At 51.9% G+C, this 51,046-nt stretch carries 75 protein-coding genes, 1 tRNA gene and 1 pseudogene (1 of these 77 cut by a window edge); 26 read left to right on the forward strand and 51 right to left on the reverse strand.

Annotation, left to right across the window (positions count from 1 at the left end):
* The 9 genes and pseudogenes from F457_RS13270 to F457_RS0106435 form a co-directional block, all read right to left on the reverse strand.
* Positions 1–952: pseudogene (locus F457_RS13270) on the reverse strand (hypothetical protein); the annotation flags it as partial.
* Between the two features lies 1 nt (position 953).
* Positions 954–1,637, reverse strand: a complete 684-nt coding sequence (locus F457_RS0106400; protein WP_018980311.1) for a DUF2612 domain-containing protein — start codon at positions 1,635–1,637, stop codon at positions 954–956.
* The gene (locus F457_RS0106405) at positions 1,637–2,872 is read right to left on the reverse strand and encodes a baseplate J/gp47 family protein (RefSeq protein WP_018980312.1); all 1,236 of its coding nucleotides are present in this window, start codon (positions 2,870–2,872) and stop codon (positions 1,637–1,639) included. Before F457_RS0106405 ends, F457_RS0106400 begins: the two co-directional genes overlap by 1 nt.
* Entirely contained in the window at positions 2,859–3,212 is a 354-nt protein-coding gene (locus F457_RS0106410) for a hypothetical protein (RefSeq protein ID WP_018980313.1), read from the reverse strand. The genes F457_RS0106405 and F457_RS0106410 overlap by 14 nt, the downstream gene beginning before the upstream one ends.
* An 11-nt stretch (positions 3,213–3,223) precedes the next feature.
* Positions 3,224–3,454: a hypothetical protein gene (locus F457_RS0106415; protein ID WP_018980314.1), complete on the reverse strand. Its 231-nt coding sequence runs from the start codon at positions 3,452–3,454 to the stop codon at positions 3,224–3,226.
* 45 nt (positions 3,455–3,499) lie between these two features.
* A complete protein-coding gene (locus tag F457_RS0106420; RefSeq protein WP_018980315.1) occupies positions 3,500–3,835 on the reverse strand; it encodes a Gp138 family membrane-puncturing spike protein in 336 nt (111 codons plus the stop codon).
* A 2-nt stretch (positions 3,836–3,837) separates the two neighbouring features.
* Positions 3,838–4,899 carry a baseplate hub protein gene (locus tag F457_RS0106425; RefSeq protein WP_018980316.1) on the reverse strand — a complete coding sequence of 354 codons (1,062 nt, stop codon included), beginning with the start codon at positions 4,897–4,899 and terminating at the stop codon, positions 3,838–3,840.
* Positions 4,880–5,185: a phage baseplate plug family protein gene (locus tag F457_RS0106430; RefSeq protein ID WP_018980317.1), complete on the reverse strand. Its 306-nt coding sequence runs from the start codon at positions 5,183–5,185 to the stop codon at positions 4,880–4,882. Before F457_RS0106430 ends, F457_RS0106425 begins: the two co-directional genes overlap by 20 nt.
* A complete protein-coding gene (locus tag F457_RS0106435) occupies positions 5,182–5,469 on the reverse strand; it encodes a hypothetical protein (RefSeq protein ID WP_018980318.1) in 288 nt (95 codons plus the stop codon). Before F457_RS0106435 ends, F457_RS0106430 begins: the two co-directional genes overlap by 4 nt.
* Before the next feature lie 421 nt (positions 5,470–5,890).
* Here F457_RS0106435 and F457_RS0106445 point away from each other — a divergent pair, with 421 nt between their 5' ends.
* Positions 5,891–6,682 (forward strand): hypothetical protein, encoded by a 792-nt coding sequence (locus F457_RS0106445; RefSeq protein ID WP_018980320.1) that lies wholly within the window; start codon positions 5,891–5,893, stop codon positions 6,680–6,682.
* 10 nt (positions 6,683–6,692) lie between these two features.
* On the opposite strand, the gene F457_RS0106450 is transcribed toward F457_RS0106445, so the two are convergent.
* Together F457_RS0106450 and F457_RS14085 are read right to left on the reverse strand one after the other, a co-directional pair.
* Positions 6,693–7,259: a phage baseplate protein gene (locus F457_RS0106450; RefSeq protein ID WP_018980321.1), complete on the reverse strand. Its 567-nt coding sequence runs from the start codon at positions 7,257–7,259 to the stop codon at positions 6,693–6,695.
* Between the two features lie 7 nt (positions 7,260–7,266).
* Positions 7,267–9,477, reverse strand: a complete 2,211-nt coding sequence (locus F457_RS14085) for a lytic transglycosylase domain-containing protein (protein WP_018980322.1) — start codon at positions 9,475–9,477, stop codon at positions 7,267–7,269.
* Positions 9,478–9,682: 205 nt separating this feature from the next.
* Here F457_RS14085 and F457_RS0106460 point away from each other — a divergent pair, with 205 nt between their 5' ends.
* Positions 9,683–10,180, forward strand: coding sequence for a hypothetical protein (locus F457_RS0106460; RefSeq protein WP_026294253.1), 498 nt, complete (start codon positions 9,683–9,685; stop codon positions 10,178–10,180).
* Between the two features lie 444 nt (positions 10,181–10,624).
* Here F457_RS0106460 and F457_RS0106465 read toward each other — a convergent pair whose 3' ends face one another.
* Together F457_RS0106465 and F457_RS0106475 are read right to left on the reverse strand one after the other, a co-directional pair.
* Positions 10,625–11,125 (reverse strand): hypothetical protein, encoded by a 501-nt coding sequence (locus F457_RS0106465; protein WP_018980324.1) that lies wholly within the window; start codon positions 11,123–11,125, stop codon positions 10,625–10,627.
* 194 nt (positions 11,126–11,319) lie between these two features.
* Positions 11,320–11,982, reverse strand: a complete 663-nt coding sequence (locus F457_RS0106475) for a hypothetical protein (protein ID WP_018980325.1) — start codon at positions 11,980–11,982, stop codon at positions 11,320–11,322.
* A gap of 157 nt (positions 11,983–12,139) precedes the next feature.
* On the opposite strand from F457_RS0106475, the gene F457_RS14275 reads away from it, so the two are divergent.
* Together F457_RS14275 and F457_RS12385 are read left to right on the forward strand one after the other, a co-directional pair.
* Positions 12,140–12,268, forward strand: a complete 129-nt coding sequence (locus F457_RS14275) for a hypothetical protein (protein ID WP_264873645.1) — start codon at positions 12,140–12,142, stop codon at positions 12,266–12,268.
* Positions 12,269–12,430: 162 nt separating this feature from the next.
* Positions 12,431–12,643, forward strand: a complete 213-nt coding sequence (locus F457_RS12385) for a helix-turn-helix domain-containing protein (RefSeq protein ID WP_018980327.1) — start codon at positions 12,431–12,433, stop codon at positions 12,641–12,643.
* Between the two features lie 49 nt (positions 12,644–12,692).
* Here F457_RS12385 and F457_RS12390 read toward each other — a convergent pair whose 3' ends face one another.
* The 6 genes from F457_RS12390 to F457_RS14280 form a co-directional block, all read right to left on the reverse strand.
* Positions 12,693–13,016, reverse strand: coding sequence for a hypothetical protein (locus F457_RS12390; RefSeq protein WP_169584112.1), 324 nt, complete (start codon positions 13,014–13,016; stop codon positions 12,693–12,695).
* A gap of 183 nt (positions 13,017–13,199) precedes the next feature.
* Positions 13,200–14,726, reverse strand: coding sequence for a DUF3383 family protein (locus tag F457_RS0106500; RefSeq protein ID WP_018980330.1), 1,527 nt, complete (start codon positions 14,724–14,726; stop codon positions 13,200–13,202).
* Positions 14,723–15,235 (reverse strand): phage neck terminator protein, encoded by a 513-nt coding sequence (locus tag F457_RS0106505; RefSeq protein WP_018980331.1) that lies wholly within the window; start codon positions 15,233–15,235, stop codon positions 14,723–14,725. Before F457_RS0106505 ends, F457_RS0106500 begins: the two co-directional genes overlap by 4 nt.
* Positions 15,225–15,617: a hypothetical protein gene (locus F457_RS0106510; protein WP_018980332.1), complete on the reverse strand. Its 393-nt coding sequence runs from the start codon at positions 15,615–15,617 to the stop codon at positions 15,225–15,227. Before F457_RS0106510 ends, F457_RS0106505 begins: the two co-directional genes overlap by 11 nt.
* Before the next feature lie 75 nt (positions 15,618–15,692).
* Positions 15,693–15,908, reverse strand: coding sequence for a helix-turn-helix domain-containing protein (locus F457_RS0106515; RefSeq protein ID WP_018980333.1), 216 nt, complete (start codon positions 15,906–15,908; stop codon positions 15,693–15,695).
* Positions 15,909–16,081: 173 nt separating this feature from the next.
* Positions 16,082–16,210, reverse strand: a complete 129-nt coding sequence (locus F457_RS14280) for a hypothetical protein (protein ID WP_018980334.1) — start codon at positions 16,208–16,210, stop codon at positions 16,082–16,084.
* Between the two features lie 89 nt (positions 16,211–16,299).
* On the opposite strand from F457_RS14280, the gene F457_RS0106525 reads away from it, so the two are divergent.
* Positions 16,300–16,578, forward strand: a complete 279-nt coding sequence (locus F457_RS0106525) for a HigA family addiction module antitoxin (protein WP_018980335.1) — start codon at positions 16,300–16,302, stop codon at positions 16,576–16,578.
* A complete protein-coding gene (locus F457_RS0106530; protein WP_018980336.1) occupies positions 16,571–16,885 on the forward strand; it encodes a helix-turn-helix domain-containing protein in 315 nt (104 codons plus the stop codon). The genes F457_RS0106525 and F457_RS0106530 overlap by 8 nt, the downstream gene beginning before the upstream one ends.
* A 7-nt stretch (positions 16,886–16,892) precedes the next feature.
* Here the strand turns inward: F457_RS0106530 and F457_RS0106535 are convergent, their stop codons facing one another.
* The 15 genes from F457_RS0106535 to F457_RS13565 form a co-directional block, all read right to left on the reverse strand.
* Complete coding sequence (locus tag F457_RS0106535; RefSeq protein WP_156809376.1) at positions 16,893–17,474, reverse strand: hypothetical protein; 582 nt, start codon at positions 17,472–17,474, stop codon at positions 16,893–16,895.
* On the reverse strand, positions 17,465–17,956 hold the full coding sequence (locus F457_RS0106540; protein WP_018980338.1) for a DUF4054 domain-containing protein: 492 nt from the start codon (positions 17,954–17,956) through the stop codon (positions 17,465–17,467). The genes F457_RS0106535 and F457_RS0106540 overlap by 10 nt, the downstream gene beginning before the upstream one ends.
* A 4-nt stretch (positions 17,957–17,960) precedes the next feature.
* Positions 17,961–18,464: a hypothetical protein gene (locus F457_RS0106545; protein ID WP_156809377.1), complete on the reverse strand. Its 504-nt coding sequence runs from the start codon at positions 18,462–18,464 to the stop codon at positions 17,961–17,963.
* Between the two features lie 8 nt (positions 18,465–18,472).
* The gene (locus tag F457_RS0106550; protein WP_018980340.1) at positions 18,473–19,636 is read right to left on the reverse strand and encodes a hypothetical protein; all 1,164 of its coding nucleotides are present in this window, start codon (positions 19,634–19,636) and stop codon (positions 18,473–18,475) included.
* 3 nt (positions 19,637–19,639) lie between these two features.
* On the reverse strand, positions 19,640–20,284 hold the full coding sequence (locus tag F457_RS13280) for a structural cement protein Gp24 (protein WP_018980341.1): 645 nt from the start codon (positions 20,282–20,284) through the stop codon (positions 19,640–19,642).
* A gap of 15 nt (positions 20,285–20,299) precedes the next feature.
* A complete protein-coding gene (locus F457_RS0106560) occupies positions 20,300–22,009 on the reverse strand; it encodes a DUF2213 domain-containing protein (RefSeq protein WP_018980342.1) in 1,710 nt (569 codons plus the stop codon).
* A complete protein-coding gene (locus F457_RS13285; protein ID WP_018980343.1) occupies positions 22,010–22,996 on the reverse strand; it encodes a phage minor head protein in 987 nt (328 codons plus the stop codon). It lies immediately after the preceding gene.
* Positions 22,997–23,182: 186 nt separating this feature from the next.
* Positions 23,183–23,926, reverse strand: a complete 744-nt coding sequence (locus F457_RS0106570; protein ID WP_018980344.1) for a hypothetical protein — start codon at positions 23,924–23,926, stop codon at positions 23,183–23,185.
* The gene (locus F457_RS0106575; RefSeq protein ID WP_018980345.1) at positions 23,895–25,445 is read right to left on the reverse strand and encodes a phage portal protein; all 1,551 of its coding nucleotides are present in this window, start codon (positions 25,443–25,445) and stop codon (positions 23,895–23,897) included. Before F457_RS0106575 ends, F457_RS0106570 begins: the two co-directional genes overlap by 32 nt.
* Before the next feature lie 81 nt (positions 25,446–25,526).
* Positions 25,527–27,014 carry a phage terminase large subunit gene (gene terL, locus F457_RS0106580; RefSeq protein WP_018980346.1) on the reverse strand — a complete coding sequence of 496 codons (1,488 nt, stop codon included), beginning with the start codon at positions 27,012–27,014 and terminating at the stop codon, positions 25,527–25,529.
* Positions 26,995–27,309, reverse strand: coding sequence for a hypothetical protein (locus tag F457_RS12405; RefSeq protein WP_018980347.1), 315 nt, complete (start codon positions 27,307–27,309; stop codon positions 26,995–26,997). Before F457_RS12405 ends, terL begins: the two co-directional genes overlap by 20 nt.
* 24 nt (positions 27,310–27,333) lie before the next feature.
* Entirely contained in the window at positions 27,334–27,687 is a 354-nt protein-coding gene (locus tag F457_RS0106590) for a hypothetical protein (protein ID WP_018980348.1), read from the reverse strand.
* Positions 27,684–28,046: a hypothetical protein gene (locus F457_RS0106595; protein WP_018980349.1), complete on the reverse strand. Its 363-nt coding sequence runs from the start codon at positions 28,044–28,046 to the stop codon at positions 27,684–27,686. The genes F457_RS0106590 and F457_RS0106595 overlap by 4 nt, the downstream gene beginning before the upstream one ends.
* A gap of 111 nt (positions 28,047–28,157) precedes the next feature.
* Positions 28,158–28,709, reverse strand: a complete 552-nt coding sequence (locus F457_RS0106600; RefSeq protein ID WP_018980350.1) for a hypothetical protein — start codon at positions 28,707–28,709, stop codon at positions 28,158–28,160.
* Positions 28,706–29,767, reverse strand: coding sequence for a helix-turn-helix domain-containing protein (locus F457_RS13565; RefSeq protein ID WP_245539121.1), 1,062 nt, complete (start codon positions 29,765–29,767; stop codon positions 28,706–28,708). Before F457_RS13565 ends, F457_RS0106600 begins: the two co-directional genes overlap by 4 nt.
* Between F457_RS13565 and F457_RS13925 the strand changes: the two genes are divergently transcribed.
* Positions 29,754–29,921 carry a hypothetical protein gene (locus F457_RS13925; protein ID WP_169584111.1) on the forward strand — a complete coding sequence of 56 codons (168 nt, stop codon included), beginning with the start codon at positions 29,754–29,756 and terminating at the stop codon, positions 29,919–29,921. The genes F457_RS13565 and F457_RS13925 overlap by 14 nt on opposite strands.
* A 68-nt stretch (positions 29,922–29,989) precedes the next feature.
* Here F457_RS13925 and F457_RS0106610 read toward each other — a convergent pair whose 3' ends face one another.
* The 9 genes from F457_RS0106610 to F457_RS14385 are packed head-to-tail and all read right to left on the reverse strand — an operon-like array spanning position 29,990 to position 34,064.
* On the reverse strand, positions 29,990–30,550 hold the full coding sequence (locus tag F457_RS0106610; protein ID WP_018980352.1) for a hypothetical protein: 561 nt from the start codon (positions 30,548–30,550) through the stop codon (positions 29,990–29,992).
* The gene (locus F457_RS13290) at positions 30,547–31,578 is read right to left on the reverse strand and encodes a DnaT-like ssDNA-binding domain-containing protein (protein WP_018980353.1); all 1,032 of its coding nucleotides are present in this window, start codon (positions 31,576–31,578) and stop codon (positions 30,547–30,549) included. Before F457_RS13290 ends, F457_RS0106610 begins: the two co-directional genes overlap by 4 nt.
* Positions 31,578–31,952, reverse strand: a complete 375-nt coding sequence (locus F457_RS12415) for a VRR-NUC domain-containing protein (protein ID WP_018980354.1) — start codon at positions 31,950–31,952, stop codon at positions 31,578–31,580. Before F457_RS12415 ends, F457_RS13290 begins: the two co-directional genes overlap by 1 nt.
* Entirely contained in the window at positions 31,949–32,224 is a 276-nt protein-coding gene (locus F457_RS0106625; protein ID WP_018980355.1) for a hypothetical protein, read from the reverse strand. The genes F457_RS12415 and F457_RS0106625 overlap by 4 nt, the downstream gene beginning before the upstream one ends.
* Before the next feature lies 1 nt (position 32,225).
* Positions 32,226–32,477, reverse strand: coding sequence for a DUF2312 domain-containing protein (locus F457_RS0106630; protein ID WP_018980356.1), 252 nt, complete (start codon positions 32,475–32,477; stop codon positions 32,226–32,228).
* Between the two features lie 9 nt (positions 32,478–32,486).
* Positions 32,487–32,957: a single-stranded DNA-binding protein gene (gene ssb / locus F457_RS0106635; RefSeq protein ID WP_018980357.1), complete on the reverse strand. Its 471-nt coding sequence runs from the start codon at positions 32,955–32,957 to the stop codon at positions 32,487–32,489.
* Entirely contained in the window at positions 32,957–33,139 is a 183-nt protein-coding gene (locus F457_RS0106640) for a hypothetical protein (protein WP_018980358.1), read from the reverse strand. The genes ssb and F457_RS0106640 overlap by 1 nt, the downstream gene beginning before the upstream one ends.
* Positions 33,136–33,822: a hypothetical protein gene (locus F457_RS0106645; protein ID WP_018980359.1), complete on the reverse strand. Its 687-nt coding sequence runs from the start codon at positions 33,820–33,822 to the stop codon at positions 33,136–33,138. The genes F457_RS0106640 and F457_RS0106645 overlap by 4 nt, the downstream gene beginning before the upstream one ends.
* Positions 33,819–34,064 (reverse strand): transcriptional regulator, encoded by a 246-nt coding sequence (locus F457_RS14385; protein ID WP_083912724.1) that lies wholly within the window; start codon positions 34,062–34,064, stop codon positions 33,819–33,821. Before F457_RS14385 ends, F457_RS0106645 begins: the two co-directional genes overlap by 4 nt.
* A gap of 86 nt (positions 34,065–34,150) precedes the next feature.
* Between F457_RS14385 and F457_RS13295 the strand changes: the two genes are divergently transcribed.
* The 11 genes from F457_RS13295 to F457_RS12425 all read left to right on the forward strand — a co-directional run bounded on the left by F457_RS13295 (position 34,151) and on the right by F457_RS12425 (position 38,785).
* Entirely contained in the window at positions 34,151–34,549 is a 399-nt protein-coding gene (locus F457_RS13295) for a helix-turn-helix domain-containing protein (RefSeq protein WP_018980360.1), read from the forward strand.
* A gap of 95 nt (positions 34,550–34,644) precedes the next feature.
* Entirely contained in the window at positions 34,645–34,968 is a 324-nt protein-coding gene (locus F457_RS0106655) for a hypothetical protein (protein WP_018980361.1), read from the forward strand.
* Complete coding sequence (locus F457_RS0106660) at positions 34,965–35,285, forward strand: hypothetical protein (protein WP_018980362.1); 321 nt, start codon at positions 34,965–34,967, stop codon at positions 35,283–35,285. The genes F457_RS0106655 and F457_RS0106660 overlap by 4 nt, the downstream gene beginning before the upstream one ends.
* Positions 35,266–35,529, forward strand: coding sequence for a hypothetical protein (locus F457_RS0106665; protein WP_018980363.1), 264 nt, complete (start codon positions 35,266–35,268; stop codon positions 35,527–35,529). The genes F457_RS0106660 and F457_RS0106665 overlap by 20 nt, the downstream gene beginning before the upstream one ends.
* Positions 35,530–35,560: 31 nt before the next feature.
* A complete protein-coding gene (locus F457_RS0106670) occupies positions 35,561–35,779 on the forward strand; it encodes a hypothetical protein (RefSeq protein WP_040920954.1) in 219 nt (72 codons plus the stop codon).
* On the forward strand, positions 35,776–36,672 hold the full coding sequence (locus F457_RS0106675) for a PD-(D/E)XK nuclease-like domain-containing protein (protein ID WP_018980365.1): 897 nt from the start codon (positions 35,776–35,778) through the stop codon (positions 36,670–36,672). Before F457_RS0106670 ends, F457_RS0106675 begins: the two co-directional genes overlap by 4 nt.
* Positions 36,669–37,703 (forward strand): AAA family ATPase, encoded by a 1,035-nt coding sequence (locus tag F457_RS0106680; RefSeq protein ID WP_018980366.1) that lies wholly within the window; start codon positions 36,669–36,671, stop codon positions 37,701–37,703. The genes F457_RS0106675 and F457_RS0106680 overlap by 4 nt, the downstream gene beginning before the upstream one ends.
* Complete coding sequence (locus tag F457_RS0106685) at positions 37,700–37,900, forward strand: hypothetical protein (RefSeq protein WP_018980367.1); 201 nt, start codon at positions 37,700–37,702, stop codon at positions 37,898–37,900. Before F457_RS0106680 ends, F457_RS0106685 begins: the two co-directional genes overlap by 4 nt.
* On the forward strand, positions 37,897–38,130 hold the full coding sequence (locus F457_RS0106690) for a hypothetical protein (protein ID WP_156809378.1): 234 nt from the start codon (positions 37,897–37,899) through the stop codon (positions 38,128–38,130). The genes F457_RS0106685 and F457_RS0106690 overlap by 4 nt, the downstream gene beginning before the upstream one ends.
* Positions 38,127–38,558 (forward strand): hypothetical protein, encoded by a 432-nt coding sequence (locus F457_RS0106695; protein ID WP_245539122.1) that lies wholly within the window; start codon positions 38,127–38,129, stop codon positions 38,556–38,558. The genes F457_RS0106690 and F457_RS0106695 overlap by 4 nt, the downstream gene beginning before the upstream one ends.
* The gene (locus F457_RS12425; RefSeq protein WP_018980370.1) at positions 38,555–38,785 is read left to right on the forward strand and encodes a helix-turn-helix transcriptional regulator; all 231 of its coding nucleotides are present in this window, start codon (positions 38,555–38,557) and stop codon (positions 38,783–38,785) included. Before F457_RS0106695 ends, F457_RS12425 begins: the two co-directional genes overlap by 4 nt.
* On the opposite strand, the gene F457_RS14320 is transcribed toward F457_RS12425, so the two are convergent.
* From F457_RS14320 to F457_RS0106725, 7 genes are all read right to left on the reverse strand, one after another.
* Complete coding sequence (locus tag F457_RS14320) at positions 38,760–39,323, reverse strand: tyrosine-type recombinase/integrase (protein ID WP_342661927.1); 564 nt, start codon at positions 39,321–39,323, stop codon at positions 38,760–38,762. The genes F457_RS12425 and F457_RS14320 overlap by 26 nt on opposite strands.
* 23 nt (positions 39,324–39,346) lie before the next feature.
* Positions 39,347–39,742 (reverse strand): tyrosine-type recombinase/integrase, encoded by a 396-nt coding sequence (locus F457_RS14325; protein WP_306345033.1) that lies wholly within the window; start codon positions 39,740–39,742, stop codon positions 39,347–39,349.
* 27 nt (positions 39,743–39,769) lie between these two features.
* Positions 39,770–39,961: an Arm DNA-binding domain-containing protein gene (locus F457_RS14330; protein ID WP_306345032.1), complete on the reverse strand. Its 192-nt coding sequence runs from the start codon at positions 39,959–39,961 to the stop codon at positions 39,770–39,772.
* A 122-nt stretch (positions 39,962–40,083) separates the two neighbouring features.
* A tRNA-Ser gene (locus tag F457_RS0106710) sits at positions 40,084–40,174 on the reverse strand.
* A gap of 27 nt (positions 40,175–40,201) precedes the next feature.
* A complete protein-coding gene (locus F457_RS0106715; protein ID WP_018980371.1) occupies positions 40,202–40,855 on the reverse strand; it encodes a phosphoribosylanthranilate isomerase in 654 nt (217 codons plus the stop codon).
* The gene (pyrF, locus tag F457_RS0106720; RefSeq protein ID WP_018980372.1) at positions 40,852–41,565 is read right to left on the reverse strand and encodes an orotidine-5'-phosphate decarboxylase; all 714 of its coding nucleotides are present in this window, start codon (positions 41,563–41,565) and stop codon (positions 40,852–40,854) included. Before pyrF ends, F457_RS0106715 begins: the two co-directional genes overlap by 4 nt.
* Before the next feature lie 8 nt (positions 41,566–41,573).
* Complete coding sequence (locus tag F457_RS0106725; RefSeq protein WP_018980373.1) at positions 41,574–41,906, reverse strand: LapA family protein; 333 nt, start codon at positions 41,904–41,906, stop codon at positions 41,574–41,576.
* Between the two features lie 274 nt (positions 41,907–42,180).
* Here F457_RS0106725 and F457_RS12435 point away from each other — a divergent pair, with 274 nt between their 5' ends.
* Genes F457_RS12435 through F457_RS0106755 form a run of 5 tightly spaced genes read left to right on the forward strand, consistent with a single transcriptional unit; the run spans position 42,181 to position 49,026 of the window.
* Complete coding sequence (locus F457_RS12435) at positions 42,181–42,684, forward strand: protein-export chaperone SecB (protein WP_018980374.1); 504 nt, start codon at positions 42,181–42,183, stop codon at positions 42,682–42,684.
* Positions 42,685–42,696: 12 nt separating this feature from the next.
* Positions 42,697–45,873, forward strand: coding sequence for a glycosyltransferase (locus F457_RS0106740; protein ID WP_169584114.1), 3,177 nt, complete (start codon positions 42,697–42,699; stop codon positions 45,871–45,873).
* Positions 45,874–45,896: 23 nt separating this feature from the next.
* Positions 45,897–47,315 (forward strand): M20/M25/M40 family metallo-hydrolase, encoded by a 1,419-nt coding sequence (locus F457_RS0106745; protein ID WP_018980377.1) that lies wholly within the window; start codon positions 45,897–45,899, stop codon positions 47,313–47,315.
* 10 nt (positions 47,316–47,325) lie between these two features.
* The gene (gene pdxA / locus F457_RS0106750) at positions 47,326–48,318 is read left to right on the forward strand and encodes a 4-hydroxythreonine-4-phosphate dehydrogenase PdxA (RefSeq protein WP_018980378.1); all 993 of its coding nucleotides are present in this window, start codon (positions 47,326–47,328) and stop codon (positions 48,316–48,318) included.
* Between the two features lie 9 nt (positions 48,319–48,327).
* Positions 48,328–49,026, forward strand: coding sequence for a pyridoxine 5'-phosphate synthase (locus F457_RS0106755; RefSeq protein WP_018980379.1), 699 nt, complete (start codon positions 48,328–48,330; stop codon positions 49,024–49,026).
* 47 nt (positions 49,027–49,073) lie between these two features.
* Here the strand turns inward: F457_RS0106755 and F457_RS0106760 are convergent, their stop codons facing one another.
* Positions 49,074–49,682 carry a hypothetical protein gene (locus F457_RS0106760; protein ID WP_018980380.1) on the reverse strand — a complete coding sequence of 203 codons (609 nt, stop codon included), beginning with the start codon at positions 49,680–49,682 and terminating at the stop codon, positions 49,074–49,076.
* 184 nt (positions 49,683–49,866) lie between these two features.
* On the opposite strand from F457_RS0106760, the gene F457_RS0106765 reads away from it, so the two are divergent.
* The 3 genes in view from F457_RS0106765 to F457_RS0106775 are tightly spaced (at most 14 nt apart) and all read left to right on the forward strand, a layout consistent with a single transcriptional unit that may run on beyond the window.
* Positions 49,867–50,091: a DUF3126 family protein gene (locus tag F457_RS0106765; protein ID WP_018980381.1), complete on the forward strand. Its 225-nt coding sequence runs from the start codon at positions 49,867–49,869 to the stop codon at positions 50,089–50,091.
* Positions 50,092–50,105: 14 nt separating this feature from the next.
* A complete protein-coding gene (locus F457_RS0106770; protein ID WP_018980382.1) occupies positions 50,106–50,864 on the forward strand; it encodes a HesA/MoeB/ThiF family protein in 759 nt (252 codons plus the stop codon).
* 6 nt (positions 50,865–50,870) lie between these two features.
* Positions 50,871–51,046 carry the 5' end (the start) of a DsrE/DsrF/DrsH-like family protein gene (locus F457_RS0106775; RefSeq protein WP_018980383.1) on the forward strand. It continues 211 nt past the right edge of the window, so the window shows 176 of its 387 coding nt (coding positions 1–176); it begins with the start codon at positions 50,871–50,873; the stop codon falls past the right edge of the window.

Raw genomic sequence — 51,046 nt, forward strand, 5'->3', positions numbered from 1 at the left:
CACCGCCATGATCGACACAGACGGCCATGTTCCCATCTGTTCCTTCAATCATGGCCTTGGCTCGGTGCGTTCCCGCAATCAGGCCATAGGTGCCCGACACAGCTTGTGCCTCAGCCGCTTGAGCACGGTTTGTTTCGGCAGAAAGAGCGTCGGTGCTGGCAAGGAACCAGAGCTTGCTAGTGCTGTCTTTGATAACGGGAACCGTGCCGTTTTCTCCAATGCACAGCCCAACAACAGGCACATCGGAAGGCACATTGCCAGAGCCCAGCACATACGCCCCTTTAGGCTGCAACCCTGCCTCAACGGCCTCCGCCCGTTGGGTTTCGGCATCCACATAGGCCCGCGTTGCGAGCGACCAGATGACCTCATTACTATCTTTAATGACAGGAATAGTGCCCTGAAATCCGATACAGACCCCCAGAGCAGGCACATCTTCAGAGGCATTTTTAGAGCCAACAAGATACGGCCCCTTAGGTTGCAAGCCTGCTTCGGCTGCTTCTGCCCGCTGCGTTTCAGAAGCTAGTGCAGCCTTCAGAGTGTCTACCCCGTCCGTTAGAGATCCCCACGCGCTGCTTCCGCCTTGCGTTGGGTCAGCCGTATTGTCGTCTTGTGTGGAGACAAAGAGCCGAGACGGATTATTGGGATCGCAGACCAACGCCCCTTTGGGGTAGCCACCAATCTGCTGTGCATACGAGCCGTTGAACGGTCTGACCAAGCCCGCCTCAGCCGCGCGAACGGCTTGAGAGAGCATGTTGAGAATGCCGTTCATGTCCTCGCCATAAGGGGGGACGCCACCGGCGGCGATTGGCGTGAAGGTTTCTTTGGGGAAGCCTAGAGCCAGTGAGGCGCGGCCAATGGCGGTTTTGCTTGGAGGAATGGGGGTGAGCGTGCCGCTATCGGCCTGCGCTCCGAAGGGGGTAGGGAAGAGCGGGGAGCTATCGGTTTGTTTCATGTTATAAATGCACCTGCTGGTAAAGGATCGTGACGCCAGAGGGACGCGGGAGAGCGCCGCTTTGCTGGATGATCGTGGCGTCGAGTGGGGAGAGCGGCCAGCTATGGCAGATCGTCATGGTGCCGTTGGCATTGGCCAGCGACGTGGCGGCAAAGAAGATGCCGTTATTGAACGTCTGGGGCGTGTCGGCGCCTCTTTTGGCCTCCGAAAAGCCTAGATAATCGTTGGCTGGCGTGCCTTCGGAGAGGTAGATCATCCCTCGGTCGCCAAAGATCAGCATGAGAATACGGTTGATGTCGGCAATGGAGCCGCTGGAGATATTGGCGGCCGCTTTGGCCATGATGAGCCTGCGATACGCGTCATCGGCGAGAGCGAAGTTCTGCGTACTGGTGGGACCGTTATAAAAGAAGCCCTCATTGAAGGGGAGCGCCGTTCCGGTGCTGTCGTTCGCTTCGTCAAAGCCGAGATAGCGCGGTTGAGGTACTTTCTGAACGCGGCCCACACCCACGATGCGGCCCCACACATCCAGCCCCCAGCCTTTAGCGGTGTCGATGTTCCAGACGTCGTTGTAGAAGCGCTCGATAAGGGCGTGCGGATCGGCGGCTTGGTTGAAGGTGCTTATGAGCGATAGAAGGCGCGGGGAGTTGGCATATTGCGCCAAGATCGTGCTGCGGAGATTATCCATTACACAAGCTCCACGGTGATCGTGGCCGGGGTGACGGTCGGGAGCTGATTGATGGGTAGGCGTAGGCGCGTCTGGTTCGTTAGGCTGTCAGTGCTGAGGGTCAGAGAAAGAACCTCCGCCCAATCGCCTAGCGCATCGACCACCGCCGAGAGGCGGGACGCGTAGAGCGTTCCACCCATCCGCGCGCGGTATTTGCCCGCCGTGAGCACGCCCATAATGGCAGCCTGCACCTGCGCAACGACGTCAGATGGCACGCTGTCGGATTGTTCGAGCGTGACGGCGACGGTCACAGGCACGGGCTGCGGTCGGTCATAACGAAACGTGTAGGAGGGGCGATTGCCGTCATAAACCGGGTTCGTGTCCTGCACGGTGACGAGCCGGTCGCCCATCGTGGCAATGCCAGGGGGCTTCTTAGCAAGGATCGCCTGGCCAATCGCAGTCTCCGTCCCGCCTTCGACGAGCACGTAAAGTGCGTGGGGTTCCATCGGCACCCCGCTGATCGTCGTCGCGTTGCCGCTGGGATTATCCATCACGTAGGCGTCCGTCACGCCATCCAGTTCCAGCAAGGCGCCCATCAAAGACGCGTTTTGGCTGCGGCTATTGGCTGCGACAGAGTTCCGCCGCCGCGTCTCAAAGTCCGTTCGGGTTTCTTGATTGTTGCCGATGATACCCGCTTGAGGATTAGTGATTGAATCCCATCCGGCTATCTGCTGATAGAGCCCCGTTAAGGTACCAGCGGGGCAGTCAACTGGGCCTGTGACGGTGTTTTCAAATTGGATCGTGACCGTGCTGTCGCGCCCAATCGTTCCGGTCTCCTGGGCGGTGTAGCTGTTGCCGTTCGTGTCCTGCACCATCGTGCCGGCGGGGATCACAGTGCCCGGATAACCACGACATAGACCATTGACGACGGTTGCTGATCCGGCACGGCGTTCCATAAAGTAAATGCGCCCGATGGCATCTTGAAGAACACCGAAAGCGGTTTGTGGATCAATCCCAGCCATGAGCGCCATAAAGGCGGCGTGGACATCGGAGAGAATAGCCGTTTGCGATACAGCAAGCTGGCTTTGCGGTTTGGCGACCAACAAATTCCCGTCATCATCATAAAAAGAAAGCCGCCCATTTGTGGCGGCTTGTAGGTCAGCGATAACGCCTTGCAGGATGTCAGCAGAAGAGGGCGCTTGATAGCCCGTATCGGTCAGGGCCGGGGCTGGCACTTGAGTGCTAGAGGGTGACATGTAAGGTCTTACCTGTCTGGGTTGTGGCGTAAATCGTGCCCGTGAGGCGGCGTGTGTTGCGGTCATAGGACAGGAGCGTGTCGGCATCGACAACGCCCGCAACTTTCATCGCTGCTTCATTGAGGGTGGTTTGAATGAATGAGAGATTGGGGCCGCTTTGCTCGTTAAGAAGCGTATTGAGAGAAAGTCCACTGGTCGGGTCATACCAGCTCTCGCCTAGAATGAGCTTGATGCTGTTCCCGATGGTTTGAGCGACAGAGAGGTTCTCATTTGTAAGAGCTAAATCCCCCGTTTCAGTAATGGATAAGTCCCAGTCATCTGTCAGAAGAAGGTCGGCCATGAGGTTGTTCCTTAGTGCGGTGGTGAGGTTGTTGATCCCCCCGATTGCACGCCGCCGTGCGTGTGGTGATCCAGAGAGATACCGCCACCTGTCACGTCACCTGTTGCGGTCACAGAACCATTGACATGGAGGTCAGCATTGACGGTGACAGGCTGAGGACTGGTGAGCGTAATGCCGCTTCCAGGGGTAATCGTGATAACGTGCTTGGGGGCTTTGGCCGTCCAAAGCGTGCGGATATACACGGCATCTTCCCACGCATAGCAGCGCGCTGTTGGTGGAGTGCTAGACTATTGCGTGGCCTTGAGGCGCGATATATCCCGATAGGCACACACAGCGATGCCAATATCCCCCGGCTGCGGGTCGATCTGTAAAACACACTCCCCCGCTTGTTCGTAGCCATAGGGGATGTCGTGAAGGGGCGCGTGGGGGATGCCGCGTCCGTCAGTGGTGACTTGCTGGATCATAGGCGCGACGATGAGACGGTGTTTTTGGAGGTCAACAGACACAATCTGAACGGGAACAATGATCGTACCTTTCTGCCCTACAGTGCGTAGAATGTAATTCAGCCGCTCAACGTCGGAATGGGTCGTGTTTTGAGTGAAGAGACCAAAGAGAGAAGACATAGTCAGCCTATCCTTGCGCGCGCCTGGTCGAGATTGCCCAAATTGGCGAAATACGCCTCTATCTCAGACTCCCACGGCCCATCTGGCATTTCTGAAGAAAGGTGATGTGTCACGGCGCGGACGACATAATACCCCGTGCCATTGGGCAGCGTTTCGCTTTCAACCCGGATGACATCTCCAAAGGACAAAGACGGGCGATAACGTAGCTTGAAGACGATCCCGCAATTATTGAAGGACGGAACGCCAAGCAATCCAGTATGTTTGTTAATAACCTGCTTATCGCCTTCACTAGCAAGGCGGCGTTCGACATTAGGCCGGATGCTGAGGGTGCGTCCGTCGATAATATAGCTTGCAAAACCTTCTAGGGAGCATTTGTCGAGCTGGTCGGTATAGTTCCCTGTAAAGTATGGATTGACCAGCATGGTCTCAACGCCATGATTGACAAACCTCAAGTTGAGGTCTTTGGCGATCTTTTGAAAAACATCAGCGACCTTAACGGCTCCCTTGTAGGACATAACAGGAGCCGGGATAACCCTAATCGGGTCCATCGTGTTCGACTGGATAGCGAGAAACGGGTCGGGTAGAGACGACATATCCGCAACAGAATTGACCAGCCCACCTCGGTAAATCAGGGTGGCGATATCGTTTTTAGCCTGATCCCCATAGAGTTTCTGGCGGCGCTTGTTGATAGCCGTTGCAGGAGGGACATAGCCTTTAGCCGCGCGTTCAACGCTGTAAAGTCGGATTTCTACAGGGTAGTTGTTATCTCCGACCTGAAAGATCATGCCGTTATTGCCATACCCCGCAACAGCACGAAGAATGTCCTGTGGAGGGTTATAGACACAGATTTGACTTTCCACACCGCCTTGTTGCCCTGAACAGACGATCTGCGCTTCTGTGCGGAAACCTTCCATGAGGATCGTATCGCCCTCAAGCTCTGAGGGGACGCTGTTCCATTGGTGGTAGTCTACCTTCTTTGTGCCGGGTGGAATATAAAGTTCCACCGCTAGACGGCGTTTTTGGAAGTTGGGGCGTCCCCGAACGTTACGATGTTCTTCCGTCATAGATAAGTTCCCAACGCGTCCCTAAGCCTGCTAGCTCAGGGTCTGCGTTTCCTTGTGTGTCGTGAAAGTAAAGATCGCCCGGTAAGGCTGTTCCAACGCGTCGGATAATCGGCGTGTCGTTTAGGCAAAGACGACCAGAGCACAGCGTGTTTTCATTGAGCATGACGCTCATAAAGAGGCCGTATTGAGGCTGCCAATCGAGATCAATCGTGCAGGATTGGCCGCTCAATGTGGCAGTCACTGTCTGCGGGGCTGCGGCAGAAAGTGGGATCGTATAAAGGCTCATAACTGAGACATTTTGGTAAAAGTGATTGTACGGATTTGAGCCTCTGGGGCAGGTGGGTCGTGCGTTATCCCGTCAGCACGGAGAAGGGCCTTGCCTTCCCACACACCAACCCAGACGAACTTAATAAAACCTACTGTTTCTTGAAGGTTCGATAGAGGGACAAAGACAGGTTGTGTTAGGTCGTAATTGGGCGAGGAAAGCAATAGCATCATGACCGTGCCGTGGGCGCTGGTATCAACCCAGACGCGATCTATGGGCGTAAACTGTGCGAAATCGTTAGGCATGGTAGGACTTCCTACGGACATAAAAAAGCCGCCCCGATGTGGAGCGGCCTGTTGAGGAATATAAAACTTTTGTGCAGAAGATCATAAATCAGGGCCAAAATGGGTAAGGTGCCACACTGATTTTTCTCCGGTTTCGTTTTCTTCTTTTTTCCTCTCAATGTCAGAAGAGACACTTTGTATGTAAGACATGGAGGAGGCCATACAATCCGTGATTGCTTTTGGCCCTTTTTTACCGTGGATAAGCTTAAAGAAACTGGAGATTACTTCTTTGAAGGATCTATCATGCTTTGAGATGGCATCCCTCCTTTCGAGGTCGTGTGATGACATAAATAGACATTTTTAGCGTCTTCCTCCAACCTCCTCCCACTTGCGAAAACTCCCATCTCCGGTATGGAGGGGAGAGCATGACAGGGGGAATATTGTGAAACGGCCTTTTACTCTTCTTCTCGCCTCGGGTTTTTCTGGCGTTGCTTACGCATCGGATGCCCCTGTTGATGATGTCTGGACGCAGAGAAGCCAAGTCAGAACGGAAATGGAGTTTCAGGCGGCGGGGTTTGACCCTGTCTCTGCCCATTGGGGGGCATGGGCTTTCTTTCATCAACCGTCCTCGCAATGCGCTATCTTAGATGGCTTTGTGAAGATGAATGTGGAGGGGAAAGGACTTCCCGGCGCAACAGATAACCGTGTGATGATCGTTCAAGACAGGCTATGCACCCCAGCAGCCCTACGGCGATCAGCCCAAGCCCATAGACCGGCTAATGATTACGAAAAGGCGTTCATCCGCCAGCAATGGGGGGTGACGTGGGACAAATCACAGAAAGCGATTAAGGACGAAAAGCAGGCAGAGGAAGACAAGAAAAAGGGGCCTGTTGCTCTTCTGCCGCCGCCTCCCTCCGTCTTATATACTATGAAATATCCCAATTCGCCTTGCTTGATAGTGAAAATGGAATATCCAGAGGAAGAGGAAGCGGCCTCGCTGGAGGGTGAAGTCGATGCTAGGTGCCACTTTGTGAAAAAAGAAGATCATATGTGGTACGCTGAGAACTGTTCTTTTTCTTCGAAAAACAAAAACTTCAAGGCATCAGCAAAAGACTACATGCAACGCGTTTGCTGGGCCGATGAAAATCGTCCATCCTTTGTTGATGTACAGAACGGAACCGGGGATGGCGTCCTTCACCTTGATTATAGCCTAGAAAGTTCTGATTTTCGCTAGCTTCCAATTCCTACTTCCTAGGAATTGGCTCTACATGGCCCATATTTTGTTTCTCCGCAAAGGTTCCGTCTTTGTGTTGGATGACTTTTTTCCCGGTGGAGCGTACTTCTTGAAGCGTTAGATTGACGATCAAGAGGTCGCAGCCAGAGCGGGCCTCTCTCTTATAATCATACCCCACCAATGTGACGGTTGAAGATGTGTGACCAGGCTGTTTTAGAAAAAGAATTGAAGCGTTCTCGAGCTGTGTCTCAAGTTTTCCAAGCACTTTCCCTTGATTGCCTGCCGTGCGAAGAGGATCACGCATGAAAACGAGATTGAGAGTCCAGCTTTCAGGCTTCCGAACTTTATTGTAACTCTGGAATCCCCCGTCTTCGAGCGGTGTTTGGGCGGCATTAGCAGAGGCTGTCATGCCTATCCCCGTAATACGAGCTTGCGGAAAAAGGGACTTTAGAGCACCTGTATCCTTATCCTTAAAATACAGCCCCCATTCATAGCCGAGAGCTTTATCCAGAAAGCCACGTCCAACATTAAGGCCGGTCGCCAATGCGCCGCCTTCTAAATTGCCTAAAAGTCCCATAGAAACCTCACAGTTGATTGCTGTTCCATGAGGTGGGATGCCCCATAGACGTTGATGCGACGCGTTGCATCTGTTGCTGGAATTGTTGCGGATTGTTGGCCCTGACGGTCACGTTCTGGATCGTCATCGCGACCTCTGACCGGTTGTGATGATGAGCGATATGCGGCCTAGAGGTGGCCATTTCCGCGCCCATCATGGGCCTTTGCACGAGGTGGTTAGTGCGAAGATTGTTCTCAGCACGCGGGATATAGTCTTTGGTTTCTTTCCTAAGATGGTCTTTCCAAGAGGCCCCATACTTCTTCACAACGTGGTTAACGTTCCCTAGGCCCCAATTATAGGCAGCAAGCGCTTTCTCAAGGTCGTTATGATAGTATTTGAGCAGGTCGAGAAGCATATGCTGCCCACCTTGCCATGCTTGCTGTGGGTCGTAAGGGTCTTTCACGCCATACTGTCTCGCCGTTGCAGGCATGAACTGCATGAGCCCCTCAGCGCCTTTACCGCTGCGAGCGAGAGGATTGCCTCCACTTTCAGTCATCGCAACCGCACCCGTGAGGCGGTCTATGTCGTTAGGGTCGAAAGAAACAGGCTGGGAGTTAGGAGGGGCCTGAGAGGGAGCCTGCATGGTTGGTGAGGGAAGGGAGATACTTTCTTGAGGTTGCCTAGGCGTGTTTGCGGGTTGAGCGTTCTGGTCAGGCAGAGGCTGAGGTGAAGGCGTCTTAGGAGCGCTTTGCGCATCTGGTTGTTTAGCTATAGGCGGCGACTGAAGAGGGGCCTTGGTTTTCTGCGGCCTCTCTTGATCACGAGACGAAGAGGGGCCGCTAGCTTGCTGATTGGGAACTTTCTGATTGTTTTTAGGTGTTGTTGGAGATGGGGTTGAGGTGAGAGGCGTTGTTTTGTTGTGTGGTGTAGGTGGTGAAGTGCCTAGAGACGCATGGTCTTTTTCTTGCTGGACAAGGCGGCGTTCCTCATCTTCATTTAAACCCCAGTTACTCGTGCTTCCTGTACGCTTCCTGTAATGCGCCGCGAGTTCATCATATTCTTTAAAAGGGGATTGATCATTCGGAGTATCCCCACTTAGGGCAAGTAAAGGGGCTAAGTCGGCCAATAGTCCTAAGCTTCCAGCCCTTAAAACCCCTATAATTTTGAAGACAGGCGTCAGCGCCATAAAAGCAGCGGAAAGTCCTGTTAATCCAGCAGCAAGAAGGGCTGCGTCTTTCACCATGTCAGGGTTCTTCTGCGCGATTTCATCGAGGTTTACAACAAGCCCTGAAAGTTCGTGGACGAAAGGGTTCAGGTCTCGTGAGATTGTGCGGCGGAGATGGCGTGTTAGGGATTCAAGATTGCCAATTTCAGCAGACGTTTTGAGGTCTTCTGCCTCGTTCATGTCCTGCGTGTTCTCGTAGCCCTTTGCGTTAGACTCACGGAACTTCTTTGTATCCAGAGCGAAGGCCGTATAGCCGCCCGAGGTCAGTCCAGATTTTTCAAGACGATAGGCAATATCAGCATTTGTTAACCCGTAATGACGCATCGAGCCGATAGCATATTGCACAGCATCTGCGTGATTTTTAATATTTGCAAAGGTAGTGAGATTAACACCGCGAAGTAAATTTTTGTAAAGCTCGTGCAACTCACCATCATTACGCATCTTTTCCCGCGTATTAGCCCAAACAGAAATAGAGCTGCGGGCTTCCTCTTTCGTGGCCATGCCAGAGATTGAAGCGCCTTCTTCTTCAGCGACATTTTGACGGTAGTTTGTGCCCGTTCTGGTTGCAAAGGTGCTTTCATCCGCACCCTCCTGAGCTGTGCTCTTAACGGCGTTATAAGCTCCTGCGATACCAGCCCCGCCAATGGTAATGGAAGCAATCGACAGGAGGCTATCACGTAAATTGCTAAGGGCGACCCCACGCTCTTTAAGCATCCGCATCTCGTCACGATGCCGCGCTTGGGCTTGCTTCTGAGCAAGGGCTTGCCGCCTTTGTGTCGCCCTATTGGCCTGGGCATCTTGCTTGTCCATCTCACGCAAGGCTTTAGCAACCTCTTTAGGCGAGGCGGAGAGGGACTTAGCGAGCGCTTCTACCGTCTTGTCCCCTTCACGCGAGGCATGAATGAAAGACGCAAGAAGCTTCTCGATCTCGTCCTGAACTTCAGCCGATCCGCCCAGAAAGAGCGAGGGGTCAAGGCCAATGCTCAGACCGGCAATGTTTGTCTCTTCCGGCATAATATTCTCACAGTGAAGGGGGTGGCGGAGTATAAAAAAGCCGCCCGGTGTGGAGCGGCTTCTGGTGGGTCTATGGGGAAAATTGGACCATTTTATATAATGACGCTCAGCATGTTGTTCCCATAAGCAACATCTGTAAGGTCATGAGAATCGTCTATTTTCTAGAAAAGAAAAGTGTAAGGATAAATCTTTTGGAGAGGCTATTATGTCGTCTGATACAAATCTAGTTACCCGCGAGAGGTGGATGAATATTTTGCGCGTTCTCAACGAGCGGCAAGGGGCTTTAGTGTATGGTGATGAGATAACTGACCTAATGCCTCGTGATATTCTTTGTATTAATCTGGAATATTTGCATGAACACGGCCTTGTTGAGGCTCGTATTAGCAGGAGTCTAAGTGGGCAATGGTCTTTCGGCGGCGCACTAATAAAACCTTCAGGCATTGATTATTTATCAGAAGACGGCGGATTAACGTCAGAGCTTAATGTCGTGACCGTTAAAATTAACGCCGAGACTATTAAGGGAATGATTGAAGAGTATATTGATGCTTCATCTGCCGATAAAACGGTTAAGGCGAAGCTGAAAAGTGCTTTGCGTTCTCTTCCTGCCGATGGGTTGAAATCATTAACATCTGGCCTTGTTCACATGGGTTTGAGCAACTCTCCGGGATTGATCCATTGGCTCGAAACAATGCTTCCCCGTTAATAATACCAACACAGACAAACTGGATAAAACCTGCGTTGTCGGCAATGCTGCTTATCGGCACGATGATCGGCTTTTCCAGATCTACCGGGGGTTCAGGAATGGACATCATCAAAACGGTTCCGCAATGTGTAATGTCAGCCCATATATGGGATGTCTTTGCGTAGAGAGTATCTTGTTTGGTGTTAGTCATGGGTATTCTCCATAAAAAAAGCCGCCCGGTTGAGGGCGGCATAATGGCGGTTTTGTGGGGTTGTTGACTCTGAATGAGGGGTACGCTCTGCTTTTCTGTGAAAGGATTATTCAATGAGCGATGAAAAGAACGCGCCTTCAGAAAATGTGCAAGCTTTAGCAGATTCCCTCTTGAGGGCGGGAACAGTTGACCCACGCAACAATCCAAAGCCTCGTATTATTAAAGCTATGGCGATGGATAGTATGCCCGAAGAATTAAGAACCCCAAGCTATGATACTCGCAATGGGGGGAATAAGAACGAGTAAGACCCATGTGATTTGAAGCAATAGCCTGTCTTTACAAAGCTTTCGCGCATTGAAAGATACGGTTGCTTCAATAAATTGCGTAAAACGTCTGATATGGTCTTGTTTGGTTAATGGCATTGGGTTGACCTTCATAACCGCGTTGAAAGCCTCCGCATTAACAGCTTTTGTTCTAAGGGCAGTGGGGTAGAGACCGGCAATACAAAAACACGCGACAACCGTATAGCCGATGCCAATCAAGAGGCAAGCGCGTGCATGATGCGTGCCAGAAAATGCAGCCGTATAAAAAGCTGTGCACAAAGTGATAGTGAGGGTAAGAACCGAGCTTAATCGTCCTTTGAGCCGTTCGTGAGCAGACATCACTTCCTTATAGGCCTCTTCAGCAGAGGCATATTGTGTTTCAATGAGCCAAAGTTGAAGCTCACTGGGCTTATTATTTTCGGAGGTCGTCACGTCTTATGTCCTCTATTTGATGGAACGCAAAGGCTCTTAAGGCCACCTTCATCATTTCACCGTTGTTTGCTTTTGCGCTGCTTTATAAGCACGGCGCTCGTTTTCAGCCTGCACGCTGGCAATTTCCAGCATGTCGTAGAGGTCTTTCACGCCATAAACCGTCTGGAGTTCGGCCAGTGTCGCGAGTTTGGCGGTTATGCACGCGCTGATGGTGCGGGGGATGTTGCGGGTTCCTGCCCAGTCATGTGGGCGGCTAGTACCATCCGCTCGGCAATCGACCGGGCGGCGGGTGTAAAAAAATCCGCATGCAGTCCAAAGGCTTTAGCGCGGAGCTGGGTAATGGTGCGGGCGTCCATTAACGTGGCGCGGGCATAGTCAGAAACTCGGCCATCTTCATAGACAGGCTGCCACTGGCCGTCCTCATCCTTTAGCTCACAACAAGCCATCAAGGGCACTAGAGCGGTGTTCTGCTCGCTGGGGGAGAGCTGAAGAAAGATACGCAAGCCCAGCAAGGCCGCGAGGTTCATAGGGGAGTCTTCGCGTTTATCAACGGTCTTGAGCTTGGCCTCTTCCGCTCGTTCACGCTTGACGTTCTCCACGACTTCCGCCGTGCGCTTGGAGGTGCTTTCTTTGGGAACCTGCACAGGCTCCGGCTCTTCGTCCAAAAAGCTCTCTCGTAAAGCAGAGGCCATCATTGAAAGCAACGGAGAGTCGGGGCCAGAGATGGAGCGAGCCACCAAGCCAAGGGCTTCTCGTGCCCATTCTTCGCAGGAGAAGGCATCCATCTCGGTGATTTTGAACATGCGGCCTTTATCCCGCCCAGAGCGGGGAGACCAGAGAAGGGGGCGTCGTGTCATAATGGGAGCTTTCGTTGAGGTATAATGGCGACTTTGTGGGAAGAAAAGGGGCTTAACAATTCAGATGACGTGCCAAAAAACTCTTGCTTAATTACGCAAAATGCGTAACAAGAAAGGGGTCGAGGTAATGCAACCCGACATGCAAAGGAGAATATCCATGGCAAACAATTCCGAAAAACGTGCCCGATACATGTATCTCATGACGATTGTGCAGACTGTCTGTACGGTTTTCATGGCGATTATTGCTGCGGGAACGTTAATCGGTCGTTTTCTCAGTCATCATTGAGGAGACGGGGTGGAGGGGGAACCCTTCACCCACCATGTAAGGAGAATGAGATGTTTAAATTCTTTGATTCAGGTAGGAATCTTGTCGTTCTTTTTAGTATCACAGCCGTTATAGCGCTCATTGGTGGAATTTATATTGGATACACATGGTAGGAAGAGTGTCATGACACCAACACGAATGCGAGAATGTCTAGCGCTTATGCACTGGACACAACGCGGTTTTGCGCGGGTCGTTGGATGTAGTGAAGGCACAGTGCGACAATGGGCACGCGGGCGTCTGGACGTTCCTGCCCCGATTGCACAATGGCTTGAACAAACGGCGCATTACATGGAAGAAAACCCAGCTCCTGCACGTACTCCGGTGCAGACTTCTTAAAAATCCGTCCTTCGTGAAGAAAGCGTGATCCTCACCACTCTCTGCTCTTTTAAACAATCGGCATTGGCGTGCAAGACGAGAAGACGAAGCCGTATTTAAGCGGGGCCTGTGTCTTGCCGTGGTCGGGCATGGGCTTTGTGCGAACGAACGCGCCATCTGAGAGCACGTATTTCATGCCTTGCGCGACATTGGTCAGGGTAGCGCTGATCAACAGCGTTTCCTGGCCGCGATTTTGAGCAGCGGCAAGTCCAGTGAGTATCTTCGCCATTGGAGAGTCTGCCATAAGCTGAAGGTCCATCGTGGCGGTTTCGCCGCTGGCAAGCCATCCGACGGCTAGCGGCGAAACCGCCATCAATGGGCTTGAAGGTTTCAACCATTTCTTGCTCATTGACGTTGAACATCATGTCCGCTGAGAAGCGTTCCACTTCGATGGGAGCGGCGATAGCGCTCGCAATGGGAGCCAGGGCCGTGTTGAGGCTGGCAAGACCAGACGAGGCGCGCCAATCGCCAATATTCAGCACAAGTGTGCTGTTTGCTGAGGTGACGGAGTGAGACATTACTGAACCTCAATCGAATTAAGAGAAATGCGCTGGACAGAACCGCCTTGTGTGTAAAGGACGGTAACGGGAACAGTCTGGCGCTTGCCACGTATGGCGGGGTCGGCCTTTTCCATCGCCACAAGCGTGACATATCCCGCCGTTTGCAAGGCTTGCAGCGTATTGGAACCAAACTCAGAACTTAGGGTGAGCTGCTCATCTTCGGAGAGCACAACGCCTTGGGTGATCAATCCGAAATTGAGGGCGTCCTGAATGGCCGGTAACAGCACTGCTTCAATCATGGTATCGCCAGCGCGTGTGTAAGGGATGGATTGTGGTGCCCGCAGACGCACAGAGAGCAGGTGCTGCATCCGGCGGTTAAACCAAATCTGTCCCATATAAGCATCGGCCCAGGCAAAATCACCAGAAACAAAGCCTGCTTGAAGCTGCGTAAGATCGGTATCATCAGGGCCCGTATAATCCCCGACATAATTGATGCCTTTAGCCTCTAATGCTTCAGCGATAGCACGATCGGTCACGGTGGCGATGAGGCCAGACGAGGTGCGACCCGCAAAGGGAAGCATGCCGTTCTTTTGCGTGAAATCGACGGACGCATAAATAGAAGAGACAAAAGCCGGTGTTAGCGGGTCGTTATTGAGACCAAAAATGCCGCTATATTGAGCTGCCGTCACCCCGTCATAGGCTGTTGTGGCTTGGTTCAGTGCCGAGGCCGTCATGCCGTCGAGCACGCTGTCATGGAGAATACCCATGCAACTGCTATTTTGGCTGTTGATCCAAGCCGCGAAATCTTTGTAGCGTTCTTTCGGGTCAAACGCACAGAAGAAGCTCGCCCATGTCGGGTTATACGCTCGGATCAAATCCATGACAGCTCCAACAGAGGGGAGCGGCAAGGCAGGCGTCACCACACCGCCCTTAGCAGGGGAGAGTCCTAACGCATCGGCAACCGTTCCGGCTGCGGAAGTGATGCTGCTCGGCGGTGGTGAAGACGCGCCCTCTTCCAATGGCTGGGACGGTGCGGTGATAACGAAGTTCGACAGCCCCACATTCCACGCAACAGCCCCACCGCCAGACGGGAAGAGGTCTGTGCTCAAACTATGCGCGGCATCAGAGAAAGACTGACAAGCGGACAAATCCACCGGGGCATTAAGAGCCGCACCGTTGACAGACAAGGAAAGCGTCCCCTTGACCTGCTGAAGAGCATGGAGCGTCATTCCTGCCAATGACCCGCCCCAAAGAGAGGCTTGGATGGGCGCTGTAAGGTCTGATGGGAAATGAGCCATCGTCAGCACAGCAGGGCGGCTTGTTGCCCCTGTATACGCGCCAAAATAGAGCGCGGCTTGCTGATATTCGAGCGTATTCTTACCCAATAACGTGCCGACATCATCAGCGTTACTAAAGGAGAGGGTGCGGCCAAAGGGCAGATTAGGGCTCTGTGAGAGCATAAGGCCGTAGAGATTGTTTTGCCCAGCCCCCGTCTGGACGACAGAGGGATGCACAGAGACGAGGGCGGAGAGTGGGATACTCATAAAAGGTCTTTCGTAGAAATGGGGCCGGGGTAAATGGCGGTGTCTTCAGCGTAGGTAACGCGCTGGTTGGCTTGTAAGATGAGATCAACCGTCCAGCGCTCTTCGTAATCCTGAGCTTCGTTGATGAACTGCACGTGCTGGCGTTGCTGCGCATAAAGCGGGGTTAAGGCAGGGACGTTGTGGCGGAACCAGTCGCAGGCGTAGCTGTCACGCCAAAGGGCGGTGATGATGGCCATGCGATCCGCTCCGCCTTGGCCATAGCAATCAACCTGCACGGTGCTTTGTGTGGCTTGCTCTACGGTAACGTGCCCATCGACAGAGCGCATGCGGCTATTGGTGGCGATGCGATGAGACAAGCCGGGATTGATCATGACAAAGGGCGGCTTGGGTATCTCCACGTCATTTTCTTGAGCGAAAATCACCGGAATATCTGCGGGTATGAGGGAGCGTAGATAGCGGAAGACAGCGCGTTGCACGTCTTGCTGCGTGCCGCTGGTGCTAGTCTGCATGTTGGTCTCCTGCCTGTCGCAAGGTCACGATGACCTTTCCCCAGCCATTGAGAGGCCAGTTTTCGGGAACGGAAATGACCTTCCATGTTTGGCCTGCGATGATGAAGAGATCGCCGCCTTTCATAGCGAGCCGTCGTGCGCCCATTGCTTGTCCGTTGAGATAAACGGCGCGGCTATAGGCTTGCTGATTGAGGCCTTCAATATGGTGTAAGTCACGTGAGGTGAGGGCTTGCACCTGCCCAGTGATGGCGGTCTCTTGCCAATTCGACGAGCGTTCCCCCGTCTCCATGTTCTGGGTTGTGCCCATATTCTGACGCCAGATCACAGGGGTGTTGGGGCTAATGCGAGACGTTGCGGCATTTGCGAGAGAGCGGAGGTTCATGAATGGGCCTATGGGGCATAAAAAAACCCTCCCGGTTGAGGGGAGGGTTCTCTAAGAGATTTAGTGTAAAAAGGGTTACTGTTTATCGGCATGTTGGTGGCGTTCTGGTGGTCTGTGAGACTCCATAAAAGACGCACATGACTCAAGCCATTGAGCGACGTCAAAGGGAATACTGACAGCGCCACGTGCCCATTGCCTCACAGTGCCTTCACCGCGCCCAATAATGCGGGCGAAGCCTCGCTGTGACCAATGGAACACATCAAGACATTCACGGAAACGTGTCGGTGTCATGAGAGTCTCCTTATGTAGCTAGAACTTTTATCAGGCCGTATAAAAAACTGAGGAGGGCGACAAGGCCAACCATCCACCACAGGCGGCTGGGCCGTTCAAGAAACCAGTTCATGCTGCATCCTTTGCCGCAAGAGAGTTAAGGGTATGAGGGGAAGAAATTCCCCTCATACCGCTTAGTGATGAGATTTTATCCATGAGGCAAGCCACACCCCAACGTCCTTTGCTGTTTCAGAAACAGTGCAGAGCGTTTGAATAACAACAAGCCAAAAGATGATCTCATCACGCTTAGGGGATTTGCTCATAAGCAACCTCCTTTTATGTTGGGCTTCATTGCCTCAACAGGTCTTTTATACGCAATTTGTGTATATTGTTCAATAATAAGAGACACGCGATGAGAACACTAGGATATGTCACTCCAGGCGATGTATTGCGGGAAGAATTCTTGGAACCGCTGGCCATAAGCGGCCGCCAGCTTGCTCGTGACATTGGCGTCGCGCCAAACCTCATTTCTCAGCTTCTCAAGGGAGAACGCTCTGTGACGGCAGAAACGGCGTTATTGCTGGCAAAGCATTTTGAGACGAGCCCTGAGTTTTGGCTTAACTTACAGAACAGTCATGACCTCGAAAAAGCGCGTTCTTTAATCGCTTTTTACGGAGGGCATCATGAGTGAAGCTGGTGAAAGCATTATGCGGGGGCTTGAAGAAGCTCTGGATATGGCCAAAGGGAATGATGTCGGCGCCGTGACCCATCGCGTGCGTGTTCCTCGTGTTGATGTAACGCGTATTCGTGCAAAAACGGGCCTTTCTCAGGCAGAGTTTTCGCGAACCATTGGGGTGGCAAAAGGCACTCTTGTTAACTGGGAACAAGGGCGCCGCACGCCAACAGGCCCAGCAATGGTTTTGCTTGCTATGCTCAACAAAAACCCCTCTCTTGTGAGCCAGATACTCTCCTCTGATCGACAAGGTCAGCCAGTATAACTAACCTTCACGAAGAGCCACCCTTCCCCGGTATGCCCGGTCGTAGGAAGTAAGTGATACTTCTGAGCATATAGCCGCTATCTTGGAGCGGCTTGGCGGGCATACCCATCTTTAACGCATCGGCACTATACGGGTTCTTTTCGAGCCGTTTGCGGATTGTATAGGGTGAGAGCTCTGGTGCTGTTACAGCGCTGATGGAGGCTTTCAGATCGGCTTTCATCGTCAGACCGGCGCGAAGGAGGATTTTCTCACCCGTCAGGCTTTTATCCGTGACAGCCTCTTTCACCCCTTGAGCCAAGATATAATCCCATTTCGCTTCATGCTGGGCGATGCAGGGGCGCAAGAACGGACGCGCGGGGATGCGCACCGTGCTTTTGCCTTTCATATCCGGCGGGGCCGGGACAATGCCGCCATATTCCTGCAAGAGCGCGATAGGGGCCACATATTTTCCATCTGGATAGCGGCAATTCTGATCCCACCCTACTGTTAAGGTCGCTTCTTTGGGGAATTGCTCTCTGAGCTGCTGGAGTTGCTTCTTGAGCTTTTCAAGGCCATTCACATCCATCCCAAATCCTGATTTTACGGCCATAAGTAAGCATCCCAAGCAAGACCAACGGTTTCATAGAGCGGGCCGTGAAGGTAACGCTGGATGATCTGCCATGCCATCGCGCCAAATTGGTTCTGCATGAGGAACTTTTCGGTTCCGCTAGCGTTGCCGGATTGGAGCGACTGAATCCCCACCCCGACAGACCCTTCATGAGCCGAGGTGAGGGAGCCCACCATTCCCGGCTCTAAGGTGCCGCCTGTCCGACCTTCCCCCGCGCTTGGCGTTGCTGTCACAGCATTTTGCACCAGCACGAGATAAAAAGCCGTCAGGTCATACAGCACCTCTTGACGGTCATCCATATCCGAAATGATGGACGCAGGTGTATTATCCACAAAGCGCTCAGCACGGCGGAAGTTTATCGCGACCTGCTCATTACTCACGACGCCTTTAAACGCCGGGAAGGCCGCATAGAAAGCATTACTCTCTAACGCGACACTCCCAGCTATCGGAGTCTGTTGAGGCATCGTCTTACCTGTTCATCGCTTCCAAAATCGCCATCGTGTCAGCGTCGCTCGTGTTGGGAGCACGGTTTTCTTCCGCTCGTTTTTGGGCTTCCTCAGAGGCACTTTCGCGATCATTGGGCAGGCGGCGGTCATGCGTGCGCAGTCCCTCCAACTCACGTCCAATGCTTTTACCGTCACGTTTTTTCTGAACCCTGCGGATCACACCGTTAACCAGTAAAGGATGGGACGCATGAAGGGTTTTAAGAGCTTCCCAGTCTTGATCAGCAATTTCTGTGAGCATGATGGCATCGGGGGCGGCTTCCCCATGATCACGTACAGCAATGCGACGCTTCCCGTCCGTATTTTTCACGACATGCTTAACGGTCATGGACGTGCCGCGAATAATGATCTGTCGCGTGCGCCCATGATCAATCCGCGGGGGTTGTGTGGAATGTGGGTCAAAGAGAAGAGGAGGAGAGATGTCAAAGATGACATCGTGAAAGGCTTTGCTGACAACGAAGGCCATCATCGTTTCCTTTATGGTTGTGTAGGCGCAGTAAGGCCCGTCATTTTTGCAATGAGGAAGGGGCGCACCCCGAAGAAGCCAGCCGTTTGGGCATACACCTTCTGACTGTAATGGGTGGAGTGGGTTTCAATCCGGCCTTCTTGATATTTGAGCTGATGGCCGCAATAGCAGGTCTTCACACCCTGATAGTCTTCAATAATGATCGCAAGAGTAGCGCCACGCACGGGGTCATCAAGCTCAGGCAGGGCGACAATCTCCCACATACCTTGACCAAAGAGCGTGTCATATTGCTTGGCCATATCGAACTGATATTCGTTCGTCGTGCCAATAATATCATTCTGTAGGCTTGTGCCGATCAGGAGTTTCTTTTTCAGCTTGCGCGACTGTGAAATATCAATCATGCCGCCCGCTTGCTGGAGCAGTTGATTGTAAGTGCGACGCACATCCTCAAATTTCTGATAGCCGTTCTTGTCCGTCCACAGCGTGATTGTCCCACCGTTGCCTTGTGTTGTCGCATCTTTCCAGACGGCCGGCGTAATGGCGGGGGGAAGGTTAGGGTCAGTGAGGAAACCATAGGTTGATTGCCCCGAGAGACCATAGAGAGCAGCCTCATTGAGAAACTTAGCCATTGAGAGAGCGGCTGATTTGCGCTTGTCTTGGATGAGATTAAGGCGAGATCGTCCTGCCATGTCCGTCTCAAGGTCGCCATAGACAATGCCAGTCATTTCACGGCGTGTCTCTCTCTGATCGTAATCATAGTTGACGTCTGAGAGAGGCGCGGGTGCAAAGTCATCATAAGCACCGCGTCTACTGACCTGCTCGGCATTGGGCCACGCAATCACGCGGTCGGTGGACGACCCAATAATGCGTTCCCCAAAAGCACGCCCGGCATTCATCGCGCCGTAAATGACATCGACGGTTTCGGGTGAGACAAATTGAAGGGTAGAGAGCAGCCAGCCATTGTTGTTAGCCGTGGAGAGGCTTCCATCAGGGGGCAATGTTGGGGCAGCGGTTGTGGCCGCATCCCCAATTTTAGCGCGGGCTCCGATAAGGTGGATAGGCGCGTTCTGGGGAGCCCCAACAGGCGTTGCGTTAAAATGCACGCCCGTTTTAGCGAACACATCCAGCGCGTGCCCGCTGTCATAGACTTTCTGAAGATTAGGATTAAGAGACATGGTTTAAGACTTTTTAGACGTAGAGGGGGAGGCTTTGGTATCCGCAGTATCGGCCTGCGTTGCGGAGGGAGACGCTGCTTCTGTCGTGGCCGGCTGTGAGGCTACGCTTGGTGTCGCTACATTTGGCTGCGGAGGGGAGGCCGCGTTATTGGGCTGCACAGCGACCGTGCCGTAGCCGGAAATACTGACAAGAGCTCCAACCTGAGCAGAGGCCGTAAAGGTAAAGTTTGTCGGCACGGCATTGGCTGTTGCGCTGGCACAGACAGCCCCATTGGCCGGATCGACATAAACGCGGCTTTGAGCTGTAACGGGGGCTGTTCCCCCAACGACAGCGTAGAAATCCCCACCATTATAGAGTGTGGCTTCTTGCCCAGGCAGCAGCCCATCCACTGAGCGGGCAAGCCATGTCGTAATCACACCTGTTCGTGTTTTGTGAAGGAAGCCAAGCGGGCTGCCTGTGCCAGAATTGAGCAAAGCACGCCCATTTGGATCAGCAGGGTCTGGCCAGGCAAAAGCCCCTACAGCGAGGCCATTTTTCCCCGCGCAAAAACCACCATTAGGAGCTGTAACGACATTGAGAGGATTGAGATTTACGCGCTGCCCCGGTGTACCGATCGGCTGGAGCAGTGAAACTGTTTTTTGTGCCATGATAAATGTCTTTCTTTAGCCGAGAAGCTCACGGGCGAGGGTCTGAACATTTGCCGTGTTTTGTGCGTTTTCAGCACTGTCGCCTAAATGTGCGGAACCCTGCTGGCGTTGTGCGGCGAAGGATCGGAATGTGCTTTGTAAGGCCTCTTCTGGGAGGATATCCGCCCCTTGATAGCCAAGGTTAGCAAGGCCAACGCGGTAGAGATCAGCCGCGCTATCGCCTGTTTTACAGCCGTGTAGTCGCCCAGTTTCTTTTTCCACATCGTCGCGGGCTTCGTCCGCTTGCTTGCGTTTTTTCTCGTCTTCTTCCCGTTCGGCTTTGCGCTGCTCTTCGACCTCGCGGCGAATCTCTTCTTTGCGCTTCTGCTCGTCTTCATCCTTCGTTTTGGATGTGTCTTTGCTGGGTTTGCCTTCAGAAGCGGGAATGCTGCGGGCTCGCTTCACAATCTCTTGCGCATTTTCTTTTGGGAGGTTGCGGCTTTTCTCTAAGTGAAGCGCTACAGCCTCTGGGTGCATTCCTTTATCGAGCAGGTCTTTTGCTTCGAGACGCGCCGCTTTCATGCGCTTTTCTTTGTCATCTTCCTTCCTCTCCTGCTCTTGACTGGTGTCTTCATCATGATGCCAACCGCCGCGCCCATGACCGCCACCAGAAATGGTATTCGTGGATGTCCCACCAAAGAGATCATTTTGCGTATGTTTATATCCGGGCGCATCCCCTGTTTTTCCATGAGCTTCATCCTGCGTCATAGCGCGTTTAGCCGCGTCCGTTAGGCCCATATGCTCAAGGCATTCGCGCACGTTAGTCGGGTCTTTATCGCCCATACGGCGCAACACATCCCGTGCTATACGCTCTTCTTCTGCATGGTTCTTTTTAGCGTCTTCATCCGCCATAGCGGTGTCCTTTTTCGTGAAAATTTGGGTGAGAACATGTGATAGGCGCTCTAGGCTATTGAGCGTTTTCTCATTCACAGCGTTCGGTGAGGACGTGGAAGAGGTGGGAGCCTCATCCTTTGTCGTGTTCTCTTTGGATGTTGGATTGGGGCCGTTCTTGGCTTCTTTGGTGTTCAACTCTGCGAGGGCTTCTGTAATCTTCGCACGCACTTCATCAGCGGGTGTATCAGGGCAGGTCTGGCAGAGAACTTGTATGGCAGCTTGGAAGTCCATCATGTCTCCAGTATCAGCAATTTTCGCAAGGGGGCCTGAATTCCCCTCATGATTGACGCGCCCAACGGTCACGAGTGCGACATGCTCAGGGATGATTTTCGTCATTTTCCCGTCATAGGGACGTCCGTCGGGGGTTGTTCCAGGGGGCATTGTGATCTTTGACCCATACCCAAGGGAAAGCTGTTCTTTCTTTTTGGACTCAATGTCGCGGATGGCTGGGCCGTTCCAAATGGTAACGTTGATAAGAGCAGCATCCCCTTGCATCTCAGGCTGGTCACCTGTGGCGCCGACCAGCTTATCCTGAGCGAGATTGTCGGCGGTTTCAAAATGGTGACCGTCCAGAATACGCAGGCTCCTCATCGCCGGTAGAGCCGCTTTAATCACGTCAGGAGGCCGATAGATGCGATAGATTTTGTGAGGGTCTAATCCTGGAACGGATAAATCTTTGCCGAGATACTCATCAACACCGGCTTTCGTGATGACAGATTTCCCGGCATGCAGGGCGTTAATGGCATCTTTCCAGCGCGAACTCGGGGCCGCGTCGGCTATGTTACTAAGCATCTAATCAAATCCTAGTATATGTATGGAAAACCAGCATTTACAGCCGATTTTCTCGCCCGGTTGAATGTGTTCGCCATCAATGCAACACCCTTCGGAAAGGCGGAAACGTGTCCCGTGGGCTGCCACATGGCTCATGCGCGGGTGGGTTTCTCCCCCTGCGACATGCCACCACTGGGCTTCAACATCTGTCCCCCACGCTGCGAGGGCTTGAGCGACATTAAGGCGGGCCGTGATGGCGCGGTTTTGATCGCGGGCAATAAAAGCGGCGCGTTTGCGTGTGACCCCATAATGATGGCGCAATGACTGCACCAACTCATCAAGGGGCCACCCATTGGTGAGGGCCGTATAAACGTCCTGAACCACGCGATTGTGAAACTGCTGTGGGATAGAGCGAATAAGGGCGACATTCTGCTCAACCGCCGCTTCTTGGATCGTTTTGAGACGTTCTTTCCCCTCGCTGGTGCGGTCAGAGGGCAATGATGGTAAGGGGCCGGGACGGTCATTGCGCCATCCGACCCATCCTTCTTCATGCCGTCGCCCAACATTGCGCAATGCTTGCGTGGCCGTATGTTCTTGCAACGCGTCGATGGCTTCCTGTTCTTCCTGTTCCGTTGGAGACGGGCCAAGAGAAGGGAGGGAGGTTTCAGATGGGGCTTGATAAACGGGTACGTCGAGCTCTTCATGATAGCGTGACAAACGAGCCACGGCGGCATAGCGCCTCAAGACGCGCCGTACAGCATGGGACTGACGACCGACGACAGCGTCAACAAAATCAGACGCCATCCCGTGGCTTTGCGTGTCAAAAAAATGCTGCCATTTCCCAGCCAGCCGTTCCAGCACTTGGCGTGCCGCTGTTACTGTTGGCGGTTCGGAGCTATCAGCAAGGGATGTTGCCCGTTCCTTCTCTTGATCAAGGAAATAATGCGCAGGATAAAGCGGCATGAAAGGCGCTTCATAGGCGCGATCATTATCAGATGCGTGTGTCATCGTTCGTTCCCTCAAGGGGGCTTAATAAGCTTGACGATTGGGAAGATCGGGGGATAGGATTAAAGATGTAGCGGGTGAATTATCCTGTAATCTCTCACCTCGGCTCGTTTGTTAGGTGTATGCTGACTCAACCTTTGGGATAAGGCCGTGTATCGCCCATAAGAGGAGTTTGGAAACCTCTGCCCGCTACCGTATGGTTCCCATTTTTTCTTCTGTTGGATAGGCTGTGGTGACGCGGTAATGATCGCCTACAGGCGTTAGATGAAGCGCCTCTATCATGTGCTCAACTGATTCTTTCGTGATGACAAGGTTGCGGCTGCGATGGCGTGGGCTCTCTATATCTTGCGTATGATGTGTCACGATGTAATGAGCGAATTCTAGCGCATGCTTAAAGCCTAGCTCTCTAATCTGGCGTCCATGTCTAAACTCAATATGCCGACGTCCCCAGCCTTTCCCACTAGGATGCGTCGTTTTTTGTCGCCCTTCGCTAAAGATAATAGGAATGCGCGCATGAGAAATATCTGGATGAGGGATTTCTCCCAACACGACAGGGCGGTTTAGTTCGGCTTCTTGGCGGGTATCATGCCCTCCTGGCCCCATATTCCACGCAGCAACCCCATAAGGCCCACGTTGTTTGCCTTCTGCTTCCAAGCGATCCAGAAGGGCGGCATATGTCTTTTGTAATCCCACAAAGGACGCGCCGCCTTGTGCAACCCACCGACCATGTTCATCTCGTGGCTGGTTGGGGGCTTCATCGCCAACGAGGCCAAGGCCATTCTGCTGATAGAGCTGCCTAATCTCACGCACATAATCGCGCCCCATGAGCGCAATGGCACGGTGCATAGACCGTCTATAAGCCTCCGCAATGCCGGCATTAGGGCGCGGGAAGGGCGTGCCTTTAGGGGTTTTCTTCCTCACCGCCAAGGTCATGGCTATCTTCCTCTTCAATCCCTAAAGAAAGCCGGTTCCCCGAACGGAGAAGAGCGCGGCGTGCATCTTCAGCAGAGAGTATCCCCTGATCGACCGCATCAGAGAGCCCGCGGGCATATTGCAGATCCATATCGGCTTTCTCACGGGGTGGGGGCTCGCTAATTGGGTCCCACACCCATTTAACGGCGCCCAGCTCAATCAATCTCTTTCCCCAGAGATGGAACTGTAAAATGTCGCTTATGCGCTGGATGATCGGCTCAAGATGGAGGGTTCGATAGGACTTTTTACGGTCATCAGAAAGACGCAACGCCCCATCGCTGGAGGCGTTAAGCCCTGTCGGTTGATTGCCTGTAAACTCCATCACCGTCATCTGCGTGATGTTACAAATCTGCTCTAACGCCTGAGCTTGCAGACGGTCGAGCCCAGAAAGGGGCGTGGTGATGTTGGTGAGGGTTTCATCCTTCCCAATCATCATCAGGCCCATATTATTCCGAGCCGCATTAAACTCTCGTGCACGCTTCTTCATGCGCATGCGTCCCTCTGCGCTCAGCACTTGGTCAAAATTGGTTGTGAGTGCCATAGTCCGCATGGTCGAAAGCAGTGCGGTCACATTGTCACGCGTCTTGAGCCAGTTATCGACATAAGGCTTGGCCATGAACAGCAATGAAACACCAGAGAAATTGTAAGCTGGCTTATAGATGTCAGTCACAGGGCGTGTGATCAGCGTCATGCACCGGCTGGCATGGTAGGAGGTTCCTTGAACCCACCACGCCTGTGGTTTGTAATACCAAGGCGAGGCCGCACTCTGTGTGTTATACGCATCAGGACTGATCCATGTGGGATCAATGGCACGGAAGCCCTTGACGTTTCCTTTCCCCATTTTGTGGGGTGTGAGGGTGAGCGGTGTTTCCGTTTCCCCGTCGGGGCCGTCATCGCCACGCATCGTGACAAGACCGAACCCCATCCCATAAATGGTCTCGTGACTGACGAGGTCGCGCAGGAAAGACAGAACGTTAAACTCTTTTAGAGCGGCGTTCAGTTCATCAACCTGTTTTTTATCAACCTTGCTATCAAGCGTGTCATGAGGCTGCCATTCCCCAAATGACCGCAGAACACCGTCCACTTTAGCGGTGAGAATATTCTGATAATCCCCTCGCTTCGCGAGTGCTGACAGGGCAGGGAATCCGGGAAAACCGACACCTTGATGTAAAAACTCTCCACCTTGTGCAAAGCCATCCATTCCGATCGGCATTTGAGGCATGTTGGAAACCGTCATGCGGGGCGCTTCATCGCCAATTTTCCCAGCACGCGGGCCGCGTCTGTAGGTGCCAATCACGCCTTTTTCAGGTTGGTAAGGCTTTAAAAGCTCCTCACTTGAAGGGGCGGTGCTTTGGTCTTCCTGAACCATCTCATCGGCAAGAGACTGAGCAAAGCTAAAAACCTTCTTTTGAAAGTCAGGCGCTAAATGCTCAAAATCCGACATAGGCGGAAGAGGGAGGCCATTCACGTAAGGAGGCATAAAAGAAACCTATGGAAAGAAAATCGTTCATCACGGATGATCAAAGGTATGACAAACAGAGGAACGCCGATGAGACGCTCCTTAAAACGCCTCATAACCACCCTCATCATCGGCCCAGAAACTGTCAGCATCGTCGGGAGCGAGAGGCCCCATATCGGGCGTCCAAATGGCCGTAAATGCGCCAGCCGCAGCGTCGACTTGATCGTCATGGGTGGCAGCAGGGAAGGCGCGGAGCTCTTTAATAAAAGGGGCATTCCATGCGGACTTTACGAGACACACATTGCCCACATTTACTTGTGAGGCGAAGGGGGTCGCGCGCGTCGCTTTATCGCCCGTTTCCCGAATACACTGCACTTGGTGCCCCACGAGGAGGCCGGTGAGGTAAGCCGATTGGGCTTTCCCAGCTTGGCCGGGGTCTTCTGGCAAGACGATACGCGTCTCATACCCGTCCGCTTTGGCGGTATTGAGGATGGCTTGTTGCACATCTTGCGGGCCGCCACGAAAGCGAACAATATCAAGAATGACATAATGCTGACTGTCCAAGCGTCCCATTTTAACCCCAACCGTCCAGTCAGGGTCATTGCCGCCCGTATCGCGCGTAGCGGCTAAATCCCAGCGTCTGACAAGATCCATGACGCCAGAGGGTTCAGCATCAAGATAGGACAAGGCCGTCAGCTTAAAGAGATTTCCTTCAGCTTCGGTGGGCTTTTGCTGGTAAAGGGCAGCCCATTCACGCGGGCCAACCGTGTCGCGAATACGTTTGAGCGCTGGCAACGGGTAGCGGTCAGGCCACAATGCCTCGCCTTCTGCGCGACCTAGGGCATCATCAGGGCTATCAGCCAATGCTGGGAGCTCAACAACATTCCAACGGTCGCCTCCGGTTTCTTGTGCTTTAAGCAACCGCCCTGCCAAATCGTCAGGATGCCAGCGCGTCATAATGAGCACGATAGCGCCACCGGGCATCAGACGAGTGTAAAGAACAGACCGATACCAATCCCACACATTGTCACGAATGACTTGGGACTCAGCTTCTTTACGATCCTTAAAAGGGTCATCAATGATAGCAAGATGAGCACCCTTGCCTGTCAGGCCGCCGTCAACACCAGCAGCGACATAAACACCGCCCTTACTGGTCGCCCATTGGCCTTTAGCGCTGCTATCTTGAGAGAGAGAAACATCAGGGAATACGTTGGAAAATTCAGGCGAACGAACAAGGTTACGAACATGACGACCGAAGGTATTTTCAGCTAAATCAGCCGAATATGATGCCGTAATAATTTGCCGCTCTGGATGGCGGCCAAGAAACCATGCAGGAAAACGCGTGCTTGAAAGCTCTGATTTCCCGTGTCGCGGCGGCATAAACACCATAAGACGGTCAATCTCGCCACGCTCAACCGCCAACAGCTTATGAGATAAGAGGCGTAAATGCTCTCCCGCCTCGTAAGAAGGCATCGTGTATTGCGTAAAAGCGAGAGGATCAATACGAGCCCTCCAACGAGAACGTAGTTCTTCTGTCGCACGTTCTTGTACACGACGTTCTAACGCGTCTCTATCTTTCGTGTTCTTCATCGGGGTTTATCCCAGCCAAGACGGCCAGGTCATCTTCTGTCATGTCAGATAAACTACGTTTCACGTTGGCATCAATTGTTTGCCTTGGTTTGCCGTAAGCACGGTCTAAAATATCGCGTGCCGCCGCTACACGTGCAGCGTCACTCTCTCCATTTTTGGCAATGTCACGCAGTATATTAAGCGCTTCTGTGCCATGTTCTTGTGCGAGCGCACGAATATCGGCAGTCGCCTTGTTGGGCACGCCTTTTTTCCGACCTGCTCCAGTAGGACGCGGCTTTCCTTTTGGCCAAGCCATGACATTTCCTCAACTTACTTAAACTTATTTTGTATTCTCTACTGCTGTCATCCAGCGTTCGATGATCTTCTCGCGGCGTTCGATCTCAAAGCGCAGCATGTCGAACCGTGCTTTATTGGCCGCCGCATAAAGAGGGGCTGTCTCTGCCTCAAGGGCGCGGATTTCATCAGCAAGCACCCAGCATGAGATGTCTAAAGCCTCAACAAAGAGGCGGGTCTTTTCCTCACCTTCACTCATAAGGCGTAGGAAGTTGCCGATTGTTGGGCGCCCCTCGCGTCCAAAACAGACGGTGTTCAGCGTGTAACCATGTTCGATTTCGTTCAGCATGGCACGAAGAACATCGTCAGAGGGGGCGTTGTGTAACGTCTGCTGTCTCATAATGTTCTCCGTTGGGGGTAAGCATCTTCCCGCGCTTGTATCCGCACTTCTTTACAGGCAGCGGCCCAAACGCGCTTCATGAGCGTTTCTGGAACGGTGGATGGCAGGGGATAGACGACATGGTGAGGCAGCGTGAACGGGGCGCAACGGATCACATCACGAGCCGACAGACCGAGCAGCGCCGCATCCATCCATGACGGGTGGACATCAGCACGGTGGGCATTGGCAGGCCCGCGTCGGATAGGCACGAGTGCTACGCGTTCGCGGTCACGCTTGAGCACAACACAAAGGCCGCCGCGTGTAGATACAACCCTCCCGCGTCTCAGCCTGCGGTCAGGTTGGGACGTGGGGTAGGGCATGGGATTGTCTTGTGAAAGAGTTTGATTTTGTAGGGAGTGTCAGGTTGTTAAGCCGGTTTAACAAAAAAGCCGCACACCCGATTAGATGCACGACTTCCGACTATGCCAATATCATCTCACGTTTATGCTATACGTACAAGTCCTTTTTTCACGAGCCTGTTTTTTGTGTTTTTCAACGTAGAAATTAGCGAGCTGCTCTAGGAGTAAAACGCATTGAGAGCGAGCGCATTTAGAGGCGTCTGGCTGGCTCTTATGAGGCCACAACTGCTTCCCAATGGCCGAGAAGCTCATGCCCTCGACCAGCAGCATTTCTAACCTGTGGTGCGAGCACCGGCCAAGCGCTTCACGCACCTCAGCAATCCGAGCGGCCGCTTTACCGCGCGCAACAGCGAAGGTGTGGACGTTGCCGGGGATATAGTCCCGGTCGAGCGGGTCTTTGAGGTAATCGGCATAGCCCCCTTTGAAGAAGATATAATCCTCCAGCCAACGGTTCGCGGCGGTAACGGCTTCCCCGCTGATGTCGCCGCTTTCGTGAAGTGTTTGCACGGTGCGGGCTTTCACGCGGCGTTTGCGCTTTCCCATACCGAGTGTTTCGTAGTCGGGCTTGAGTGTGCGCTCTGTGGTTGGCCCATCGGAGAGGGCATAGGCGGCGGCTTTGCTCATGAGGCACTCCGTTCTTTTTTCTTTTCAGGGAGCCAGTAGCCAGCGTATGGCCCGCGATGACCACGTTCCCACACCACCCACGCATAGGCTGTGGTGCCGCTATGTTTTTGTTTTTGACCGAGCAAATGCCCTGGGACGCAACTAATTCGGTCGGGGAAATGCCATACGCGAGCAGGGGGTGTTTGCTTGAGCCATTCCGACCGCTTGATACCCTCAAGGAAGGCAGCGCGGAGGAAAAGGCACACGCGGCCTTGCGTATGGTCTAAGGCCAGCTTTACGAACTTTTCCGCCTGATTGAAGGGCGGGTTGGAGATGATCGAGGTTGGCTTGAGATCGGGAATAGCCGCGCTGAAATCCTCAACACGCGCTCCTATGCCATGGTCAACAATGTCGCTTCCGACGGCTTTAACCCCAGCGCGGCCACACGCCCGGAGGATGTTCCCTTGCCCGCAACAGGGATCTAAGATCGTTCCAGAGAAGGGCTTTTCCACAGCAAGGAGCCGATCCGTGGCATGTTCTGGCTCTACATACCAATCATGAGCCACGCGGTTATAAGAGGTTTTTTTGGAAGACGTAGCCTCAGGAGCAGATTGGAGGATGTCTTGGTAAATCTGTCGAGGGGTGCGGTCTTTCTTGTATGACAGCAGCCGTATCGTTTCCAACACCATGCGCGGATAGTCGGTAACAGTATCGCCGTCTGGCACGATAATCATACCGTTATCAGGATATTCATAACAAAGACTGTGCTCGCTATAAAAACCAAGCTTCTGCCAGCCATTGGCTGCCAGATACTGTTGAATAGCTGCTGGGGTTAGGATCATCAGCTCTTGGAGCGTAGGGTAGTTCTTTCTCACTTCGTCGTTATGCGCAGACGCAGCTTTTCTGATGCTGTCTGCATTTTCGTTGAGGCCATAAGCGTCAATGAACCTTTCAACTATCTTATCAGAGACTTCATACCCTCCACGCTCCATACGGGAGATCACGGCGGCCTTTGTACCCAGCTTACGAGCTGCATCTAGCAGTCGATCCCCGTGGGCGATACGGATGTCGCGCACCATCCTTGCGAACTCAGAGCGCATCACACATCTCCTCCAAAGCACCGATGAAGAGCGTCGCTTTCTGCGTTCCGATTTGTCTCGTTCTCAGCAGCGCCTGAATTCAGCGGTTCGTAGCGATAGTACTCCAGAGAATTCCGATTATCGTCTCCGATAAGAGATAGGCATAGCGAACGCCAGTTATCCGCCGTTTTTTGGGTATTTACGCTTGGAAATTCCGAAGAGTTACGCATGGTATTTCTGATCCTCCACCAACTGCTGATAAGCGCGTGGAGCCTGTTGCTTGAGCAGAGAGAGGCTTGAGCGTCGTGCCTCATCAGGCGTTGTGCCGCGTCCGAAGGCGAGCTGACGAAAGCCGTCATTGTTGGCCTCATGCCATCCAGCCAAGAAGACACGATCTTTAGGCGTCAATTCCTGTGAGCTATCGGGGGACGCATGTCGCGAAATGCGTTCCCTTTGCCATTGCTCGCGGGCTGCCGCACGCAGTGGCTCCGCATATTCGTTCAACGCTGCGCACAGTTCAGCAGCGCAAGGGAAGAACTTGAAGCGGCGTCGGCAAAAACGGACAGCATCTGCGTTCCATACCGTGTCAGGAAGCTCTGCTTCAGCCATGACAAGCACTAGCTCAGCCCAAAACTCTGCACGTTCCTTCTCCGGTTTGTCGCGGAATTCTCGCGAATGCTGAACGTAGGAGGCAAGCTTGGTCAACCATCCGCCAATGCGGCGGTTCCGAGCCTGTGCAACGGTGTGGGATCGGTCAGGAAGGTGCGTAACAACGGCGCTCATGCGTGTCCTCCAAAGCGGGAGTAGGCTGCTTTTTGCTCAGGGGTTAGGTCAGGGACGACGTTACCGAAATTGTCCCCTAAGCCCTCGAACGGGTTGCTTGGACGTCGCGGTGCTGTGGGGGCGTTATTGGCCTTTCCGCCCTTGAGAAACTGACCTTGTCGCTTATCGGCTTCTCGACGGCACCATGTCCGGAAGGTCGCGTCCCAATCCAGCTTGCACGCTTTTGCTCCAGGAGTTGCATGCCAGTAATCACGAAAATCTTCAGTAATCCGTTGAGGGTTTAGGTTTCGCTCGTTGGCGTAATCCAACAGCTCTTCCGATGGCTGCCAATCGTCAGGAAGACGGGATCCGCGTTTGGTGGATTTTGTTTTTGGTTTCGATGAAGCTGGCTGCTCTTTGGGTGCGCGCGCCTCTCGAACGGAGTGAGAGAGTAACTCCTCTTCCTCTCCTCTTCCTCCTCCTCTTCCTAGGGGAACCGGTTCCGAACGGGTGGGGAACTGGTTCGTAACTTGGTCAGAACTAGGGGCACTATCGTGAGAAACCGGCGTAGAACTGCGCTTCTCTTGACCGGTAGAAGGGGCGGGTGATGGCTCTTCTTCTGTCGTCTCGTCCGCGCTAGGAGAAGCACGTCCCGTGGTGGAGGAACCGGTTTCTCCCTCGTTCCCACCGAGTGGGGGCGTCTCTTCCGTCGCACAGAAACGCACGACATCTTCAGGCATGGGGTTTTTGCGGTTTGGCTTTTTGGGAGACTGAAACTTGCCGAAATTGCGGACGGCCCCATAAGACACGCCATCAACCTCGTAACGTGTGATCACGCCAAGCTCAGTGAGTTCATTGAGCAACGCGCTGATGTCAACTTGGCGCAACGGCATGATACGGGCCTGAAGCTGCCGCGGCTTCCATGCAAAAGCGCCGCCGTCATCAGCCTCGCCCCACAGGCCAATCATGAAGAGCTGGGCTTCAAGGCTCATCTCAAGTGTGGCTTCATCAGTCCAGAAGCCGGGGTGGATCGAACGGATACGAGCCATTACAAAGCTCCTTTCAGGCGTACGCCTTGTTCTTTGAGGAACGCAACAACGTCTTCCAATGAGCGACAAACAGCCGTTGGCGCACCACAATGACGCGCATTGGCAAGGAATTCTTGTTGCTTGGGGGTCAGGCGGCCCGTTGGTATTTTGAGCTCAATAAGCAGGAGGCGACCGCGATAGAGAATGTGCAAATCTGGCACGCCCGCAATGCACCCGCGTGCAACGTGGCTCTTCCCGCGAATGGGCCCGAGGTTGTTATTCTCGACCGACCAAGCGAGGCAATCACTGGGCAGGAGCGTCTGTAGAGCTTCCCATATATGAGTGTGGAGCGCACTCTCGCGCTGTTGAATGGGGCGATGACGGCGCATCATCATACAAACCTCCCATGCCCATCGCGTTTGCGTTGTGGTGATGCGGTACCCATTGAGGCGAGCTGCTTTCTGAGTTGCGTAACGAGAGCGAAGGCACGGTGGTTTTCGCTCTCAAGCTGCCAAAGCTGCTCCCGCAAATAGCGCACGTCTGAGGCACAGCGTTCCTGATGGTTGCGTAGATCGACACAGGTTGCTTGCAGCGCCTTGTTGTGACGGCGTTCTTGGGCAAGCTCGCGGTGCAGCCTACGGACTGAGGGATAGACAAGGCGCAACATCTTACATCCCCAACGCTTTACGGTAGATGTCGAGCATCGTTTCTTGCTCTTCCACCTCAGCGGGCTCTTGCTTGCGGAGCTTGAGCAGCTCTTTAACGACCTTCACGTCAAAGCCTGCTGACTTGGCTTCTGTGAAGAGGTCGCGAATGTCCGACCCCAGAGCTTTACGTTCTTCTTCAAGGCGTTCGACGCGTTCAATGATGGAGCGCAGACGATCAGCGGCAATGCCGCCTGTTGTGTGTGTATCTGTCATAATGTGCCTCTAAAATGGGATTTCGTCGTCGAGTGGGTCTTGGCTTGCATCCACGTCAGACATGGAGCGCTGAGAACCGTAGGACTGGCTTTGAGCGGGCTGTTTCTGCTGGGAAGGCTCGCGGTCAGACTTGCTATCGAGCATCTCCAAATCACCACGGAAGCGGCTAATCACGATCTCTGTCGTGTAACGCTCCACACCCTGCTTATCTTCCCACTTACGCGTCTGAAGCTCGCCTTCGAGATAAACATTGCTGCCTTTGCGTAAGAAACGTTCAGCTACACCAGCGGTGTGCTCGTTCCAGATCACGACCTTATGCCATTCGGTGCGTTCGCGACGTTCGCCGGTGTGCTTGTCTGTCCAACTCTCGCTGGTAGCGATGGAGAGCTGAACGATCTTTGCCCCGGATTGTGTGTTGCGTACCTCTGGATCACGTCCCAATCGACCGACGAGAATGACCTTGTTAACGGAGCCCGCCATTACCGAACCCTCCGCACTTGCAGTTCCTCACGACCGCGCACGCAAATAGTGCGGGTTGTTACGTCATCAGAGAGGGCGGCTTGGCTTTCTGTGCAGACAGCGCCGGGAGCGGGAACAAACCGCCCATCACAGTCGCTAAAGTAGGCGATGGTCGTCCATTGGGTGGGGATAGTGCGGCTCATGACGACGCCTCATCTTCACCAGCGCGGCGTTCAATTTCTTCATCGGCGATCTGAGAGAGAAGACCAGCAAGCCATCCCGGCATTGCATGGCGTCTGATCGTCCGAAGGTCTTCATCGGGTAGCTGACAAATAAACATCCGAGCACGCGGATCAAGCAGCTTAGGGCATCCCCATTTCTGCAATTCCTCATCGGTTGGGCTGGTAAGCCTTTCCTCACGGTATTTACGAATGTCCGTTTGAACAGCAAGATTGACCCGGTCGCAACGCTCCTGCTCAGAGAGCGTATCGTCGTGGGGACGCTTCGCTTGGGTGTCTTGTGCTACGGTTTCGTTGCCTGCTTCGGAGGTCGAGTCCGTGCGGGCATCTTTTGAAGCTGAACTAGGGGACGAAGATGACAGGTTTTGAGTTGAAAGACCTGAAGGTTGAGAAGAGCAGCGATTACAAACTTCAGTCTTCAACAGATGTGACGCTGAGAACCCATCTTGATACCCTTCCAGCCACGACACTAGATCAGTGGAAGGTTTGGATAGAGGATCAGCTTCAAGGCAGCTTTCAAGGCTCTTCAGAAGAGGGATAATCTGAACAGGAGCTAAGTGGATGGTTTGGTGTTCACGCGGTGCGCAGTTGTAAATAAGGCGGCCATCATGCCAGACCATCCCTAGATATTGCTTTTCCTCGCTCATACCCGTGTCTCCTTCTGGTGTTGTGTGGGGGTGGGGGTCGTGCGCCGCGTTGGACGGCGCGGCGGATACAGGTCAGGGCGCAGCTCTTCACGCGGGATGCCGGTAAGGGATTCCACTGCTATGACGTGACGCGCGGGAACCTGGTTCCATTTGAGGACTGAAGTGTGCGTTCGGTGTCCTAAGTGTCGTGACATCTTTGTGCACCCTCCGCAGGCTTGGATGATTTGCTTTATCGTAACCATAAGTCTCTTATAGAGACAAAAAAGTATTTTGCAAGAAAGTCTCGATCGGAGACCATCGTTTTTTTTAGTTTTGCTAGGAAATAACGATGACTGGATTAAATCGTGATCGCTTAAAAAATGCACGCAAGGCAGCTCACCTCACGCAGGATGAAGTGGGCGCAGCCCTTGGCAAAAGTCGTGCATTTTTATCTGATATTGAATCAGGCAAGAAAACCGGATCGTTAGAAACGCTTATCGCACTGTCCCAACTTTATAACGTCTCTCTCGATTTCTTGTGTGGTCTCTCTTCGGGTTCGGATAATGAGTCTGAAGAGTATATCGTCCATGAGCCGGATGAGAGGCGTCTTATTGCTATCTGGCGCCTCATAAGCGAGGCGGAGCGTCTTGATCTCATGACTAGTCTGGCCTTGAAAATGGCGGGACGAGGTGGAAAAGCGCTTTCTGGACATGAAGAAACCCCTCAAAAGACGCCTAATATCTCTTAGAGAGACATTTTTCTATTGCGATAAGTCTCTTTTGGAGACATATTGCCCTCATACCGAACGAAGCGCCCCACGTCGGGGCGTAGGAGGAGGGTAAGATGGAAATAGAAGACCGTCAGGAAGCTCTTCGGAGAAGGGGCGAAAGCCTGCGTGAAATGTCCCGTGCATTTCTAATGATGAGCACAATCCTGCCTCTGAACGAAGAGGCCAACAAGGAAACTTACGCAGCATTTGGAGATTCAGCGAACCTACTCAGTGAGGCGTTCAAGCACCATCCCAATTGTGCGACGGGGAAAGACAACATCAACTCAGAGCTGCTTTTAAAGCTAAGAAAAGCCGCAGATGCTCTTGGTGAGGCAGGGGGAGAATCCCATCGTTGTGCTGATGCCTTTGCACGTCAGGCGAAGGAGGCCGCGCAATGATCTACCTTCACGCAGTACCGCAGCCACAGCCGAGCGTCTTTGAGCAGATTGAGAGTGCTGATCCACGTACTCTTAGCGACGAGACGATCCTTTCTTTTGCTCAACGTCTCTCCCAGTGGGTAGGGCGTATGGCTGCTGCAAGTCGTGGCGCTGAACAAGAAGCGTTTAACGAACTAGAATACGGCGTTGAGACCGTTGTTCAGCATTACACACCCTACATGCCCGATCCACTTGACCGTTTACGCCAAGGCAAGACGTCGCCCGTAAGCTCAATCAAGACGAGAAGGTGCTGGGGTGATGTTGGATACGACTATTAGTGTTTCCAGAAAGCAGATCACTGATGCACAAGCTGATCTTATTTCAAGGGAAGATTTAGAGAGTCATTATGGCTTAGAACGTCTCTTCTTTACTGGAGTGATTTTCAGCTCTGCCTTCCGAACGCTTGCAAAAGTGAGCCAATCCAAAGAATTGGCAGATTCAATCGAAGGTGTTTCAAAGGCGCTTGATACCCTTTCTTCTCAAGCACAGATTGAGCGTCAAAAGCTCCTTAGCAGCAAGTAACCACCCCAAGTAAAAGCCAAGGATCGAAACAATGCTGAAACACGCAAACAGGAAAGCTGTGTCTAACGTGCGCGATAGAGAGCTTGACCAGCAATACGGCCTCTGGATCCGCGCTTACGAAGAAGCCGGACGCTACCGAAGCCGTGGCCAAGTCGCGGAAGCAGACCGAACCATGAGGCTCGTGCCCAATATTGAGAATGAGATTGCTCTTTTAGGTGGCGAATTTCCTCAACAGGAGGCGCGGTCATGAAGCCTCTGATTACACAACCAGGCATCTATGATCTCAGTAATGAGCAGTATCATGCTGATCCATGCCCAGAGCCAAGCCTGTCTAATTCGATTGCAAAGGTATTGCTAAAGCAGAGCCCTCTTCACGCCCATTTTCATCATCCGCGCTTAAACCCTAACAGGGCATCAGGATCGCCAAGTTCCGAGATGGAAAAAGGTTCTGCCTTGCATCGGCTGGTTTTGGGCAAAGGATCAGACATTGCCGTTCTCCCATTCGATAATTACCAGACCAATAAAGCTAAAGAGGCTCGCAATTGTGCCCGTGCGGAGGGAAAGATTGTTCTTTTAAAGAAGGATTTTGACGAGATTTCTGCCTGTGCTCAAGCGGCTAAAGCTCAACTTCTGCAACGTGAAGATTGTTCTGAATTATTCGGCCCCGGACAAGCAGAGGCAACGATTGCGTGGAAGAGCAGCGGTTCTTGGTGCCGTGGTATGGTGGATTTTCTGCCAGATAATCCAAGAGTCCCGTTGTTTGACCTCAAAGGAACGACAAAAAGCGCAAGCCCTCATGAATGGAGCCGCTCGCTCGTTAGTGAATATCGCACACAAGACCGGTTTTATGCTCGCGGCCTGAAAGCACTCCGAGGTGTGACGCCTCAACCTATGCGGTTCGTCGTCGTGGAAATGTATGCGCCCTATGCCGTGTCTGTTTTTACGCCTGCGCAAAGCTTGATGCATGTCGCTGATGAAAACGTCACATGCGCTATTCGTCTGTGGAGCGAGTGCATGAAAACGAATAGATGGCCCGGTTACGCGCATATGGCGCATGTGGAGGCCCCGGCTTGGCTGCTGCGTGAGCAAGAAGATCAAGAGCTTAGAGACGATATTTTAGCAGAATTTGGAGCTGTAGCATGAGCTTTACCATTAAACCCGCGATAAGAGAGAAAATTGGTCTTCTGTTCGGCATCGCCGGAGCTTCTGGCTCAGGCAAGACATTCTCAGCTTTGACATTGGCAGAAGGCATTAAGGGCAAGAATGGCAAGATTGCTGTAATTGATACAGAAGCAGGGCGTGCATTGCACTATGCACCATGTCCGGGTGAAAAAGCCGATCCCTCTAAAGGGACATTCGACTTTCTGCATCTGGACTTTCAGCCTCCTTTCGAGCCGATGCGTTATGTCGCGGCGATTAAAGCGGCTGAAGATGCCGGGGCAACCGTCATTGTGATCGACAGTATGAGCCATGAGTGGGACGGAGAAGGTGGATGTGCCGATATGGCTGAAGCCGCTGCCTTGGCTGCTGCAACCGATCGCCAAGGGAATGTCGCGCAGTGGAAAATAGAGGCGATGACAGCGCCGAGCTGGAAAAAGCCGAAGCAGCAACACAAGCGTATGATGGCGCGACTTATTCAAACACGCACACATTTGATCTTTTGCTTGCGCGCTCAAGAGAAGATCAAGTTTGAAAAGGTGGAGAACCCCCAAACTGGACGGTCGCGAAACGAAATTCGACAGATGGGCTTTCAGCCGATTTGTGAGAAGTCGTTTATGTTTGAGCTATCAGGTTCGATGACCATGCATCCCGATACGCCTGGTGAGCCCCGGTATGATTTGCCGCGTAAGTTGAACCATGATTTGCAAGTTATTTTCCCAGCCGGGAAGCAGATCACATCCGCTGCAGGTGAGCGTTTACAGAGATGGGCAGAAACAGGAACGGATCGGCCCCCGGAAGATAAAAATTTGAGCGCCACCCGTGAAATGGTGGAGGCTATTCAGGACGCAAAGACCCAAGAAGACCTTGAGGAAGTGACTGCGGATGAGCGCTTTATCAAGCGCAAACAATGGCTAGAGGAAAAACGTCCCGAACTGTTCGGCCAGGTAGATGCCGCCATCCGTGAAGCCTTGATGCGTTTTGAAGGGGCAGACGATGAGGAGATGCCAGCATGAGCCTCTTCCTCATCTTCTGCCTCGCCGCAGCATTCTACGGCCTCATCGGTGCGACACTCTGGGCCGTATTCGAGCTAACACAGCCACAGCAGAGCTACGTGCCAACAGAAACCCGCGTTGTCGCTTCGTTCATGTGGCCGGTGCTCTTATGCGGCCCGATCATCCGCTTGCTGCGTAAAATCAGGAGGGGGCTGTGATGATTTTAGTTCAAGCCGAGATAGACGCAGATGACGCCATTAGTCAGGTCGATGATAAAGAACTGCTGGAAGAAGTCGTGAGCCGCAAACTCAATCTACCTCCAGCAAAACCATGTGATGTAACGGGCAATGAACTGGTCGCTGATTTGATGCGTGCTTTTGAGACGCGAGACCGAAGCGAATTTAGTTACCTGCTCGACAAAGTATACAACCTTGCGGAGGGCATATGATGTTCATTGCACTAAAGGCGTGCCCGTTCTGTGGGAGCCGTGAACTTGGGTGTGATGGACATTACTTCTATTGCACGACGTGTCATGCAACCGGCCCAGATGAGCCGTTGCCAGATCGTGCGTGGGCTGCACAACGCTGGAGCCGACGTTGCGAATGGGTTCTGTTCCGTGAGGCATTAGCGATGCCGGGCTTTCGATATGGCGTTCGCTACCCCGCCAAGTTCCCAACAGCCTCGGAACCGCATCGCTATGGGCATGTGAAGGCTAGAAAGAATGCTGATGGACGTATGTTTTACTACGTCAACGGCTTGCACCAGCAAACGTTAGACACTCGGGCAGAAGAGCTTTGGGGCGAACCAGTAGTCGGCGACGTGCTCGTTCTTGTCTCAGCTTTGGAGGAATACGCAGAACAGGAGGGAGGGGAATGACGCAAGTAGAAAAAAGAAGAGAGATTCTATTCGAAAGTGGGGAACTTTTGACGCTAGATGAGATTTTGGAAAAAACAAAATTTAGTAAGACGTATATTTATGCCTCAATGAAAAATGGCCGTTTCCCTCGTTCAATTAAATTTAGCACAAAAACAGTTCGTTGGCCTTCAGATGACGTCAATAAATGGTTTGAAGCTTTTATTAATGGCTGCGCACCTGCAGAATAGCAGAAGTTGGTTTCGCATCACGTAACAGGAGATTTGCCCATTCTTGGGCAATCTCCTGTCGTTTTTCCAAGTGTTGTGCTCGGTTATAGGCTGCTTCAACAGAATTTTTCGACGCATGAGCAAGCATCATATCAATAGTAGATCGGTCTTCAGGCCTCCGTTCATTCATAATCGTTGAAAATGAGGAACGGAATCCGTGAGGAACGTGCTGCCCTTCATAGCCTGCTCGTTTAATGAGGGCGCTTAATGTATTTTCTGACATTGGTTTATGAGACCAGCGAACACTTGGGAAAACGAAAGGGGATTTCCCTGTTAGAGGCTTAATAACTTCTAAAATAGCTCGGGCTTGGCTGGGAAGCGGGACAACGTGATCTCTTCGCATTTTCATACGATTTTCTGGAATTTTCCAAATATGTCCCGTGACTTCATCCCAACTCATACCTCTTACTTCATTTGACCTCACAGCGGTTAGGGCGAGAAAGCGCATAGCTAATAATGTAACGGGGTGGGCTGGGAAGTTTTCTATTGCATTCAACATATGTCGTAAGCGCGATAGGTTTGTTATGGCCGGCTGCTTCCCTTTTGTACGGGCGAAAGAAGCGATTTTAATTGCGGGGCCGGATTTGATGTGGCTAGACCATTCGCAATACCATAATCAAAAATAGCACTGATACGTTGACGAACACGGTGGGCTGTTTCATTCGCGCTTGTTTTTTCAATAGTGCGCAAAACCTCAAGAAGCATTGGAGGGGTTATGGAATTGAGGGGGATAGCTCCAAGGCTCGGCCATACATGGCGCTCTAAGCTTCCGCGCACATCTGCACAGTGCTTTTTCACCCAACGAGACTTGTTGTGCTCAAGCCATTCTTCACTCACACGACGGAAATGATCGTCTGTCTTATAAGCCTTCGCTCGCCTTTGTTTACGGGTTAGAGAGGGGGCTCGTCCTTCTCGCAACTCTGCACGTGCATCATCACGTGCCTGTCATGCTGAGGATAGGGTAACTTCTGGATATTTCCCGAACGACAAAAGACGTTCCTTGCCACCGAAGCGATATTTCATACGCCACAGGCGAGAACCGTTAGGCTGGACATAAAGAAATAGACCTTGGGAATCGCTTAGTTTATAAGGTTTTTCAGCACCTTTTGCTTTCCGCGCTGCAACGTCTGTTAGCATGATACCCCCTTTTTCCGTGGCTTCAACTGCACGTATGTGGATATATTGGGACTGTTTTATGGATAATAATGGCGGTTAACTGCCATTAAACCAACATATGGGGACGTATTGTGAGGAATGCATGGCGGAGAGAGTGGGATTCGAACCCACGGTACGCTATTAACGTACACACGCTTTCCAAGCGTGCGCCTTAAGCCGCTCGGCCATCTCTCCAGCGAGCGTGTGTGGACAATACCAGCATTATTTTAAAGTGCAACCCCGATTATGGGCAATTTCAATAAATTTTTCTAAAAGTAGGGCTGATTTTTGGCCGGGAGCACTTTCTACACCTGAGGAGACATCCACAGCGGGAGCATTGCTTGTGGCAATCGCTTCGCGGACATTGTCTGGTGTTAGGCCTCCAGCGAGTAACCATGGAAGAGGAGAGCGCCATTCTTGGGTGAGTGCCCAGTCGAAGCGTTTGCCAAGGCCTCCGGGACGGGTATCGTTCTTATCTGCTGGGGCTTCTATGATGAATCCATCAGGGAGATTGTCTGACGAGGTAGGCAAGTCGCTTTTATGCCGAATGCCGTGAGCCTGCCACACAGGAAGATTGAAGTGTTTCCTGAAAGAAAGGGCCTCTTCAACGGATGTGTAAAGTTGTAAAATATCAAGGGGGACAACGTTGAGTATGTGAGCGATTTCATCAAACGTTGGACGCACAAAGAGGCCAACACGCAATGGCCCACCCTCAGAAGGTGACGGGACGGATTCATGTAAACACTGAGCGTGCTGAGCCGAAAGTGAGCGAGGGGACGGAGGATAAAAAACAAACCCGACCCATTTTACGCCGAGCTGAGCGCAGAGCTGGATATCCTCCGTTCGTGTTATCCCGCAGATTTTTACATCACTCATCGTGCATTAAGCTCGTCTTGGATGTTTTGAGCTGCGAGCGCAGGATTTTCAGCACGTGTGATAGGGCGCCCGACGACAATCCAATCAGCTCCAGCTTCGGCAGCTTGGCGAGGGGTCATGATGCGCTTCTGGTCATCTGCTTGACTGCCAGCAGGACGAATGCCTGGAACAACAAGTTCGGGAGTGTCTCCAAGAGCGTCGCGTAATGCAACAATTTCATGTGCTGAGCAGACAAGCCCATCTGCGCCAGCCTGCATGGCGAGACGGCCAAGTCTTACAACTTGCTGAAGGGGGGTTGCGTTAACACCAATTTCAGCAAGGGTTTGGGTGTTCATGCTCGTCAAGACGGTTACAGCAAGTAGTTTAGGCCGCTCTAGGTCGTTAGGGAAAGCTTCCTCTAAAACCTCGCGAGAGCGTTGGATCATTTCTGTTCCGCCACTTGCATGGATAGTGGTCAGAAGTGGCTTAATAGGGGTTAATGCTTTAAGGCCTGAAGCAACAGTGTTGGGAATATCATGAAGCTTCAGGTCAAGAAATAGTTTTTGGTGCTGGCTTATATCACTCACAGCCTTCAGACCACATGAGTAAGTGAATTCTAACCCAAGCTTCACGGCATCAACGGCTCCTTCCAGAGAAGAAGCCCATTGTTGAGCAGTTGCGAGGTTTAGTGTGTCTAATGCAGCAATAAGGCGGGTGCGACGGTGGGCCATTATGAGCGTCAGTTCCGAGGTGGCTGAGAAGAAGTCTCAGAGGGTGTTGAGGATGGTTCTGTTTGAAGTTGCGTAATGCGCTTATGCAGTTCGACGGCTTCTTTTTCAAGAGAGCGAATCTGTCCTTCTGCGCGGCGTGCGCGGTGGCGTTGACGCAGCTCTCCAATCCATCCAAGGAAAAAGCCCATTAAGAGGGAAAGGATTGTCACAGCAAGGATAAACTTGCCAGTGATGACGTGCCAGTCAAATGAGACGAACCAAACGGTCATTGGATCAAGATTGCTGACAGAGAGTAAAACAAAGGGAGCAAGAAAAAGAACACCAATAAGAAGTCTTATCATGGATTAACTCCTAATCCTGTTAAAGAGAGCGATAATGAGGAATATATATTAAGACTTTGTTAGAAGCTTGCAAAGGAATCTCATGGCATACGGCAGGTTATGATAGCATTTTTATGTTAACAATAAGAGGTTTTTGATGAATTTTACTATTATATTGCACGAAATGCTCCGAAAGGCTTGACGTTGCTCGTTCTTTCTTTTGTGATTACACGTGGCAGGATTAGATGTAAGGTTTAACTGCCACTTTTTTCTACATTGGGACAGTGACTGCGAAATGACGAAAAATCCGCAAAGCTCAGATTCTAAGGCTGCAACAGCATTGAAGCTCGATTTGGGCTCGCAATATCTTTGCCATGCAACCATTGATGTGCCGAATACCCCAGAGGTGTTACGCACGTTGAAGGCGCCGCCTCACTTGCATCTTGTTGTTGATAAAAGCATGCGCGAAGCTTCTGATGTTGAGGGGGCTTATGAGCTACGTCTTGTCGTGCGTGCTTTTGGCTATCCTCATGCTCCTAAGGAAGGTGAGAAACTTCAGCCACTTTATCAGGCTGCGGTTGTTTATGCAGGTTTGTTTGGCGTTGTGGGGAAGGCCTCTTCAGAAGCGCGTGAGAAATTTATCGCGCAAGAGGCTGCGGGGTATCTTTTCCCTACAGCTCGGAATATCCTGCTTGATCTCGTTCGTGAAAGTGGTTTCTCCGTGAACAACCCTCAACCGATTGATTTCCGCACATTTTGGGAGAAAAATGAAGAAGCGGGAAAGGCTGAGAAGAAATAAGGTAACAAAGACGTGTCAGAGACGGTAGTGAACAAATTTTCGTCTGCTCAAATTGCGGAGCAAGCCTCCGCACCAGTTAGATGGAAGTTGTTTGATGCCGCTTGGTATCGTCGACGCTATCGGGTTGTACTGTCTGATCAGGAATGTTCTGCTGATGATCAAACATTGTACAGCCTATGGCGACAGGAGAGCGTTAAAAATAGACGCTCTCCTAACAGATTTTTTGATGAAAAATGGTATTTGCGCCATAATGGCGATGTTCTAAAAAGTATCCAAAACAAAGGCATTTTTGAAACCGGTTTTCAGCATTATGTGGATATTGGAAGTAGAAGTTGTTCTTCTCATTGGCTATTTGATATAGGTACATATTTAAAGAAAAATTCACATGTTAGTTTGAGGTTTATTTATAAATCAGGTTTTGTGAATGGGTATGATTATTTTTTAAAAGTTGGTGATTTAGAGCGACAAAATCCGCATCGTTTTTTTCAGCAAGAGCTATTTATTCATGAATGCTTAAAAGATGGTGTAGATTTTGACTGTGAGAAAGGAGGGTTTGATCAATATCTCGCTCTTGAACACCCGAAGATGGGAAGAGTTCGAACATCATGGTATTTTGATCCAAAATGGTACTTGGAGCGTTACTCTGATGTGGAGACAATGATTGAAGAAGGACAATTTGAAACACCTCTTCATCATTATTTGGCGAGTGATAATATTGATAGCTTTGACCCTAATCCATTTTTTAGTGAAGACTATTATCGTGAGCGCTATCCAGACGTGCGAGAGGCGATTGAGAAGGGTGTTTTTCGCAACGGTTATGCGCATTTTATGGCTTCAGGAGTGCATGAGCATAGGCAGCCGCATGAGCATGTGGACCTTGAGGGGTTTGCTCAATCTTGCGACGTTAAGCGCTTATGTGCGTTAGAAAAAGTTGATGATATTTTTGCATTATGGGTAAAAAAGCAGGAAGGAGAAGTGTCGCAGATCCCTGAGGATGCTGCGTTAGCGACTTATCAAAAGCTTGCTATTGGTCGTGTGGGGACGGCATTGCCGTCTATTTTTCGCTCTCCATTATCGTTCAATTATGATGCAGATTCCTTGCTCAGTGTCATTGTTCTTTCAGAGGGGGACTATGTCTCTGTTGCGGCGTCGTTGTTGGCTTTACATCAACAAAATGACGTCTCTTACGATGTCACCCTTGTCAGTAATGGTAATACTGAGGAAAAGAAACGAGTATCTCAATTCGCTCGTGGCGTTCGACTGCTTTACTCTGATACGCTGATGTCCGAAGCAGAGCAGTTTAAACGAGGGCTTGAACATGCACAAAGCCCCTATGTTGTCGTTATGCGGGCGGGTATGCAGCCGACTGCGGGAGCCTTAAACGCCATTAAACAGGCCATGTTCTATCGGCATATTAAAGGCGGCTCAGGCCCGATCATGCAGGCGGATGGACGTCTATGTGAAGCAGGTTCTCGTTTATGGCGTGATGGAAGCATGACCCTCAAAGGGAGTGGCCGTGCCGTAACGGAAGCTGATCTCAGCTATGAAGCTCCTTTGGAGGTGGTGCAGGCTGGCTTCTTTTTTGGTTTGCGGTCGGCTTTTTTAAAAGCGTTACCTTCTATTGAGGCGTGTGGTCTCGAGGCGGGATTTGCTCCTTTAGCCTTATCATTGCGAGCACAAGGGCTTGGGGTTACTTACCTGTCAGATGTTCTTGTCCGGAATTTAAGTGCGAGAACTCCTTCAGTGGAGAATAGGGAGCAGCAGGCGCAAAAAATGCGCCGTTCTTTTGCTTCTGTATTGATGCATCATCCACTTCCTCATGGAGGGGCGTGGCGTGAAAAGGCGACAGCTTTACATGTGGTGATGGTCTTTCCTCACCTGCCGCGTAAATGTGAAGGAGGTGGGTCACGTCGGATTTTTCACCAAATAGACGCATTCCTACAAAATAATTGGTTCGTTACCATTGTGGGATTAGAAAACGGAGAAGAAGACCATCTAACAGTTCCTCTTGATTATCCGCCCACAGTTGAGTGTTTGTTTGGAGGTGATGCCGTTGCACAACTCTTGACGCAACGTCGAGGTGCCATTCAACTTTTATGGCTTAATGGAACACAGACACTAACCAAACTAGCCCCCATGCTTCGTCAGGATCCGAGGATGGTAGAGAATGTTATTTTGGATACCGTAACGCAAGAAGGTGGTGGGTTGCATGCCATGGAAGCGCACTTACGGCGTCTAGTGGGAGCAAATGACGATCAGGAGCGTTTAAAGAGGGAAGCTTCTGATGAGCTTTCCAATGCTTGGATGTGTCAATACATCATCGCAGGGGATGCAGCAGAAGAACGTCTTATGCGACGTCTTGGTTTTGAGAATGTCTGGTTACTTCCCCCAGTTGGTATGTCGTTGAAACGAGGTGTTCAACAAAAAGGGTTTCATGAGCGAAGCGGGCTCCTCTTTCCACTCTGCATCATGCGGTCAGGTGATGCTGTGCATGATGGCTTTGATTGGTTTTGCTTGCGTATTGCGTCTTATTTAAAGCGGCATCTTGCTGAAGATGTGCCGTTATGGATTGGCGGTTATCATCACCCTTCTGTCGATCTAAGTTTTTACGAACGTTTTGTTGCTCTAGAAGGACTCGCTCAACCTGTTCCAGATCATGTGCTGATGGAGCATTGTCGCGTGTTGGTTGCGCCTACGCGTGTGTTGGCTACGCAATCAAGCGAAATTGTCGAAGGAGCCGCTTATGGTATCCCTTCCGTCATGGGGAGTTCGCAGCTCGAGGCACTTCATTGGGAAGACCGGCGAGATGGTCTTAATGGTGGCTTTAATGACCCGCAGCGTTTTGCGCAGGCTATTCTTGATGTGTATCAAGACGAGAGTTTGTGGCTTTCGGTGCAAAAAAATGCGTATCAAAGGGTATCGTCTGAAAATCAACCTACCGATTTCCGAAAATCTTTTGCCGATTTGTTAGCGTGCGTTTTAGGTAAACGGCCAGAGGAAAAAACGGTTTCCCCTTTTTCGGGAACAGCAGAGACACGACGTTTCTCTCCAGCTCCTTTAAGATTACGACCCGAGCCCATATCTGAAGGAGAGGAACATCCCGTTAGCAACCAGGAGGCAGAGGAGAGTGAGGATGGAGAACCAGACGCTCCTTTGCAGACCCGTCTTGGCGTTGAGCTCAGTCAATAACATAACGAGAAAGCTATAAGATTATGAGTTTTGAAAAAAATATGACCTCTGTTCTGGATCATATTGATGGGAGAATGGAGCAGGCGCAGGAACATTTGTTTGAGCTTTTGCGTATTCCAAGTATTTCGACACAACCTCAGCATGCTGAGGACTGCCGTCAAGCTGCTCAGTGGCTGTGTGACGATTTGAAAAGCTTGAATATGCGCGCAGATATTCAGGAGGTAAGCTGGGCTAAACCGGGTAATCCTATGGTTGTGGGGCATAGCGAGAAACCAACAGGTTCTGTTCCTCATGTTCTTTTTTATGGCCATTATGATGTTCAACCGACTGATCCCGATGAACTCTGGAAGACCCCTCCTTTTGAACCTCGTATTGTAAAGGATGAAACGGGGCGTTCTGTCATTGTTGCGCGAGGAGCGAGTGACGATAAAGGCCAAGTCATGACATTCCTTGAGGCTTGCCGTGCTTGGAAAGACGTGCATGGCTCCTTGCCTGTTCAAGTGAGTGTCTTGCTGGAAGGGGAAGAAGAGTCAGGGGGTGAAAACCTCTTACCGTTCCTCAAAGCACATGCGGATGAGCTAAAAGCTGATGTTGCCTTAGTGTGTGATACGGCTATGCCTGATCGTGTCACCCCTGCTGTAACAACGTCTCTCCGTGGGACGGTGGCTGAAGAGGTTGAAATCGTGGCTGCATCGCAGGATCTGCATTCTGGGATGTATGGCAATGCGGCGGCTAATCCGATCGCACTGTTATGTCAGGCGCTGTCAGGTCTGCGTGATGATGAGGGTCGCGTGACATTGCCGGGGTTCTATGATGGTGTCACCGTACCGGATGACGCAACAAGAGAGCAATGGAAGCGTCTCTTCCCCAATGATGCAACCTTACTAGCGGGGACGGGGCTTTCAATCGCTGCGGGGGAAAAGGGGTTTAGCGCGGTTGAACAAACTTGGTGCCGCCCAAGCTGTGAAATCAATGGTATTTCTGGAGGGTATGAAGGAGAGGGCTTTAAGACTGTCCTTCCAGCGACAGCAAAAGCTAAGGTGTCGTTCCGTTTGGTTCCTGGGCAAAACCCAGACCACGTTCGTGAACAGTTCCGTGCTTATATGAAGCGCTCTGTCCCTGCTGATGTGCAGGTACGTTTTACGTCTTACGGAGGCTCTTCGGGGTTTGCCGTTTCACGACAAAGTGCTTTCCTACCGGCAACACTCAAAGCGTTGAGTGAGGAATGGAAGACAGAGGCTGTAACGATTGGGTGTGGTGGCTCTATCCCGGTGGCGGAGGAGGTGCGTCAGGCCTTAGGGATGGATGCGCTCATGGTCGGGTTTGCGCAAGCTGATGACCGAATTCATTCGCCTAATGAGCAATATGGCCTTGATTCTTTCCGTCATGGTATTCGCTCTTGGGTGCGTATTTTAGCAGAGCTCTCCACACTATCGGTCTAAGGAGGTCATGATGCTGCGACCATTAGCATTGACGATGGGGGACCCTGCCGGTATTGGCCCTGAGCTGACGGTCAAAGCGTGGAGGGAGCTGAAGGATAAAGAGACGCCGTTCTTTTGGATCGGTGATGCTACACTTATCGAAAAGGCCGTTCCGGTTAAGCGGATCAGTCATCCAGAAGAGGCATTGTCCTGTTTTGGAGAAGCCGTGCCGGTTCTTCACGCCCCTTGCGCTGTCCCCGTGACGCCCGGCCAGCCGGACATACGTAATGCAGGTGCGACGATTGCCAGTATAGAGCAAGCGGTGCGGAGTGTTCTGGCAGGGTATGCGAGTGCCGTGGTAACGAACCCGATTGCGAAGCATATTTTAGCGAAAGCAGGCTTTCCTCACCCAGGACATACAGAGTTTTTGGCTGCCTTATGTGATGTTACGGGCAAAGAGGTCATGATGCTGGCATGCCCACAGCTCAAGGTTGTGTTGAGCAGCATTCATATGCCGTTGCGCCGCGCTATTGAGACGTTAAGCACAGATCGGATTGTAGAGGTCGCACTTCTGACTGTTCATGCCTTAAAGCGTGATTTTGGTCTTGAGTGTCCCCGTCTTGCCGTAGCGGGGTTAAACCCTCACGCAGGTGAAGATGGCATGATGGGAACGGAAGAAAAAACCATTATTGCTCCTGCTGTTGAGCAGCTTCGTGCTGCTGGGGTGACGGTGAACGGGCCGATGCCACCCGATACGATGTTTAGCGCAGCGGCACGGCCTCATTATGATGCGGCAATTTGTTTATATCATGATCAAGGTCTTATTCCGCTCAAAACCTTGGATATGGCAGGTGGCGTCAATGTAACATTGGGTTTGCCTATTATTCGAACGTCTCCTGATCATGGGACGGCTTTTGATATTGCGTGTTCGGTAGAGCAGGGGCATGCTGATGCATCAAGCTTGGTTGCTGCTTTGTTGTTAGCGGCAGAGATGGCGCACCAACGCTTTGGAGTGAAAACATAGGAGGAAAGCATGATTCGTCTCGGGTTGAATGTCGATCATGTCGCGACTCTACGTAATGCTCGTGGAGAAGCTTATCCTGATCCAGTCGATGCGGCGCGTATTGCTTTGGACCATGGAGCTGATGGGATTACAGCGCATTTACGCGAAGATCGGCGCCATATACGTGATGCTGATATTGAACGTTTGCGTAAGCTGCCTGCACCACTTAACTTTGAAATGGCGGCGACGGATGAGATGGTTGATATCGCCTGTCGTGTGAAGCCTCATGCATGTTGTCTAGTGCCAGAACGACGGCAAGAAGTGACAACTGAAGGTGGCCTAGCGGTTGTTGCTCAGGAGATGGATCTTCAAGCGAAAGTGGCACGACTTTTGGATGCCGGTATTCGCGTATCGCTTTTTATTGATCCAGAACCGGCTGCGATTGAGGCAGCCCAGCGCTTGGGGGCGCCTGTCGTAGAGCTTCATACAGGCGCCTATGCGTTGGGGGGAAGCGAAGAGCTTACACGTTTACAAAAGGCGGCTGAATGTGTGGCTCAATGTGGTATTGAGCTCCATGCTGGGCATGGCCTTACGTACGACAATGTTGGCCCTATTACGCGTCTGCCGCATTTAGCAGAGCTTAATATTGGTCACTTCCTTATCAGTGAAGCGGTATTCTCCGGGATTGGGCCCGCAGTGCGCAGTATGAAAAATCTGCTCTCTCGTTAGGTGGTACATCCCCTCTTTAAGGGTCAAGACTAAAGAGGGGCGTGTCCTTATTTTGTTGAAGGCGCAGGGCGTATCAGCGGTTTAGTTGGGTCGCCGTCAAAATTAGGAACATATTTACCCGATTGATCAGAATATGTCGCTGTGGTCGATTGAGGCGGCGTTGGTGCTGAGTGGAAAGCTGAGATTGGGCCAAATGGGAAGATGCCAGGGGCGCGGTGCATGGTAGATTCTCGTTGCCGCGAACAACCGCGTGTGATCATAGAACAAACACCATCCACGCCAATATACCCGTCATCGTCCCCTGCATAATGGACTTCTGACACGCGGTCATGATCCATGCGAACGAACATTTTGCAAGAAGACCCAGCCCCCCCAAAGAAAGATTGGTAGATTTTGATAGCAGACCCAACGGGAAAGAAGCCATTATCCTGCATAGCCGGAAAAGAACGGCTAATACTGTACTGCCAGACCTGTGTTGTGTCATTAAGCTTGCTCGTAGAAGAGGGAGCACCTGCGCAGGACTGAAGGTCAAAGCTGGACATGCCAGCCATCTCATATTGTGCTCGGTGGGCTTCACGTGCGTCCCAATAGCCACAGCCGCTAAGGAATGCTGGAAGGGCAAGCACAAGGCTATGCTTCAGGATTCGGGTGTTCATTCTATCTCCCAAGAGAAGGTAATTATACAGTATACATTTGAGTGATACGTTACAACGGCGTGTAAATGCGGCAGAACCTATATCATAATGACCTCTTTCTGTGGAGAGACTTTCAGTCTTGTAGGGGATGGGCTATCAGGGGGCGTCCATTTTACGATGATCATGTTTAAGGAGCGTTTACGCTATGGCTGATATTTCTGCCGCCGAAATTCCTCGTCTTCAACAAAGCTTGCGCCGCTTGCTGGGTTCCCCTCAACTGACTGTTGAGCCACCTGCCCGTAAAGGTTTAACGGTAGAAATTGCTGTTGCAGGAGAAGTTATCGGTACGGTGTGCCGTGATGAAGATGAAGGGGAAGTCTCCTACGCTGTTAACCTAACTGTGTTAGAAGAAGACTTGCCTCCTGCATAAAGGCTGTACTGCTTATGCAGTTTTCTGAAGAAGAGCTGGAGCGATACTCGCGGCATATTCTAGTGCCGGATATAGGAGCCAGCGGCCAAGATAGATTACGGCAAGCGAAAGTTCTTGTCGTTGGAGCAGGTGGCTTAGGGGCTCCATTGCTTCAGCAGCTTGTGTCTTCTGGAATAGGCCATGTCGGGGTCATAGACCCTGACATTATTGAATTAAGCAACTTACAGCGACAGGCCCTATACGTAACAGCTGATATTGGTCGTAGAAAAGTTGATGTCGCTCTTGAGCGGCTCACACAGCTTAATCCAGCCGTTACCCTGTCTTCTTGGCCTTGCAAAGCAACTCCCTCGCTTTTAGAGCGCCTCGTGCCAGATTATGATTATGTATGTGATGCGACGGATAATAGCGCCGCACGTTTAGCGGTGTCTGATGCTTGCGTAAAAGGGAAGCGGACGCTTGTTTTTGGAGCTGTCCAAGGACTTGTCGGGCAGTATGTGGTCTTTCGTCCTCATAACGGTGGACCCTGTTACCGTTGTCTTTATCCGCATTTAGAAGCAGATATCTCTGCTGGATGTTCACAACTGGGTGTTATAGGGCCTGCAACGACCATCATTGCAGGGTTCATGGCGCTTTCTGTGTTAAAAGAATGCCTCGGCCTTGAAGAAACGGCCCCAGAGGTCAGTAAACTGTTTCTGTGGGACGGACTGACAGGGAAACAGCGTGTTCTTCCCATTAAGCGGTCTGACGATTGTCTTCAGCATCAAGACGATTAGGGAAAGATGAGCGTTCTTATGTATGACGTTGGTATTACATTAAGCGATTGCTCATGGGAGCGACACCATCACGCATTTACGTTGGCATGTAGCTTTTTGACCCTTAACCGCTCAGTCTTAATCTTTGCTGGGGGGCGTTCAGTATTAACGCTTTCAGAAAAAATGGAAGGTTTGGAGGGGGC

It is taken from the genome of Saccharibacter floricola DSM 15669 (assembly GCF_000378165.1).
Taxonomy (GTDB): Bacteria; Pseudomonadota; Alphaproteobacteria; order Acetobacterales; family Acetobacteraceae; genus Saccharibacter; species Saccharibacter floricola.

Excerpts from the sequence above, each read along its gene's own strand:
- F457_RS0106400 (WP_018980311.1), bottom strand. The coding sequence starts at position 1,637 with ATGGATAATCTCCGCAGCACGATCTTGGCGCAATATGCCAACTCCCCG.
- F457_RS0106405 (WP_018980312.1), bottom strand. The coding sequence starts at position 2,872 with ATGTCACCCTCTAGCACTCAAGTGCCAGCCCCGGCCCTGACCGATACG.
- F457_RS0106410 (WP_018980313.1), bottom strand. The coding sequence starts at position 3,212 with ATGGCCGACCTTCTTCTGACAGATGACTGGGACTTATCCATTACTGAA.
- F457_RS0106420 (WP_018980315.1), bottom strand. The coding sequence starts at position 3,835 with ATGTCTTCTCTCTTTGGTCTCTTCACTCAAAACACGACCCATTCCGAC.
- F457_RS0106425 (WP_018980316.1), bottom strand. The coding sequence starts at position 4,899 with ATGACGGAAGAACATCGTAACGTTCGGGGACGCCCCAACTTCCAAAAA.
- F457_RS0106430 (WP_018980317.1), bottom strand. The coding sequence starts at position 5,185 with ATGAGCCTTTATACGATCCCACTTTCTGCCGCAGCCCCGCAGACAGTG.
- F457_RS0106435 (WP_018980318.1), bottom strand. The coding sequence starts at position 5,469 with ATGCCTAACGATTTCGCACAGTTTACGCCCATAGATCGCGTCTGGGTT.
- F457_RS0106450 (WP_018980321.1), bottom strand. The coding sequence starts at position 7,259 with ATGGGACTTTTAGGCAATTTAGAAGGCGGCGCATTGGCGACCGGCCTT.
- F457_RS14085 (WP_018980322.1), bottom strand. The coding sequence starts at position 9,477 with ATGCCGGAAGAGACAAACATTGCCGGTCTGAGCATTGGCCTTGACCCC.
- F457_RS0106460 (WP_026294253.1), top strand. The coding sequence starts at position 9,683 with ATGTCGTCTGATACAAATCTAGTTACCCGCGAGAGGTGGATGAATATT.
- F457_RS0106475 (WP_018980325.1), bottom strand. The coding sequence starts at position 11,982 with ATGACACGACGCCCCCTTCTCTGGTCTCCCCGCTCTGGGCGGGATAAA.
- F457_RS14275 (WP_264873645.1), top strand. The coding sequence starts at position 12,140 with ATGGCAAACAATTCCGAAAAACGTGCCCGATACATGTATCTCATGACG.
- F457_RS12385 (WP_018980327.1), top strand. The coding sequence starts at position 12,431 with ATGACACCAACACGAATGCGAGAATGTCTAGCGCTTATGCACTGGACA.
- F457_RS0106500 (WP_018980330.1), bottom strand. The coding sequence starts at position 14,726 with ATGAGTATCCCACTCTCCGCCCTCGTCTCTGTGCATCCCTCTGTCGTC.
- F457_RS0106505 (WP_018980331.1), bottom strand. The coding sequence starts at position 15,235 with ATGCAGACTAGCACCAGCGGCACGCAGCAAGACGTGCAACGCGCTGTC.
- F457_RS0106510 (WP_018980332.1), bottom strand. The coding sequence starts at position 15,617 with ATGAACCTCCGCTCTCTCGCAAATGCCGCAACGTCTCGCATTAGCCCC.
- F457_RS0106515 (WP_018980333.1), bottom strand. The coding sequence starts at position 15,908 with ATGACACCGACACGTTTCCGTGAATGTCTTGATGTGTTCCATTGGTCA.
- F457_RS14280 (WP_018980334.1), bottom strand. The coding sequence starts at position 16,210 with ATGAGCAAATCCCCTAAGCGTGATGAGATCATCTTTTGGCTTGTTGTT.
- F457_RS0106525 (WP_018980335.1), top strand. The coding sequence starts at position 16,300 with ATGAGAACACTAGGATATGTCACTCCAGGCGATGTATTGCGGGAAGAA.
- F457_RS0106530 (WP_018980336.1), top strand. The coding sequence starts at position 16,571 with ATGAGTGAAGCTGGTGAAAGCATTATGCGGGGGCTTGAAGAAGCTCTG.
- F457_RS0106535 (WP_156809376.1), bottom strand. The coding sequence starts at position 17,474 with ATGGCCGTAAAATCAGGATTTGGGATGGATGTGAATGGCCTTGAAAAG.
- F457_RS0106540 (WP_018980338.1), bottom strand. The coding sequence starts at position 17,956 with ATGCCTCAACAGACTCCGATAGCTGGGAGTGTCGCGTTAGAGAGTAAT.
- F457_RS0106545 (WP_156809377.1), bottom strand. The coding sequence starts at position 18,464 with ATGATGGCCTTCGTTGTCAGCAAAGCCTTTCACGATGTCATCTTTGAC.
- F457_RS0106550 (WP_018980340.1), bottom strand. The coding sequence starts at position 19,636 with ATGTCTCTTAATCCTAATCTTCAGAAAGTCTATGACAGCGGGCACGCG.
- F457_RS13280 (WP_018980341.1), bottom strand. The coding sequence starts at position 20,284 with ATGGCACAAAAAACAGTTTCACTGCTCCAGCCGATCGGTACACCGGGG.
- F457_RS0106560 (WP_018980342.1), bottom strand. The coding sequence starts at position 22,009 with ATGCTTAGTAACATAGCCGACGCGGCCCCGAGTTCGCGCTGGAAAGAT.
- F457_RS13285 (WP_018980343.1), bottom strand. The coding sequence starts at position 22,996 with ATGACACACGCATCTGATAATGATCGCGCCTATGAAGCGCCTTTCATG.
- F457_RS0106570 (WP_018980344.1), bottom strand. The coding sequence starts at position 23,926 with ATGACCTTGGCGGTGAGGAAGAAAACCCCTAAAGGCACGCCCTTCCCG.
- F457_RS0106575 (WP_018980345.1), bottom strand. The coding sequence starts at position 25,445 with ATGCCTCCTTACGTGAATGGCCTCCCTCTTCCGCCTATGTCGGATTTT.
- terL (WP_018980346.1), bottom strand. The coding sequence starts at position 27,014 with ATGAAGAACACGAAAGATAGAGACGCGTTAGAACGTCGTGTACAAGAA.
- F457_RS12405 (WP_018980347.1), bottom strand. The coding sequence starts at position 27,309 with ATGGCTTGGCCAAAAGGAAAGCCGCGTCCTACTGGAGCAGGTCGGAAA.
- F457_RS0106590 (WP_018980348.1), bottom strand. The coding sequence starts at position 27,687 with ATGAGACAGCAGACGTTACACAACGCCCCCTCTGACGATGTTCTTCGT.
- F457_RS0106595 (WP_018980349.1), bottom strand. The coding sequence starts at position 28,046 with ATGCCCTACCCCACGTCCCAACCTGACCGCAGGCTGAGACGCGGGAGG.
- F457_RS0106600 (WP_018980350.1), bottom strand. The coding sequence starts at position 28,709 with ATGAGCAAAGCCGCCGCCTATGCCCTCTCCGATGGGCCAACCACAGAG.
- F457_RS13925 (WP_169584111.1), top strand. The coding sequence starts at position 29,754 with ATGTCGCGCACCATCCTTGCGAACTCAGAGCGCATCACACATCTCCTC.
- F457_RS13565 (WP_245539121.1), bottom strand. The coding sequence starts at position 29,767 with ATGGTGCGCGACATCCGTATCGCCCACGGGGATCGACTGCTAGATGCA.
- F457_RS0106610 (WP_018980352.1), bottom strand. The coding sequence starts at position 30,550 with ATGAGCGCCGTTGTTACGCACCTTCCTGACCGATCCCACACCGTTGCA.
- F457_RS13290 (WP_018980353.1), bottom strand. The coding sequence starts at position 31,578 with ATGGCTCGTATCCGTTCGATCCACCCCGGCTTCTGGACTGATGAAGCC.
- F457_RS12415 (WP_018980354.1), bottom strand. The coding sequence starts at position 31,952 with ATGATGATGCGCCGTCATCGCCCCATTCAACAGCGCGAGAGTGCGCTC.
- F457_RS0106625 (WP_018980355.1), bottom strand. The coding sequence starts at position 32,224 with ATGTTGCGCCTTGTCTATCCCTCAGTCCGTAGGCTGCACCGCGAGCTT.
- F457_RS0106630 (WP_018980356.1), bottom strand. The coding sequence starts at position 32,477 with ATGACAGATACACACACAACAGGCGGCATTGCCGCTGATCGTCTGCGC.
- ssb (WP_018980357.1), bottom strand. The coding sequence starts at position 32,957 with ATGGCGGGCTCCGTTAACAAGGTCATTCTCGTCGGTCGATTGGGACGT.
- F457_RS0106640 (WP_018980358.1), bottom strand. The coding sequence starts at position 33,139 with ATGAGCCGCACTATCCCCACCCAATGGACGACCATCGCCTACTTTAGC.
- F457_RS0106645 (WP_018980359.1), bottom strand. The coding sequence starts at position 33,822 with ATGAGCGAGGAAAAGCAATATCTAGGGATGGTCTGGCATGATGGCCGC.
- F457_RS14385 (WP_083912724.1), bottom strand. The coding sequence starts at position 34,064 with ATGGTTACGATAAAGCAAATCATCCAAGCCTGCGGAGGGTGCACAAAG.
- F457_RS13295 (WP_018980360.1), top strand. The coding sequence starts at position 34,151 with ATGACTGGATTAAATCGTGATCGCTTAAAAAATGCACGCAAGGCAGCT.
- F457_RS0106655 (WP_018980361.1), top strand. The coding sequence starts at position 34,645 with ATGGAAATAGAAGACCGTCAGGAAGCTCTTCGGAGAAGGGGCGAAAGC.
- F457_RS0106660 (WP_018980362.1), top strand. The coding sequence starts at position 34,965 with ATGATCTACCTTCACGCAGTACCGCAGCCACAGCCGAGCGTCTTTGAG.
- F457_RS0106665 (WP_018980363.1), top strand. The coding sequence starts at position 35,266 with ATGTTGGATACGACTATTAGTGTTTCCAGAAAGCAGATCACTGATGCA.
- F457_RS0106670 (WP_040920954.1), top strand. The coding sequence starts at position 35,561 with ATGCTGAAACACGCAAACAGGAAAGCTGTGTCTAACGTGCGCGATAGA.
- F457_RS0106675 (WP_018980365.1), top strand. The coding sequence starts at position 35,776 with ATGAAGCCTCTGATTACACAACCAGGCATCTATGATCTCAGTAATGAG.
- F457_RS0106680 (WP_018980366.1), top strand. The coding sequence starts at position 36,669 with ATGAGCTTTACCATTAAACCCGCGATAAGAGAGAAAATTGGTCTTCTG.
- F457_RS0106685 (WP_018980367.1), top strand. The coding sequence starts at position 37,700 with ATGAGCCTCTTCCTCATCTTCTGCCTCGCCGCAGCATTCTACGGCCTC.
- F457_RS0106695 (WP_245539122.1), top strand. The coding sequence starts at position 38,127 with ATGATGTTCATTGCACTAAAGGCGTGCCCGTTCTGTGGGAGCCGTGAA.
- F457_RS12425 (WP_018980370.1), top strand. The coding sequence starts at position 38,555 with ATGACGCAAGTAGAAAAAAGAAGAGAGATTCTATTCGAAAGTGGGGAA.
- F457_RS14320 (WP_342661927.1), bottom strand. The coding sequence starts at position 39,323 with ATGTTGAATGCAATAGAAAACTTCCCAGCCCACCCCGTTACATTATTA.
- F457_RS14330 (WP_306345032.1), bottom strand. The coding sequence starts at position 39,961 with ATGCTAACAGACGTTGCAGCGCGGAAAGCAAAAGGTGCTGAAAAACCT.
- F457_RS0106715 (WP_018980371.1), bottom strand. The coding sequence starts at position 40,855 with ATGAGTGATGTAAAAATCTGCGGGATAACACGAACGGAGGATATCCAG.
- pyrF (WP_018980372.1), bottom strand. The coding sequence starts at position 41,565 with ATGGCCCACCGTCGCACCCGCCTTATTGCTGCATTAGACACACTAAAC.
- F457_RS0106725 (WP_018980373.1), bottom strand. The coding sequence starts at position 41,906 with ATGATAAGACTTCTTATTGGTGTTCTTTTTCTTGCTCCCTTTGTTTTA.
- F457_RS12435 (WP_018980374.1), top strand. The coding sequence starts at position 42,181 with ATGACGAAAAATCCGCAAAGCTCAGATTCTAAGGCTGCAACAGCATTG.
- F457_RS0106745 (WP_018980377.1), top strand. The coding sequence starts at position 45,897 with ATGAGTTTTGAAAAAAATATGACCTCTGTTCTGGATCATATTGATGGG.
- pdxA (WP_018980378.1), top strand. The coding sequence starts at position 47,326 with ATGCTGCGACCATTAGCATTGACGATGGGGGACCCTGCCGGTATTGGC.
- F457_RS0106755 (WP_018980379.1), top strand. The coding sequence starts at position 48,328 with ATGATTCGTCTCGGGTTGAATGTCGATCATGTCGCGACTCTACGTAAT.
- F457_RS0106760 (WP_018980380.1), bottom strand. The coding sequence starts at position 49,682 with ATGAACACCCGAATCCTGAAGCATAGCCTTGTGCTTGCCCTTCCAGCA.
- F457_RS0106765 (WP_018980381.1), top strand. The coding sequence starts at position 49,867 with ATGGCTGATATTTCTGCCGCCGAAATTCCTCGTCTTCAACAAAGCTTG.
- F457_RS0106770 (WP_018980382.1), top strand. The coding sequence starts at position 50,106 with ATGCAGTTTTCTGAAGAAGAGCTGGAGCGATACTCGCGGCATATTCTA.